Here is a 54,413-nt window from a genome sequence, read left to right as displayed (position 1 = left end):
TAGACGACGGTGCCGAGGAGCGCGCCGACGTAGAGGAGCGCGGCCCTGATGACGAGCTCCAGCCACAGGACGCCGGCGGCGAGGATGCTGACCAGGGAGACGACGATCAGCATGATGGGGCCGCCGCCGATGTCGGTGCCCTTGTTCAGGGCGCCGGAGAAGGTGCCGAAGAACGTGTCGGCCTGGTCGCCGGTGGCCTTCGCGAGGACGTCCGTGACGCCGTCCGTCGCCGAGACGACGGTGTACAGGATCAGCGGGGTGAAGGCGGAGGCGAGCACGGTCAGCCAGAGGAAGCCGACGGCCTCGGAGATGGCGGTGGTCAGCGGCACGCCCCGCACGGCCCGCTTGGCCACGGCGAGCAGCCAGAGCAGGAGGGTGAGGATGGTGGAGGCGGCGAAGACGATGGCGTACTGCTTCAGGAACGCCTGGTTGGTGAAGTCCACGGTGGCGGTTTCCTTCACCGCACCACTGAGCTTCTTGACGGTCCAGGAGGCGGCGTCGGCACACCCCTTGGCGAGCGAGGCGAGGGGGTCCAGGGATTCGGTGAGGGGGTTCTTGGGGGTGCTGCGGGACCCGCCGGTGCCGCCCGACTCGCAGAACTTCCTTGAGGGAGGGGCGAGCAGGGAGCAATCGGTGCTCGTGCTGGGTGACGGCGTGGGAGAAGGGGTCGGAGAGGGGGCCGCGAAGGCCCGTGCGGCCAGGAGCACGGTGGTCGCCTGTACGGCACCCACCAGACCGGCGAGCTTGAGCAGGCGCTGGCTACCGGGCATACGTGAACCCTCCGAACTCCTTGACCGCCTTGCCGATCACGTCGGCGCCGGAGACCGGGTTGTCTCCGGTGATCGGGGTGGGACCTGTCCTCTGGCTGGTCTCCAGCACCTTCCAGTCGTTGCCGACCCACGTCAACTTGAAGGTGACGGTGGACCAGCCGCTGGTCACAGGGCTGTTCAAGCTTTCACCGGCCACGCCGAAGAGCGTGTTGCACCAGACCTCGACGGTGGCCGCGTCGGTGCCGTAGGAAGTCGTCTTCGTACCGGCCGGCAGCGTGCGGTCGACGAAGATCGCACCTGTGGGAGCGCTGCCGTCGGCGTTCAGGCCGACGTTCTTGAGGAAGGCTGCCGAGTAGTTCGCGTCGAAGGCCGACTTGAGCCGGCTCGTGGCGCTCGGATCTGCCAGCGTCTCGATGATGCTGTGCCTGCTGGCGGTGTCGACCATGCTGTCTGACCACAGGACGACCGCGTAATTCGCCGCCGCGCTCTGTGCGCCCTGTTCCGTGTGGGCGAAGCCGGTGGGGATGTTGCCGGTCTTCGTGTCCACCGGCCTGCTTCCGCTCGCCGCGGTCGGGGCCGTTTCCGGTTGGGCGGGCTTCGCCTGGGTTCCGTCCCCCGACGCGTCACCGCCCCGGTTGGCGAAGGCGATCGCGGCGATGAGGAGGACGACCACGCCGACCACCGTCACCAGGCTCCGGGAGGGGGCCCGGTGGGGGCGGCGGGGGGCGCCGCCGTAGGGGTCGGTCTCGGGGAGGCGGGTGCGGGTCTGGCCCGTGCCCGCGTAGTCGCCGTAGCCCTGCTCGTCTCCGGGACTCATGCCGCGTACGCCCCCTCCACCTCGTAGACATACGACGGTAGCCGTGCTGGTTTCCGCGCGGGCGCGGTGTGGTGACTCGACATCAGGGAGACGCAACCTCAGCCGGTGGGCACGACGGGTGGGTGGGGTGGAGGGGGCAGCCGTGACCGGGTGTGCCCGGGGCGGGTGGGTCTACACCGCCATGCCGTACACGATGGTGAACAGTGTGCCGAGGGATCCGATGATGAAGACCCCGGTGAGGCCGGCGATGATCAGGCCCTTGCCCTGTTCCGCGCTGAAGGTGTCCCGGAGGGCCGTCGCGCCGATGCGCTGCTTCGCCGCACCCCATACCGCGATGCCGAGGCAGAGGAGGATGGCCACGGCCATGACCACCTCGATCATCACCTTGGCCTCGTTGCCCAGGCTGCCGAAGGGGCCCCAATCCGGAGCGATCCCGCCGATGATGGTGTTGATGTCTCCCTTGTCGGCCGCAAAGAGCATGTAAGTCACCGCCCCTGGTGGGTAGTTCCGCTGGTACCCCTGCGGTGTGCAGAGGTCAGGCCTCATTGTCGCCGACAACGCCGCCAACGTATGTCGACTTGACGTCATTGACTGGCGGATTTCGTACGTATGGCGCGTCCGGTCACTCTGTGTATCACGGCAGGTCACGCCGGGCAATGAAGTCCGACCGGAACCTTCGTGTGGTTCGGTCGTTGACCCTCTTTACGGCCTGGCACGGTAGCCGACGGCCGGCCGGTCGAGGCGTCGCGTCGATGGTCTCACGGGGTGGAAGAGGGGCGGCCGGCCGCGGAGCGGGGCGCAGGGGGCTCGCCGAAGGGCCCGGCCGTGCGCGGTCGTCCGGGGCGGCGCGGGGGCCGTCCGCCGGTGGCCACGGGTTCGACACGGGGCGGCTCCGTGCGGCGGTTCACAGGAAAATCTCAGACAAGCCGAGGCGGGTTTCTCAGGTTCGCGGGAAAGAGATGGGGCGTGACGAAGCGAACCCCACGCATCTCGCCCACCTCACGGCCCGCACTGCTCGGAGCCGTGGCGCTGCTCGCGCTGACCTCGGTCTCCGTGGCCACGGCCGACGACCGGCGGAGCGCCCGTACCGCCGCCGACGCCGGCACCACCCGCACCGTGCCCGCCGTGCACAGCCGGCCCGACGACCGGGTCGGCGTGCTGTTCGCGTCGGACGGGTCGGGGGGACCGGCCGGCGGCCACTTCTGCACCGCCTCGGTGGTGCACAGCCCGCGGGGGGACCTCGTCGTCACCGCGGCGCACTGCGTGGGCGCGGACAGCGTGGACCTGGTGTTCGCGCCGGGGTACCGGGACGGGCGGGCGCCGTACGGGATGTGGCAGGTGACGCGGCGGTTCCTCGCCGACGGATGGAGCCCGGACGAGGACGAGGACAGCGACCTCGCGCTCGTCACCGTCGCCGACCGGGACGGCAGGCGCCTGGAGGACGTGGTCGGCGCCAACCGGTTCGCGACCGGTACGGCCACCGGCGCCACCGCGGTGACGGTCACCGGCTACCCCGAGTCCAGTGAGAAGCCCCTCACCTGCACCAACCGGCCGGTCGCGCACAGCGGCACGCAGCAGCGCATCGACTGCCCCGCCTTCACGGGCGGCACCAGCGGCAGCCCCTGGATCACCGGCGACAGCCGGGTCGTCGGCGTCCTCGGCGGCCACGAGCGGGGCGGCTCCACGGCCGACATCTCCTACAGCGTGGTGCTGGGGGACAAGGCGGCGCAGCTGTACCAGCAGGCCACGGCCGCGTTCTGACGGGCGGTCACGGGCCGCCGCCGGACCGCTCCGCCGGACGACGGGGGTCCGGGCCGCGTCGCCGGCCGCCGTCCGGGAGCCGGAGCCGGAACTCCTGTGACCAGCGTGACGTCATCTGCGCACCCCGCACGGTGAAATGACGCCAGATCACGTGAATGAGGTCTTGGAGTCGCCTTCCATGGGGGAAAGTTGAACCGTGCGAAAGGTATGGGTGTTTGGTGGGGCGGCCGTCGCGCTCGGCGCGGGCTTCGTCGCGCTGCTCGTGGTCGGGGTGTACATCGTGGCCGGGAACCTGATCAACGGGGCGACCTCGGGGGGCCGGGGGCTGGCCAAGGGTGCCGTGCCGGCGGCCTACAAGTCGCTGGTGCAGCAGTGGGGCAATCTCTGCCCGGCGATCACCCCGGCCCTGCTCGCCGCCCAGCTCTACCAGGAAAGTGGCTGGAATCCGACCGTCGTCAGCCCGGCCGACGCCCGCGGCATCGCCCAGTTCATCCCGAGCACCTGGGCGACCCACGGCATCGACGGCAACGGGGACGGCAAGCGCGACATCTGGGACCCGGGTGACGCCATCCCGTCGGCCGCCTCGTACGACTGCGAGCTGGCGAAGTACGTGAAGGACGTGCCGGGCGACGTCTCCGACAACATGCTCGCCGCCTACAACGCCGGCGCCTACCGGGTCATCAGGTCCGGTGGCGTGCCGGCCATCAGCGAGACGCAGAACTACGTCAAGCGGATCCGCAGCCTGGAGAAGAGCTTCGCCGCGCCGGTCAGCCGGGTCGACCCCAGCCGGCAGGCCGCCGGTGCCATCGCCTTCGCGCAGAGCCGGCTCGGCACGCCCTACCTGTGGGGCGGCAACGGCACGGCCGACCAGGACGGGCGCTTCGACTGCTCGGGCCTGACCAAGGCCGCGTTCGAGAAGGTCGGCATCACCCTGCCCCGGGTCGCCAACGACCAGTACAACGCCGGACCGCACCCCTCGCGGGACGAACTGCTCCCCGGTGACCTGGTGTTCTTCTCGGACGACCTCACCGACTCGCGGGCCATCCGGCACGTCGGCATCTACGTCGGCGGCGGATACATGATCGACGCCCCGTACACCGGTGCCGTGATCCGTTTCGACCCGATCGACTCGCCCGACTACTTCGGGGCGACCCGGGTAACCGAGGATGGCGCGAAAGCGCTCCCCACACAGGTGTGAACCGAGCGTGCAGCCACCGCCTGAGCTGCGATGACGAGTCTCTCTTCGATAACGTCTGCGTGATCATTCGGTGGAGAGTGGAACGGACGAGTGGGGGCTGTGCGTTCCTGTTGACGTAGCCGAGCGGACGTCAGTGCGGCAGTGCAGCGGAAGCGGATCTACGAACCACGGGGGGCAGGAGCGACGCACACCCGGTGCGTCCGGACGAACGACGAAGGGGCCGCAGCACCATGGCTGTACTCGCCGAATCCGGATCGAACCCCGACGTCGGCCTGCTCTACGACATCAACGGCCTGGCCAAGGACGCCCCCGGCTGGTTCGACCGGGTCATGGAGTTCGTCGGCGAGTACGGGCTGCTGCTCGCCATGGTGCTGCTGGTGCTGTGGTGCTGGTGGACCGTGCGGCGCCGGGGGGGCGAGGAGGCGGCGCCCTCGGTGGCCGCGCTGGTGTGGGCTCCGCTCGCGGCCGGGCTCGCGGTACTCGTGAACGTCCCGATACGCGGTTTCGTGGAGCGGCCCCGCCCCTTCGTGGACCATCAGGGCCTGGACGTCCTCGTCGACGGCAAGACCGACTTCTCCTTCGTCAGCGACCACGCGACGCTCACCATGGCGCTCGGCGTCGGGCTCTTCGTCGCCAACCGCCGCTTCGGGCTCGCCGGCATCGGGCTGGCCCTCCTCGAGGGCTTCTGCCGGGTCTACATGGGCGTGCACTACCCGACGGACGTCGTCGGGGGCTTCGCGCTCGGCACGGCCGTCGTCCTGCTGCTCTCCCCGCCGGCCTCGGCCCTGCTCACCCCGCTGATGCGGGCCGTGGAGCGGTCGCCCCGGGCGGGCTGGATCGTCCGGCGCCGGCCGGCGCCCGGCACCGGCCCGGACACCCTGCTGTCGGGCGGTCGCAAGCCGGTGGAGACCGAGGAGCGCGACCTGGCGGCGTAGTCCCGCGCCGCGCCGCATGACCGAGCTCTTCGTCCCGGTGCGCCTGCCGCCCACGCCGCCCGACCGGGCGCCGGGCACGACGGCCGTGGCTATGGCGCCGTACGACATGAACGCCACGGACGACCGGAACCCGGTCGGGGAGCGGGACGGGTGGGTCCCGCACGCGCGGCCCGGCACCCCGTACCTCGTCCGGCCCGGGCACGACGGCGACCGCGGGCTCCTCACCGACGGCACCCTCCCCGGCCACGCGGCCGCGAAGGCGCCGCCCGGCCCGCTGGAGGGCCGCGGCGGCCCGCGCGGGCCGCTCGACCCCGCCGCGATGCGCCGGCGGGCGGTACGGGAGCCGGCCGCGGCGCGCGCCGTCCGGGAGGAGCCGGCCGCGGCGCACCCGCCGGCCCGCCCGCTCGACTCCTTCGTGGCCCGGCACGAGGCAGACCCGGCCGGCTACCCGCCGGCCCCGGCCCGCCGTGAGCACCTCGACCAGCCGCTGGTGCGCGCGGCGGCCCGGCGGGCGGCGAACGGTGACCCGCGCCCGGGCGCCGCGCTGCGCACCGCCGGCCCGGTCGCCCACTTCGCCCGGGACCACGCGGCGGCCCGGTCGGACGCCCCGCGCACCGCGGTGGCCGGCCACGCCCCGCTCACCCTCGACGGCCGCAGGCGCGATGCCGGTTCCACGGGCCACCGGGAGCGGGCCGACGCCCACCCGGAGGGCCTCGCCCCGGAAACGGTCCCGACCGGCGCCCTCTGCCACCGCTGACGCCCCCGACGCCACAGGCCCCGGGCCCACCGACGGTGCCCCTCCGCCGGTACGGGGGCCCCGTGCCGCTACAGACCCTGCTTGTACGAGAAGAAGCGCTCGGGGTCGTAGGTCTTCTTCACCTTCGCCAGCCGGGGTGCCGCGTCGCCGTAGTACGCCTTCTTCCAGTCCGTCAGCGTCGGGTCGGTGTAGTTCTGGTAGGCGGCGCCGGAGGCGTACGGCTTCATCGCGCCGTGGGCCGCGGACAGCCAGGACTGGGCCGTGGCGCCGGAGGACCCCGCGCCCCAGGAGGCGATGTACTGGGCCAGCATCCGGGAGCGGCGGTGGACGAACGCGGTCGCGGTCGGTGAGACCCGGTTGACCGCGCCGCCGAGCGCGGTGAACGCGATGCTGCCCGCGCCGCCCCGCGCCGAGGCGATCTGCCTGAGCACCGTCTGGATGCCGGCCGCGGAGAGCGAGCGGTCGAAGAAGTCGGAGCGGGCCGCGTACGTCTCGCGGCCGAGCCTGCCCTGCGGGGAGCGGCCCGGGGTGGAGCCGGGCAGGTGGCACTGGGCGTCGGTGGCGAAGGAGGAGCAGCCGGCGTAGATCTCCATCGCGTCCTGGTAGCCCCGGCGGCGCAGGGAGACGGAGGCGGCGTTCGCGCCGGCCAGGTGGGCGAGGCGGTCCACGGCGTTCTGCAGCTCGCCGTAGGTGCCGAGGGAGAAGCAGGACACGGAGATCGTCGGGGTGCGGCCCGGAGAGCAGGCCAGGTGCAGCGAGGACCAGATCTCGTCGGGCTGGCCCGGACCCCACTCCTGCCACGCCTTGAGGACCTTCGCGGCCTTGGACCACGGCCAGGTCAGGTAGGCGGTCACCGCCTGCGGCGCCGGGTGCGTCCGGAAGCGCAGCTCGGTGACGACGCCGAAGTTGCCGTTGCCGGCGCCGCGCAGCGCCCAGAAGAGGTCGGGGTGGTGGGTGGCGTCGGCGGTGACCTGGGTGCCGGCCGCCGTGATCACGGTGGCCTGGGTGAGGCTGTCGCAGGTGAGGCCGTAGGCGCGGGAGGCGACGCCGTGGCCGCCGCCGAGCACCAGGCCGGAGACGCCGACGGTGGGGCAGGAGCCCGCGGGTATGGTCGCGCCCTTCGCGGCCAGTGCGCGGTAGACGTCGATCAGTTTGGCGCCGGCGCCCACGACCGCCTGGCCGCCGCTGACCCGGATCCGGTTGAGCCGGGACACGTCGACGATCAGCCGGTCGTTGCCGGAGGAGTAACCCGCGTAGGAGTGGCCGCCGTTGCGTATCGACACCTTGAGGTGGTGGGCCCGGGCGTAGGCCAGGGTGGTGCGGATGTCGTCGGTGTGCGCCACGTAGGCCACCGCGGCGGGTTTCAGGCCGTCGAAGCGGGTGTTGTAGAGCTGGTGGGCCGTCTTCCACGAGGCGTCCCCGGGGCGCAGCAGGCTGCCGTCCAGGTCGCGGGCGAGGGCCGGCCAGTCGGCCGCGGCGCTCGCGGCGGCGGTCCGCAGGGAGCCGAGCGAGGACGCGCGCGTCGGGGTGCCGGTGCGCGCCGCCGGGGCGGAGGAGCCGCCGCCCGCGCTGCACGCGGTCAGTGCGGTCGCGGCCAGGGCGGCCGTGCCGCCCGAGATGAACGTACGCCGTTCCATGTCCGTCGCCTTTCCTCGGCTCTCCTTGGGACGAGACGACGGCCCGCGCCGGGGGGTTCCCCCGAACGGGTGACGAACGTTCGTACGGAGATCGAACGGGACATCGAATCGGATACCGGGCCGGAGATCGGAGGGGCGTCCGGGCGGCCGGCGCCGGGACCTCCGTGTGCCCTCCCCGTAAGCATTCCGTGACCTAACCGGGCCGATGGCAGGGGTTCACCCTCCGTTTACTTCTGGCCATCGGCGGCTTCACCTGTTCTGCCTAATTTCGGCCGTACCCGGTGCGGAGTGCGGTCACGAGACGCGCTCGGTGCCCACTACCCTCGCGCGCCGCCGACAGCGGCGGCTCCTGGAAGGAACCTTCGTACAGTGAAGCTTCAGCGCAAGAACCGGCTGCGCGCCCTCTCCCTCGGTGCTGTCGCCGTCACCGGCGCCCTTGCCCTGACGGCGTGCGGCTCCGACGACACCGGCGACGACAGCGCGGCCTCGGGCGCGCCGTCCGCCGCCGCCGGCTCCATCAAGTGCGACGACGCCAAGGGTCAGCTGCTCGCAGACGGCTCCTCCGCGCAGAAGAACGCGATCGACGCCTGGGTCAAGGCCTTCTCCCAGGCCTGCAAGGTGCAGATCAACTACAAGGGCGGCGGCTCCGGTGCCGGTGTCACCGCGTTCACCCAGGGCCAGGTCGCCTTCGCCGGTTCCGACTCCGCGCTGAAGCCGGAAGAGGTCACCGCCTCCAAGAAGGTCTGCTCCGGCGGCCAGGGCATCGACCTGCCGATGGTCGGCGGCCCCATCGCCCTCGGCTACAACGTCCCGGGCGTCGACAACCTGGTCCTGGACGCCCCGACGCTCGCCCAGATCTTCGACAGCAAGATCACCAAGTGGAACGACCCGGCGATCGCCAAGCTGAACAAGGGCGCCAAGCTGCCCGACCTGAAGATCCAGGCGTTCCACCGCTCGGACGAGTCCGGCACCACGGACAACTTCACCAAGTACCTGATCGCCACCACCCCGGACAACTGGAAGTACGAGGGCGGCAAGGCCTGGCAGGCCAAGGGCGGCCAGTCCGCCCCGCAGTCCGCGGGCGTCGCCCAGCAGGTGAAGCAGACCTCCGGCGCCATCGGCTACTTCGAGCTGTCCTACGTCAAGGACGGCCTCAAGGCGGTCTCGATCGACACCGGCGCCGGCAAGCCGGTCGCCCCGAGCTCCGAGAGCGCCACCGCCGACATCGCCGCCGCGAAGGTCGTCGGCACCGGCAAGGACCTGTCCCTGAAGCTGGACTACAACACCAAGGCCGAGGGCGCCTACCCGATCACCCTCGTCACCTACGAGATCGTCTGCGACAAGGGCAACAAGGCGGACACCCTGCCCGCCACCAAGGCCTTCCTGCGCTACATCGCCAGCGAGGACGGCCAGAAGGTCCTGCCGAGCATCGGCTACGCGCCCGTGCCCGCCGAGATCATCGCCAAGGTCCGCACGACCATCGACGGCCTGAGCTGACCTGATCCGTGAGTGCGGCCCGGTTCCCGAGCGACGCCGGGCCGCACCTTCCGGTGCACCGCCGCCACGAGCCGGGCCCCCTTCGGGTACGGCTCCGCAGACCGGAGATCCCGATGGACATATCGACGAAAACAGACGCCCCGCCTTCCAACCCGCCGGAGCCCGACGTGGCCGAACGGAAGCGCAACGCCCGCGGCGCGACCCGCCCCGGCGACCGCATCTTCCTCGGCCTGTCCCGGGGCTCGGGCATCCTGCTGCTGGCGGTCATGGCCGCGATCGCGGCCTTCCTCACCTACCGCGCGGCCCTCGCCATCAGCGACGACCACGGCAACTTCCTGACCACCTCCGAGTGGAACACCAACGTCGAGCCGCCGACCTTCGGCATCGCGGTGCTGGCCTTCGGCACGATCGTCTCGTCGGTCATCGCCATGGTCATCGCGGTCCCGGTCGCGGTCGCGATCGCGCTGTTCATCACGCACTACGCACCGCGCCGCATGTCCGGCCCGGTCGCCTACGTGATCGACCTGCTGGCCGCCGTGCCCTCCATCGTGTACGGCCTCTGGGGCGCGCTCATCCTCGTGCCGCACATGGAAGGCCTGTACGGCTGGCTCGACGAGTTCTTCGGCTGGACCGGGATCTTCTCCTGGGAGGACGGCTCCCCGCGCTCCATGCTGACCGTCGGCCTCCTGCTCGCGATCATGATCCTGCCGATCATCACCAACGTGAGCCGCGAGGTCTTCCGCCAGGTCCCGCGGATGCACGAGGAGGCGGCCCTGGCCCTCGGCGCCACGCGCTGGGAGGTCGTCCGCATGTCCGTGCTGCCCTTCGGCCGCTCCGGCGTGATCTCCGCGTCCATGCTCGGCCTCGGCCGCGCGCTCGGCGAGACGATGGCCGTGGCCACCGTCCTGTCCCCGTCCTTCGAGATCCAGGCCAGCCTGCTCGACCCGGGCGGCGGCACCTTCGCCCAGAACATCGCCAGCAAGTTCAGCGAGGCGAACGAGTTCGGGCGGGACGCGCTCATCGCCTCCGGTCTGGTCCTGTTCGTCATCACCCTGGTGGTCAACGGCGCGGCCCGGCTGATCATCGCCCGCCGCGCGGAGTACTCGGGGGCCAACGCATGAGCACCGCAGCCGTCACCGACAAGCGCCCCAGCACCCTGCGGGCCGCCAGCCTGCCCCGGTGGACGCCGTGGGCGATCGCCGCCGGCTCCGTCGCCCTGGGCCTCGGCATCAGCGCGGCCGCCGGACTGGGCAGCTCGATCCAGTGGGCCCTGATCGCCGCGGTCCTGTTCGTCCTCGGCACCTACGGCATCGCGGCCCGCGTGGAGGGCCGCCGCCAGGCCAAGGACCGGGTCGCGACCAGCCTCGTCTGGGTCGCCTTCCTGCTCGCCGTGGTCCCGCTGGTCTCCCTGATCTGGGTGACCGTCGCGCGCGGTGTGAAGGTCCTCGACCTCCGCTTCCTGACCCACTCGATGGGCGTCGTCGCCGACACCGAGGCCGGCGGCGGCATCTACCACGCCATCATCGGCAGCCTGGAGCAGGTCGGCCTCGCCACCCTCATCGGCGCCCCGGTCGGCGTGCTCACCGCCGTCTACCTGGTCGAGTACGGCCGCGGCAAGCTCGCCAAGGCCGTCACGTTCTTCGTCGACGTGATGACCGGCATCCCGTCGATCGTCGCGGGCCTGTTCATCCTCAGCCTGATGCTCATCTTCAAGATGCAGCCGTTCGGCTTCGCGGGGTCGCTGGCCCTGGCCATCCTGATGATGCCGGTCGTCGTCCGCTCCACCGAGGAGATGCTCAAGCTCGTCCCGAACGAGCTGCGCGAGGCGTCCCTGGCGCTCGGCGTGCCGAAGTGGCGGACCATCCTCAAGGTGGTCCTGCCGACCTCCATCGGCGGCATCACCACGGGCGTCATGCTGGCGGTCGCGCGCATCGCCGGCGAGACCGCGCCGGTGCTGCTGCTGGTGTTCGGCAACCCGTTCATCAACAACAACCCCTTCGAGGGCGCGCAGGCCTCGCTGCCGCTGTACATCTACCAGCAGTTCGCCAACAGCGCGGGCTCGGGAGCGGCGTACGACCGCGCGTGGGCGGCGTCGCTCACGCTGATCGCCTTCGTGATGATCCTCAACCTGCTGGCCCGCGGGATCGCCCGCTGGAAGGCCCCGAAGACCGGTCGCTGACCGCGTCCCCCCTCGACCTCGGCGACTGACTGGAAGTGAAGCGGTAATGGCCAAGCGAATCGACGTGAGCGGACTCACCGCCTACTACGGCTCCCACAAGGCGATCGAAGACATCTCGATGAGCGTCGAGCCGCGCTCCGTGACGGCGTTCATCGGCCCCTCCGGCTGCGGCAAGTCGACGTTCCTGCGCACGCTGAACCGGATGCACGAGGTCACCCCCGGCGGCCGGGTCGACGGCAAGGTGCTCCTGGACGACGAGGACCTCTACGGCACCGGGGTCGACCCGGTGTCCGTCCGCCGCGAGGTGGGCATGGTCTTCCAGCGCCCGAACCCGTTCCCCACGATGTCGATCTTCGACAACGTGGCGGCGGGCCTGCGGCTGAACGGCAGCCACCGCAAGAGCGAACTGAACGACGTCGTCGAGAAGTCGCTCAAGGGCGCGAACCTGTGGAACGAGGTCAAGGACCGGCTGAACAAGCCCGGCTCCGGCCTCTCGGGCGGGCAGCAGCAGCGGCTGTGCATCGCGCGGGCCATCGCGGTCGAGCCGAAGGTGCTGCTGATGGACGAGCCCTGCTCGGCCCTGGACCCGATCTCCACCCTCGCCATCGAGGACCTGATCGGCGAGCTGAAGGAGCGCTTCACGATCGTCATCGTGACGCACAACATGCAGCAGGCGGCGCGGGTCTCGGACCGTACGGCCTTCTTCAACCTGGCCGCGGTGGGCCAGCCGGGCCGGCTGATCGAGATCGACGACACCGAGCGCATCTTCTCGAACCCCTCGGTCCAGGCCACCGAGGACTACATCTCCGGCCGCTTCGGCTGACGGACACCGCCGCCCCGGCCCGGCCGGGGCGGCGCCGGACCCCTCGCGGTGCTGCATGGCGGTGCCACCGCGAGGACGCAGAGGGCCCGCCCCTGGCTCCCGGGGGCGGGCCCGTCGCGTCCGGCTCCCGCGGCCCCGCCCTCAGCCCGGTCCGGCCGGCCGGTGCGCGGGGCGGGGGCCGCCCCGGGAAAAAGCGCGCCCACCCTCCCCGGGGGGAAGGCGGGCGGGCGGTGGAGCGGGGGTGGTTACAGGGCCACCAGCTTGATCACGCCGAAGGCCAGCGCGGCGACCAGCGCGGCGGCCGGCATCGTGATGAACCAGCCGAGGACGATGTTCTTGGCCACGCCCCAGCGCACCGCGTTGACCCGCTTCGTCGCGCCCACGCCCATGATCGCCGAGGTGATCACGTGGGTCGTGGAGATCGGCGCCTTGAAGAGGAACGCGGTGGTGAACATGATCGACGCGCCCGTCGCCTCCGCCGCGAAGCCCTGCGGCGGGTCCAGCTCGATGATCTTGCGGCCCAGCGTGCGCATGATCCGCCAGCCGCCGGCGTAGGTGCCCAGGGACAGCATCACCGCGCAGACGATCTTCACCCAGACCGGGATCGGGTCGCCGAACGTCTCGTGGCCGGAAATGACCAGGGCCAGGACCACGACACCCATCGTCTTCTGGGCGTCCTGGAGTCCGTGGCCGAGGGCCATGCCGGCCGCCGAGACCGTCTGCGCGATACGGAAGCCGCGCTTGGCCTTGTGCGGGTTGGACCTGCGGAACAGCCACATGATCGCCGTCATCACCAGGTAGCCGACGATCAGGCCGACGACCGGCGACAGGAACATCGGGATGACGATCTTGTTGAGGACGCCGCTCCAGAGTACGTCCGTACCGCCCGCCAGCGCCGCTCCCACCATGCCGCCGAACAGCGCGTGGGAGGACGAGGACGGCAGGCCGAAGTACCAGGTGGTCAGGTTCCAGACGATCGCGCCGACCAGCGCCGCGAAGAGGATGCCCAACCCCGTGGAGCCGCTCGGGGTCTCGATCAGGCCCTCGCTGACCGTCTTGGCGACCCCCGAGCCGAGGAAGGCGCCGGCGAGGTTCATCACCGCGGCCATGGCGAGGGCGGCCCGCGGGGTCAGCGCCCGCGTCGACACCGACGTCGCGATCGCGTTCGCCGAGTCGTGGAAGCCGTTGGTGTACGTGAAGAAGAGCGCGACCGCGACGGTCGCGATCAGGGCGAAGGTGTCCATCGACGCCTCAGGACTCCTTGACGGCGATGGTCTCCACCGTGTTCGCCACGTGCTCGAACGCGTCCGCCGCCTCTTCCAGCACGTCCACGATCTGCTTCAGCTTCAGCACCTCGATCGCGTCGTACTTGCCGTTGAAGAGGTGGGCGAGCAGCTTGCGGTGTATCTGGTCGGCCTGGTTCTCCAGCCGGTTGACCTCGATCCAGTACTCGGTGAGGTTCGCCATCGTGCGGAGGTTCGGCATGGCCTCGGCCGTCAGCTCGGCCGCCCGGGCCAGCACCTCGATCTGCTGCTCGACGCCCTTGGGCAGTTCCTCGACGTTGTAGAGGACGACCAGGTCGACGGCTTCCTCCATGAAGTCCATGATGTCGTCCAGGGAACCGGCGAGGGTGTAGATGTCCTCCCGGTCGAACGGCGTGATGAACGAGGAGTTCAGCTGGTGGAAGATCGCGTGCGTGGCGTCGTCACCTGCGTGTTCCGCGGCCCGCATACGCTCTGCGATCTCGGCCCGGGCAGACGTGTCCGCCCCGAGCAGTTCCATCAGGAGTTTCGAGCCGGTGACGATGTTGTCCGCGGATGCGGCGAACATGTCGTAGAAGCTCGTCTCCCTGGGGGTCAGACGAAAGCGCACGTGGGGTCCTCGGGGTGCTTCGGTTTCGGTCAGGGTGATGCTAGGCGCATCATCCGGCCACGGCTATCGGGCCGCATCCCAGTGTCGCCCATCGGGCAGAGTGGTCGGCACGGGGGCGTACCAAGGGCTCCCTACCCCGCAAAGTTCGTTACCATATACCCAGTAGGGGTATGTGCCCTTTTTGTCCGCAGCTCGCTCCGAGAGGGAGGCCCGCGATGACGACGACCGAGGCCGGCGCCACGCACGGCTACCACAAGCAGAAGGACGAGCACCTCAAGCGGCTGCGCCGGATCGAGGGGCAGATCCGCGGCCTCCAGCGGATGGTCGACGAGGACACGTACTGCATCGACATACTCACGCAGGTGTCCGCCTCGACCAAGGCCCTCCAGTCCTTCGCGCTCCAGCTCCTGGAGGAGCACCTGCGGCACTGCGTCGCGGACGCGGCGGTCAAGGGCGGTGACGAGATCGACGCGAAGGTGGACGAGGCGACGAAGGCGATCGGCCGCCTGCTGCGCACCTGAGCCGGCCGCCCGCCGGGCACCCGGGCCGCGCGGGGCGGCCCGGCCGGGGCGGGGTCAGATCCGGTCCCGCTCCTCGGCGACCCGCAGCACCGCGTCGATGCTCTCCAGGCTGAGCCGGTCCTCGGCGGCCGAGGCCGCGATGATCAGTTCCCCGCACAGCTCGATCTCGGCGAGGGCCACGTGGTCCTGCACCGCTGTGCCGCCGACCGGAGCCACCCCGCCTCACCTCTCCTCTGCCGTCACCCGCTTCCTAGAGTAGGCAGCGGCCGGCACCGCGCGCATGGCACGGACGGGCTACTTACGGGAGGGCGCCCCGGACTAGTGCGCCGGTCCCGGCCGGGCACCGTCCCCGGGCCCGTCCTCGGCGATCCGGCCCGCGTAGATGTCCGCCGCGGGCGGCAGCCGGACGTCGACGGGGGTGCCGAAGGCGAAGAGCAGCAGGGTGGACGTCACGGCCACGCCGGTCCGCGCGTGGCCGTTGACGAAGCCGAAGCGCTGCCGCAGCTTGCGGACGCGGCCCTCGTCGTCCAGGTAGGCGTCGAACGGGACCACGGCCGTGGCGAACCCCTTCGCCGCCGCGGCCAGGGGCGCCCGGTCGCCGGCCGACGCGTACCGGGCCGCGCGGCCCAGGTCGGCGGTGCCCCGGTAGTGCCACACCGGCGTCCCGGCGAGGTCGCTCCGGCCGGCGAGGACCGCCTCCCGCGTCCCGAGCAGCACCTCGGCCGCCGCGTACGGGTCGGTGGCGCCGCCGGTGACCAGGTTGCCGTCGGACAGCGTGGCGGTCTCCACCCGGACCCACTTGTCGGCCGGCACGCCCGCGCCCCGGTTCTTCATGAACAGCGCGCCCGGGGCGAGCAGTTCGGTGATGGGCCGGTGCTCGGAGGTGCCCGCGGGGTCCTCGGGCAGCATCACGGTGAGCCGGCCGAGGCGGTGCCGGTAGTCGTAGGCGCCCCTGCCGCGGATGGTGACCCGGGTGCCGCCGGTGGCCATCTCCATCGAGGTGGTGACCTTGGAGGTGCCCGCCTCCCGCAGCGCGTCGGCGGCGCGGTGCAGCGCGGTGACGGGGTCGGACCGGCCCTTGACGTCCTCGGCGGCGGCCCCGGTGCCGGAACAGCCCGTGGAACCCGTCCCGAGGCCGAGGAGGATGCCCGCCGCGGCGAGCGTGCCGCCCGCGCGTCTGTGCTGCCGATCCATCGCCTGTCTACCCCCAGCCGGTGTGTCCGTCACGGGCCACGTGTCGCTTCGGTTAACGACGGGTAGGGGGCGCCGTCACGCGTCGCCGGGACCGGGTGGCGGTGGCGCGATCCTTTTCCCGCGGGCTGGGTAACTTGTCGGGGTGGCATTCACCTCGGTGGGAGAGGACGGGCCGGAGCGCGCCCGCCCCGGGCAGGAACACCTCACGACGACGACCGAGCAGGGCCGCTTCTGTACGGCCAGGTGCAGCTGCGGCTGGCGCGGCCCCGCCCGCCGGGCCCGCAGCCAGGCCCGCGCGGACGCCGAGGGACACACGGCGAGCCCCTGACGGACCGCGCCGGGCGCCTTCACCGGCCCACCCGTGGTCTTGTCACCGGCCCACCGCTCGGCGGGCCGGGCCACGTGGTCCCGGCGGGCCGGGACCCGTGGGTTCAGGGGCGGGGCTCCCGCCGGTCCGCCGGCAGGGCGAGCGCCTCCACCAGGTCCCGGTCGCGGGGCTGGGTGAGCCGGGACCGGGCCGCGGCCGGGGAGAGCCACAGGATCCGGTCCACCTCGGCGTTGGGCGTGAAGCGGCCGGAAACCGCCTCCGCCGCCCAGTACCGCACCCGCTTGGGGCGTCCCGCCACCGCGTAATGCACGGTGGGCAGTTCGCCGCCGGGCTCGGCCGTGTAGCCGGTCTCCTCGGCCACCTCGCGCAAGGCGCCGGCGAGCGCGTCCTCGCCCCGCTTGAGCTTGCCCTTCGGGTGGGACCAGTCGTCGTACTTCGGCCGGTGCACCAGGCAGACCTCCAGGTCGCCGGAGACCGGGGAGCGGCGCCACAGCACGCAGCCGGCCGCCTGCACCGGGGTTTCGTTCACACCGCCTCCTCGCGGGGGTTCAGGACGCGTCGACCGTCTGCCGCTGCCAGGCCTGCTGGAACGCGAACCTGGCCGCCTCCACCTCGTGCCGCTGGTCGGCGTGGAGCACGCCGAGCGCGTAGGCGGTGGCCGGGGTGATCCGGGGGGTGCGGGCCGCCTGGGCGGCGGCGGAGGCCGCCTCCGAGGCGTCGCGGTGCCGGTTCAGCGACTGGCCCGCCGTCAGCAGCCGTACGTCGACGGGGGCCTCGCCGCCGTGCAGCACCTCGCGGGCGTACCGGTGCAGGCGCAGCAGCAGCCGGACCTGGTGCCAGGGGCCGTCCTGGGGGTGCGGGGAGGGCTCCGCGGACAGGCCGTGGACCAGGGCCTCCGCGTTGTAGGGGTGGCCGGCGGTGACCAGCGGGAGCACGGCGACGGCGTCCGTGAGCCGTTCCTCGGCCGCGGCGGCGAGGGGGCGCAGGCCGGTGACGGCGGCGGCCGGGGTGAGGGGCACCTCGCTGGCGAGTACGGCGACCTTGTCGGCGACCGCGTGGAAGCGGGCGGAGCCGAGGGCCTGGAGGGCCGTGGAATGGGCCCGGGTCCGGGCCAGGGTCAGCTGGCGTTCGAGCAGGGCGCCCGCCTTCGCCGCGCCCACGGTCAGGTTGCCGCGTTCCGGCGCCGCCGTCGCGCCGCCCGGACCGCCGGGGCCCGGGGGCGCCCCTTTCCCGGCCGCGGACGCCGTCCCGGCGGCCACGGGCTCGGCCGGGACCGGCAGGGCCGTCAGCCCGGACAACCGGTGCAGCGCCAGCAGCAGCCGTTCCAGCCGGGCCTCGTACGCGTGCTCCAGGCCCAGCGTGCCGGAGAGCCAGGCCAGTTCGGGGCGCATCTCCTCCGACCAGTCGGGGTCGAGGAGGGGGCGGAAGGTGTGCAGACTGGCGCTGATGCGGCGGGCCGAGCGGCGCAGGGCGCGCGCCGCGTCGACGGACTCCCGCGCGTCGCCCGCCCCCGCGTACCCGCGGGCGAGGGCGCCCGTGCCGTTGCCGCCGGTCTCCCGGTGCAGGCGCAGGGCGCGGAGGAACTCCGTGGCCCGGGCGCGCAGGTAGCCCGCGAGGGCGTCCCCGGTCACCGCCTCGGCCGTGGGGTCCGTCGGGTCAAGGTGTCGCTGTGCCACGCCGGCGCCTCCGGGCGTCTATGAGCATCTCCTGGACGTTGCGCAGGGGTTGGCCGTCCGCGTCGGTCGCGTGCCGCGTCCACTCGCCGTCCGGGCCGAGGTGCCAGGAGGCCGTGCCGTCGGACATGCCGGTGTCCAGCAGCCGGTTGAGGGCTGCGCGGTGGCCGGGGTCGACGACCCGGACCAGGGCCTCTATCCGGCGGTCGAGGTTGCGGTGCATCATGTCGGCGCTGCCGATCCACACCTCGGGCTCGCCCCCGTTGCCGAAGGCGAACACGCGGGAGTGTTCGAGGAAGCGGCCGAGTATCGAGCGCACCCGGATGTTCTCCGAGAGGCCCGCGACGCCGGGGCGGACGGCGCAGATGCCGCGCACCCAGACGTCGACCGGCACGCCCGCCTGGGAGGCCCGGTAGAGCGCGTCGACGACCGCCTCGTCGACCATCGAGTTGACCTTGATGCGGACGAACGCCGGACGGCCCGCGCGGTGGTGCTGGACCTCCTTGTCGATCCGGGCTATCAGGCCGTCCCGCAGGGACTTGGGGGCCACCAGGAGCCGGCGGTAGGTCTCCCGGCGCGAGTAGCCGGAGAGGCGGTTGAACAGGTCGGAGAGGTCCGCGCCGACCTGCGGGTCCGCGGTGAGCAGGCCGAGGTCCTCGTACAGGCGGGCCGTCTTCGGGTGGTAGTTGCCCGTGCCGACGTGGCTGTAGCGGCGCAGGGTCTCGCCCTCCTGGCGGACCACCAGGGACAGCTTGCAGTGCGTCTTCAGCCCGACCAGGCCGTAGACGACGTGGCAGCCGGCCTCCTCCAGCTTGCGCGCCCACTTGATGTTGGCGTGCTCGTCGAAGCGGGCCTTGATCTCCACCAGGACGAGGACCTGCTTGCCGGACTCGGCGGCGTCGATGAGCGCGTCGACGATGGGGGAGTCGCCGGAGGTGCGGTACAGGGTCTGCTTGATGGCGAGGACGTCGGGGTCGGCCGCCGCCTGCTCCAGGAACGCCTGCACGGAGGTGGAGAAGCTGTCGTACGGGTGGTGCAGGAGCACGTCCCGGGCGCGCAGCGCCGCGAAGACGTCGGGGGCGGAGGCCGACTCGACCTCGGCGAGGTCGCGGTGGGTGCCGGCGATGAACTTCGGGTACTTCAGCTCGGGCCGGTCCAGGCCGTGGATGCCGAAGAGGCCGGTGAGGTCCAGCGGGCCGGGCAGCGGGTAGACCTCGGCCTCGGAGATCTTCAGCTCGCGCACCAGCAGGTCCAGCACCTCGCGGTCGATGGACTCCTCGACCTCCAGGCGCACCGGCGGGCCGAAGCGGCGCCGCATGAGCTCCTTCTCCAGGGCCTGGAGGAGGTTCTCGGTGTCGTCCTCCTCGACCTCCAGGTCCTCGTTGCGGGTGATCCGGAAGGCGTGGTGCTCCAGGATCTCCATGCCCGGGAACAGCTCTTCGAGGTGGGTGGGGGCGGCGATGACGTCCTCGATGGGGACGTAGCGGCCGGGGGACGCCTCCAGGAAGCGGGAGAGCAGCGGCGGCACCTTCACGCGCGCGAAGTGCCGGTGGCCGCTGACCGGGTTGCGGACCACGACGGCCAGGTTCAGCGAGAGGCCGGAGATGTAGGGGAAGGGGTGCGCCGGGTCCACCGCCAGCGGGGTGAGGACCGGGAAGATGCGGTGCCGGAAGAGCGTGAAGAGGCGGGCCTGCTCCTTGTCGGTCAGCTCGCTCCAGCGGACCAGGTCGATGCCCTCCTCCGCGAGCGCGGGGGCGACGTCCTCGTGGAAGCAGGCGGCGTGCCGGGCCATCAGCTCGCGGGAGCGGGCCCAGATCATCTCCAGCACCTCGCGGGGCTGGAGGCCGGAGGCGGAGCGGGTGGCGACACCGGTGGCGATGCGGCGCTTCAGGCCGGCCACCCGGACCATGAAGAACTCGTCGAGGTTGCTGGCGAAGATCGCGAGGAAGTTCGCGCGCTCCAGCAGCGGGGTGTTCGGGTCCTCGGCCAGTTCGAGGACGCGCTCGTTGAACGCGAGCCAGCTTCGTTCGCGGTCGAGGAAGCGGCCCTGGGGCAGGGGTGCGCCGTCGCCCCGGGCCTCCTCGTAGGTGTCGAGGTCCCCGTCGAGGTCCGGTTCCAGGTCGGAGACCGCGGTGGCCCGGGTGTGCGGGCGGTGCGCGGCGATGGAGCCCACGGAGGGCTGCGGGTGCTGGACCTCGGCCTGGGTGTCTGACTGGCTCATGAACCCATTCTTCCGCGCGACGGGCGACGCAGGCGCGTCGGAACGCGCGGGCGGGAGCTGTGCGGCCCCGTTCCCCGCGGCGGCCCCCTCGGGGGGCGGCGAAGGCTCTGGCACGGCGGGCGTCATTGGCCGAGCGTCGCAAGCCCGGCTGAATCAATGGTTACGGCGACATGACGTGCGGGATATCGGGGAGCGGCCCGAAGGAGTCCCCACCCACGGGAACAGCGATCCGTCACGCCCCTCGGCTGCGGCGGGACGCACCGTACGCACGCGTGTCCGGTGGGTCGGGGGGGGCGACGGCTGGGTCGGGGGGCCGGACGGCGCGGGACGGCGTGGACGGCGGCGGGCGGGCGGGCGCGGGCGCGGACAGGGCGCGGGACGGCTTGGGCGACGGTGGCCGCGGTGAGGGCGGGGACCATGCCGGTGGGGGCCGGGTGCGGAGGCCAGGTGCAGGGGTTCGAGTGCCGGGGCCCGGTCCGGGCAGGAGCCGGGTGCGGGGACCGGATGTGTGCGGCGGGCCGCGCGGTGGCTGCTGCCGGTCTCGCTGGTACGGGTGCGGCGCCACGGCGGCAGCGGGAAGAGCCGGAGGGCCCGGGGCGCCAGGTGGCGGGGTCCGGATGCCTGAGGTGGGCCGCGCGTTGGTTGCCCTCGGTCGCGCAGGCACGGCTGCGGCGCAGCGCCGACAGCGCCTGCGGCGGTGAGCGCGGGCAGGGCGCGGCGCGGGACGGCGCGCGCGGAGGTGACGGTGGCCGGGTCGGGACCATGCCGGCGGGGACCGGGTGCGGAGGCCTGGGACGGCGCAGAGGCCGGGTGCCGGGGGCCCGGGTGCGTGCGGCGGCCCGCGCGGTGGCCGGCACCTGCCGCGCAGGTACGCCTGCGGCGCCGCGGTGGCCGCGCGGGCCAGGCCGCGGCGCGGGCGAGGCCGGTGAGGACGTCTGCGCGCGGCCCGGACGGCGCGAGGGCTACGAGGATCCGGTCCCGCGAGCAGTGGGCGACCAGGACGTCACGGCCGGAGGCCCGGGCGGGCGCCGGGGCACCGGCGAGCAGGGGCGGTGCCGCCGCCGCCGGCCCGGCGGTCAGGCGCCGCGTCGGGGGCGGGGGGTGCGGTGCCGGATTCCGGCTCGCGGCCGGCCGGCAATTCCGCGGGGCCCGGCCCGTGCGGCGGTGCCCCGGCACCCGCCCCGGCGCGCGGCACGCCTCCAGGACGCGCCGGCCTCCGCCCTCTCGCGTGCGGCGGGCCGTCGGCCCCTGGGCTCCTGCGGGCCGGGTGGGCGGTGCCGGGCTGCGGCTCGGGGTCGGCCGGAAGCGCCGAGGGGCGCGGCCACACCAAGGCCCTGGCGCCTCGGGTGCCGGCGCCGCCCAGGGCGGGCTGACCTTCGCCGCCTCGCGCGCGGCGGGCCGCCGTCCCACCCTCCGGCCCCTGCGGGCCGAGCCGGAGGGGCCGCCCGGTCCGCCGGGGCGGTCGTTTCCCGGCGGGCCCTCTTGTGCGGACGGGTCAGCCGGGCCTGCACGGGGACCCGGGGAAGCTCCGGCACCGCCCTCCCGCGCGGGCGGGTCAGGTTTCCGTGCGGTACATCAGGTCCGTCTCGTGGACCGTGAAGCCCAGCCGCTCGTACACGGAGACCGCCGCCTTGTTGTCGGCGTCGACGTAGAGCATCGCGGTCGGCAGTTGCTGGGCGGCCAGGTGGCGCAGCCCGATCGTGGTGAGCGACTTGCCCAGCCCGCCGCCCTGCTCGCCGGGCCGCACCCCGAGGACGTACACCTCGCCGAGCCCCTCCTCGGCGTGCACCTTGGTCCAGTGGAAGCCGATCAGCTCCCCGCGCCGTTCGGCGAGGAAGAAGCCGGCCGGGTCGAACCAGGGCTCGGCCTTGCGGTCGTCCAGGTCCCGCTGGGTCAGCGACCCCTGCTCCGGGTGGTGGGCGAAGGCCGCCGCGTTCACCGCGAGCCAGGCCGCGTCGTCCTTGCCGGGCACGAAGGCGCGCACCGTCACGCCCTCCGGCAGTACCGGATCGGGCAGCTCCAGGTCCTCCAACGGCCGCCGCATCTGCCGCAGTTCGCGGAACAGGGTGAGGCCGAGCACCTGGGCGAGGTGCCGGGCGGCGGGGTGCCCGCCGTGCGCCCACGCCCGCAGCCGCTTGCCGGAGGCGGCGAGCAGGGCCGAGCCGAGCGCCCGGCCGTGCCCGTGCCCGCGCTGCGCGGGGTGCACGACCAGCTCGGCGGCCGGCGCCTCGACCGGGTCGGTATCCTCCAGCTGGGCGTACCCGACGAGTTCGCCGTCGACCGACAGCAGCAGGTGCGAGACGCCCTCGCGGGCCTCGCCGCGCAGTTGCAGCCGGCCCTGCTCGGACACCGGCTGCTGCCCGTCGGCCCGGGCGGCGTCGCCGAGCAGGCGCAGGACGGCCTCGGCCCGGTCCGGGGTGAGCGCGGAGTAGGTCTCGATGGAGCGGGCGGGAAAGCCCCGTACGGTGTCGTCGCTGCTCATGCGTACGAGGGTACGGGGCGGCCGGGGCGAAGTCCCGGCATCCCAGCCGGTGGGAGAAGGCAAAGGGAAACCATGATGTAACCAGGAACCCCCTGTCGCGCTACGCGCGTTGACTCTAGGCTGCGCGAGCCAGCACAGCCGACCCACAGGGGGGTCCCATGTCAGCCGCGCCCCGGCGCACCGGACGCCGTACGTACGGCCTCCTCTCCGCCGCCGCAGGTCTCGCCACCGCGGCGGCCCTGACCACCGCGCTTCCGGCGGTCGCCCACGAGAGCGGGCACGGCCACCACGGTCCGGGCCGCTACCAGGACGTCCAGCTCCTGTCCTTCAACGACCTCCACGGCAACCTGGAGCCCCCGTCCGGGTCCTCCGGCCGGGTCGGTGAACTCCAGCCGGACGGCACGACGAAGACGGTCGACGCGGGCGGCGCCGAGTACCTGGCGACCCACCTCCGCCAGGCCCGCCAGGGCCACCCGTACTCGATCACCGCGGCCGCCGGCGACATGGTCGGCGCCTCCCCGCTGCTGTCGGGCCTGTTCCACGACGAGCCCACCATCGAGGCGCTCAACAAGCTGGACCTGGACGTCACCTCGGTCGGCAACCACGAGTTCGACGAGGGCGCCCGGGAACTGGCGCGGCTCCAGAACGGCGGCTGCCACCCGACCGACGGCTGCTACACGGACAAGCGGTTCAAGGGCGCCGACTTCCCGTACCTGGCGGCGAACGTCCTGGACGAGAAGACGAAGCAGCCGATCCTGAAGCCGTACTGGGTCTGGCAGAGGAAGGACGTCAAGATCGGCTTCATCGGCGTCACCCTGGAGAACACCCCGGGCGTCGTCACCGCATCCGGCGTCAAGGGCCTCCGGTTCAAGGACGAGGTCGAGACGATCGACAAGTACGCCAAGGTGCTCCAGCGCCAGGGCGTGCAGTCGATCGTGGCCCTGATCCACGAGGGCGGCTTCCCGGCCTCCGGCTCCTACAACTACGACTGCGACGCGGCGGGCGCCGGCTCCGGCATCTCCGGCCCGATCGTGGACATCGCGAAGAACGTGACCCCGGCGGTGGACGCCCTGGTCACCGGCCACACCCACAACGCCTACGTGTGCGACGTCCCGGACCCGTCCGGCCGTCCCCGCATGGTCACCTCGGCCGCCTCCTTCGGCCGCCTCTACACCGACACCACGCTGACCTACGACCGCGCCACCGGCGACATCGCCCGTACGGCCGTGCGGTCCGCCAACCACGTGGTCAGCCGGGACGTCCCCAAGGCCGGGGACATGACCGACCTGATCGGCCGGTGGAACACCCTGGCCGCCCCGATCGGCAACCGGCCCATCGGCTGGATCACCGGCGACGTGAACAACACCGGCACCGAGTCCCCGATGGGCGACCTGATCGCCGACGCGCAGCTCGCGCTCGGCCGTGAGCTGGACCCGCGGACCAGCCTGGCCCTGATGAACCCGGGCGGGGTCCGGGCCGGCCTGACCTACGCGGCCAAGGGCGCCGAGGGCGACGGCGTGGTCACCTTCGCCGAGGGCTTCACGGTCCAGCCGTTCGCCAACACCGTGAACCTCCAGGACTACACCGGCGCCCAGCTCGTCCAGGTCCTCAAGGAGCAGGTGAGCGGCTCCAACGAGGCGAACCCGCGGATCCTCCAGCCCTCCGCCGGGCTCACCTACACCCTCGACCTGACCCGGTCCGGCGCGGACCGCGTGGTCACCGACTCCATCCGGCTGAACGGCGCCCCGATCGACCCGGCCGCCACCTACCGGGTCGCCATGAACAGCTTCCTCGCGGGCGGCGGCGACGGCTTCCCGACGCTGGGCAAGGGCACGGGCGCTCTGGTCGGCGCGGACGACCTGACGGCCCTGGAGAAGTACCTGACGGCGAACTCCTCGGCGGCCGGCCCGATCGCCCCGCCGAAGGCCGACCGGATCACCATCGTGCGGTAGCGGCCGGACGGCCGGTTCCGCGCACGCGCGCCGAGGCCGGGCCGGGAGGCGGGGAAACGATTCCCCACCCCCGGCCCGGCCTCGGCCGCGTCCGCCCCGGGACGGCCCGCCGCCCGGCCACGGGGGCGCGCCCCCGAGCCGGCCCGGAGCGGGCCCCGCCCGCACCCGGCCCCGCCGCCCGGCCCGCCCGCGCCCGGCAGGGCCGAGCGGCCCCGCCGTGCGGCCGGGCTGGGCGGCCCGTTCAGACGGTCGGCGGCTCCGTCGGCGGCTCGGGCGGCGGGGTCGGCGCTCCCGGCAGCCGTACCGTCACCACCGTGCCGCCGCCCTCCGCGCCGGCCACGGTGACCTCGCCGCCCGCCTGCTTCACCGTGCGGGCCACGATGGACAGCCCCAGCCCGGACCCCGGCAGGGCCCGCGCGCCGGGGGAGCGCCAGAAGCGGTCGAAGACGTGCGGGAGTTCGTCCTCCGGGATGCCGGGGCCGTGGTCGCGCACGGTCAGCACGCCCCCGTCCAGCCGCACCTCGACCGTGCCGCTGCCGGGGCTGAACTTCACCGCGTTGTCGAGGATGTTGACGACCGCCCGCTCCAGCGCGGAGGGCTCCGCCCGGACGAACCAGGGCCGCAGGTCCGCGGTGATCGCCAGCTCGGGGCCGCGCAGTCGGGCCCGGCGCAGGGCCGCCTCCACGATGTCCTGGAGGGCCAGCACCTGGACGCGCTCGCCGCGCTGCCCCTCCGGCCGGGACAGTTCCTGGAGGTCCCCGATCAGCGCGCCGAGCTCGGTCATCTGCGCCTTCACCGAGGACAGCAGCGCCTTGCGGTCCTCCGGCGGGATCGGCCGGCCGGTCTCCTCGCTGCGGGTGAGGAGTTCGATGTTCGTGCGCAGCGAGGTCAGCGGCGTGCGCAGTTCGTGCCCGGCGTCCGCGATGAGCTGCTGCTGGAGGTCGCGGGAGCTGGCCAGCGAGGCGGTCATCGAGTTGAAGGACCGCGAGAGCCGGGCGACCTCGTCCTCGCCGTCGTCCTCCACGGGGATCCGGACGCTCAGGTCCTCGGTGCGGGCCACGTGCTCGACGGCCTCGGTGAGCTTGTCGACGGGCCGCAGCCCGACCCGGGCGACCGCGAGGCCCGCGGCCCCGGCGCCGACGACCCCGATGGCGGACACGAGGAGGAGGATCAGGGCGAGGTCGTTGAGGTTCTTCTGGGTGCTGGTGAGCGGGACGGCGATGAGCACGCCGACGTTCGGTCCGCGCCCGCCGCTCGCGGTCGAGGTGGGCCCGAAGGGCTTGGTCAGCACCCGCAGCTCGTTGCCCTGGTCGTCGCTGCCGTTGCGGAAGTACAGCGTGTCGGGGTCGAGCCGCTCGATCTCGGACTTGTCGGCCTGGGTGACCCTGATCTTGCCCGAGGCGGACCCGAACAGGCAGACCTTGCCGTCCTCCGTGACCAGCTGCGAGTAGCGGTCCCGCAGCAGGAAGTCCCCGGCCTGCGGGGTGTCGGTGCAGTTGTCCAGGGTGTACTGCAACTGCCCCATCTGCGTGGTGCTCCGCAGCGACTTCTGGAGGTCCCCGTCGAGCTGCTCGTACAGCTTGCGCTCCACGATGAACCAGCACGTCACCGACACCGCCGCCACCGCGAACGCCACCGCCGCCGCGACCAGCATGGCGAGCCGGGCCCGGATGGGCAGCGCCCGGTACCGGCGCACCAGGTGCCTCACTCGGCGCCGCCCTGCCTGAGGACGTATCCCACCCCGCGCACCGTGTGCACCAGGCGGGGCTCGCCGCCGGCCTCGGTCTTGCGGCGCAGGTACATCACGTAGACGTCGAGGGAGTTGGAGGACGGCTCGAAGTCGAAGCCCCACACCGCCTTCAGGATCTGCTCACGGGTGAGGACCTGCCGCGGGTGCGCCATGAACATCTCCAGCAGGGTGAACTCCGTGCGGGTCAGCTCGACCGGCCGGCCGCCGCGCGTGACCTCGCGGGTGGCGAGGTCCATGCGCAGGTCGGCGAAGGTGAGCGCCGCGTCCTGCTGCGCCTCGGCGGACACCGTCGTCGCGTACGAGCTGCGGCGCAGCAGCGCCCGGATGCGGGCGAAGAGCTCGTCCAGCTCGAACGGCTTGACCAGGTAGTCGTCGGCGCCCGCGTCGAGCCCGGTCACGCGGTCGCCGACGGTGTCGCGGGCCGTGAGCATCAGTATCGGGGTGGTGTCCCCCGTGCCGCGGATGCGGCGGGCCGCCGTCAGACCGTCCATGCGGGGCATCTGGATGTCCAGCACGACCAGGTCCGGACGGTACGCGGCGGCCCGTTCCAGGGCCTCCGCGCCGTCGACGGCGACCTCGGTGTCGTACCCCTCGAAGGCGAGGCTGCGCTGCAGCGCCTCCCGTACGGCCGGTTCGTCGTCGACGATCAGGATGCGCTGGGGTTCACGGTCGCCTTCGGCGGGGCTCATCGGTCGCGGTTCCTCGGGTGGGGTGGGCGGGGTGGTCGGGTGCCTCTCAGCGTGCCACGTCCTGGGGCCGGTGAGGGGCACCACGGCCTCCGTCAGGCGCGGACCGTGCTCAGCCGGTGCAGCGGGACCTTGCGGCGGTGCCGGCGGACGGCGGAGGTGCGCAGGCCCATCAGCTGGGGGGCCAGGGACGGGGCCACCTCCGGGGCGCGGGGCGGCGGGACCGGAACGTGCAGCTCGGACACGACGGAGAGGGCCAGGCTGAGACCGGCCGGACCGCGTTCGGCCTTGCGGTGGGGAACGTTCTTGATCATGACCTGCTCCTTGCTGACTGGGGCGCCGGCCGGGGGAGGACCGGGGACCGTGGGTGCTAGCTGTCGGAGCCCGCCCGCAGTGCGGCGAGGTCGGACTTGACGGTGTCGACGGGGATGGCGAAGCCGAGGCCGACGCTGCCCGCGTCCGAGGACGAGGACGCCTGCGAACCCGACGAGTACATCGCGGAGTTGATGCCGATCACCCGACCGCTCGCGTCGATCAGCGCACCGCCGGAGTTGCCGGGGTTCAGGGACGCGTCGGTCTGGATGGCCTGGTAGGTGGTGGTGGACGAGCCGGTGTCGCCGTTGAACTCACGGCCGCCGAACTGGAACGGCCACTGCTGGTCGCCGCCCTGGCCCTGGCCCTGGTTCTCGTCGGTGGACACGGTGACGTCCCGGTCCAGGGCGGAGACGATGCCGCTGGTGACGGTGCCGGTCAGCCCCTCGGGGGAGCCGATCGCCACGACCGGGTCGCCGACCTGGACGTCACCGGAGTCGCCGAGCGCCGCCGGTTTCAGTCCCGAGGCGCCGCGGACCCTGATCAGCGCCAGGTCCTTGGAGCCGTCGGTGCCGACCACCTCGGCGGAGTGGCTCTCGCCGTCGCTGGTGCGCACCCGGATCGAGTCGGCGCCGGAGACGACGTGGTTGTTGGTGACGATCTCGCCGCCCGAGCTGACGATCACACCGGAGCCGGTGGACGAGCCGTTCGCGAGCGTCGCGTTGACCTCGACCACGCTCGGGCCGGCCGCGGCTGCTATCGCCGCGACGTCGCCCTTCTTGGCGGCCGGCACCACGGTGGTGGTGCCGCTGCCCGCGGTGACGGCGGTGTCCTTGCCGGCCAGCTCCTGGAAGGCGTACGCCGTGCCGCCGCCGACCGCCGCCGCGACGATCGCGACCGCCGCGAGGAGGGAGACGGGACCCCGGGCACGCTTCCCGCGGTGCGGAGCGGAGGCCGTGACCGGCTGGTGCGACGGCGGGGGCGGCCACTCCGGGTGCACGGGGGCGGGGCGGGAGTACGGCTGCTCGGTGGTGCCCTGGCTCTCGGTCATGGAACAAGAGTCCCCCGCGACCATGAGAGCTTCCTGAGTCCTGGCTGAGAAGCCCGGCAGAACCTCCTTCGCCCGTCATGAGGACGGCGCGGGCGGCCCCGCGGAGCCCCGCGCGGACCCCGCCGCGGCCGGGATCGACACCCGGTCCGGGCTCGTCAGACGCAGCCGCAGCTCGTGCGCAGCACCAGCCGGGAGGGGAACGTCTTCAGCCGCTCGCGGCGGGAGCCGGCGACCCGCAGCCCGTCGTCCAGCACCAGGTCGACCGCCGCCCGGGCCATCGCCGAGCGGTCCGAGGCGACCGTGGTGAGCGGCGGGTCGGCGAGCGCGGCCTCCTTGATGTCGTCGAAGCCGGCCACCCCCAGCTCCCTCGGCACGTCGATGCGCAGCTCGCGCGCGGCGCGCAGCAGGCCGATCGCCTGGTCGTCGGTGGAGCAGAAGATGGCGGGCGGCCGGTGCGGCCCGGCCAGGAGGTCCAGGGCCACGCGGTAGGCGTCGTAGCGGTTGTACGGCGCCTCGAACAGCCGGCCCTCGGTGGGCAGGCCCGCCTCGGCCATGGCCCGCTTCCAGCCCTCGACGTGGTCGGAGACCGGGTCGCCGACGGCCGGCGTGTCGGCCGTGCCGCCCATGCAGGCCACGTACGGGTAGCCGTGCTCCAGCAGGTGGCGCACGGCGAGCTGGGCGCCGCCGAGGTCGTCCGTCACCACGGCCACGTCGTCGATGGCCTCCGGGCGCTCGTGCAGCAGCACCACCCGGGCGTCCCAGGCGTCGATCTCGGCCGCGGCGAGGTCGTTGAGGGCGTGGGAGACGAGGATCAGGCCCGAGACGCGCATGCCGAGGAAGGCACGCAGGTAGTGGACCTCGCGCTCGGCGATGTAGTCCGTGTTGCCGACGAGGACCATCTTCCCGCGCTCGGAGGCGGCCTGTTCGACCGCGTGCGCCATCTCGCCGAAGAAGGGCTGGCGGGCGTCCGGGATGATCAGCCCTATGAGGTCGGTGCGCCGGGAGGCCATCGCCTGGGCGACCCGGTCGGGGCGGTACCCCAGTTCCTTGATCGCGGCGAGGACGCGCTCGCGCGTTGCCGGGGCGACCGGCCGGGGTCCGTTGTTGATGACGTAACTGACGACGGCGGTGGAGGTTCCAGCCAGCCGTGCCACGTCATCCCGAGTCACCTTGGCCACGCGCGGAGTCTACGCGGATTGACCCACTCTGGGCAGGGCTTATCACGAGCCGTCGGGCCGCCGGCGGGGCCCTTCGGGGGCGCCCGGCCGCCGCTCACGCCTCGGCGTGGACCTCCACGCCGTCCAGGACGGCGGAAGCATCCGCATCGTCCCGCTTTGCCCGGGCGGACTTGGCCTTGGCCTCCTCGGCGGACCGGTCGGCCTTCTCGGGCGTAACGAATCGGTAACCGACGTTCCGGACGGTTCCGATCAGCGACTCGTGCTCCGGGCCGAGCTTGGCCCGCAGCCGCCGTACGTGCACGTCGACCGTCCGGGTGCCGCCGAAGTAGTCGTAGCCCCACACCTCCTGGAGCAGCTGGGCGCGGGTGAAGACCCGGCCGGGGTGCTGCGCGAGGTACTTGATCAGCTCGAACTCCTTGAAGGTCAGGTCCAGGACCCGGCCCTTGAGCTTGGCGGAGTAGGTGGCCTCGTCCACCGACAGGTCGCCGTTGCGGATCTCCATCGGGGAGTCGTCCTCGACGATCTGCCTGCGGCCCACGGCGAGCCGCAGCCGGGCCTCCACCTCCGCGGGACCGGCGGTGTCGAGGAGCACGTCGTCGACGCCCCAGTCGGCCGAGACGGCGGCGAGCCCGCCCTCGGTGACGACGAGGAGCAGGGGACAGCCGAGGCCGGTGGACCGCAGCAGCTGGCACAGGCTGCGCACCTGGGGCAGGTCGCGCCGGCCGTCGACCAGGATGACGTCGGCGCCGGGCGTGTCGACCAGGGCGGGCCCTTCCGCCGGGGCCACCCGCACGGTGTGCAGGAGCAGGCCGAGCGCCGGGAGCACCTCCGCCGACGGCTGGAGGGCGTTGGTCAGGAGCAGCAGAGAACTCATACGTCGGTTCCTCCTCGGTCCCTGCGAGGACTGTGCGGACGGGCACTGCTCTGCGTTCCCGGGGGCCCCGTGCACCGGCGGTCACCCGAGGTGTCCCGCCGTGCGAACGACGCACTCGAAAGCACAAAAGGACCCGGGGGCTTCGCTGCCCGAGTCCTCTGCCCAGCAGAATAGCCCACATGAGCAACCGTCCGGCAGGTCATGTGGCGCGTCCCACCGTCCGCCCGGAGCCCGGGACGCGCGGCCGGGGCCCCGTCCGGACGTTCCTGCGCACGGCCGACGGGATCCCGGTCGAAGCCCTGTACGAGCCGGGCCCGACCGCGTCCGAACCGGTCCCGCACGCTTCCGGCGCGCCCCTCGGCCCCGCCCGTGACCTGGTGTTCGTCGTCGCCCACGGCTTCACCGGGGACGTGGACCGGCCCCACGTCCGGCGGGTGGCCGGGGCCCTGCGTGGGCACGGCGCGGTCGTCACCTTCTCCTTCCGCGGCCACGGACGCTCCGGCGGCCGGTCCACGGTCGGCGACAAGGAGGTGCTGGACCTCGCCGCCGCCGTCGAGTGGGCCCGCGGCCCCGGGCACGCGCGCGTGGTGACCGTCGGGTTCTCCATGGGCGGCTCGGTGGTGCTGCGGCACGCGGCCCTGAACCCCGGCTCGGTGGACGCGGTGGTCTCGGTGAGCGCGCCGGCCCGCTGGTACTACCGGGGCACGGCCCCCATGCGCCGCCTGCACTGGCTGGTCACCCGCCCCGCGGGCCGCCTGGTCGGCCGCTACGGCCTGCGCACCCGCATCCACCACCGCGACTGGGACCCGGTACCGCTGTCGCCGGTGGAGGCCGTGCCCCGGCTGGCGCCGACCCCGCTCCTCGTCGTCCACGGCGACCGCGACGGTTACTTCCCGCTCGACCACCCGCGGATGCTCGCCGACGCCGCCGGCGACCACGGCGAACTCTGGGTCGAGGCGGGCATGGGCCACGCGGAGCACGCGGCGCCGGACGCCCTGGTGGACCGGATCGGGGACTGGGCGGTGTCGGCGGCGGGCTAGCCTGGCCCCGCACAGACATTTGTTTCCCTGCCGTCGATTGAGGATCGAGATGCCCAAGGTCACGGTGCGCTACTGGGCCGCCGCCAAGGCCGCGGCCCAGGTCGCCGAGGAGCCGTACGAGGCGGACACGCTGGCCGGCGCGCTGGCCGCCGTGCGGGAGCGACACCCCGGTGAACTCACACGGGTGCTCCTGCGCTGCTCGTTCCTCGTCGACGGTGATCCCGTCGGGACCCGCGCGCATGAGACGGTACGGCTGGCCGAGGGCGGCACGGTCGAGGTGCTCCCGCCGTTCGCAGGAGGGTGAGCGATGACCGATCAGCCGTACCAGGGCGGCCCGTACCAGGGCTACGACCCCCACCAGCAGCAGCACTGGTCCGGGCAGGAGCAGTACGGGGAGCAGCCCGGCCATGATCCGGAGCTGACCCAGCAGTGGCAGGGCCAGACCTGGGAGACGCAGACGCACGCGCCGGTGCCGGCCGCCGAGACGGCGTACCTGCCGCGGCAGGAGCAGCAGCCGTACCAGCAGCCCTCGTACGACCAGGCGCAGTACCAGCAGCAGTACCAGCAACCGCAGCAGGCCCCGCAGCCGCAGCCGTACCAGCAGCCGTACCAGCAGCCGCAGCAGGCCGCGCAGCAGTACGGGCAGGAGCCGTACGCCCCGCAGCCGTACGCGCAGGAGCCCTACGCCCCCGCCGCGGCACCCGCCCCGGCGCACGCCGCTCCGGCACCGGCCGCGCCCGCACCGGCCGCCGCCGCGCCGACGCCGGCGTCCGAACCGGCCGCGGAACCCGACGGGCCCGCCTACGGCCCCGCCACGCTGGCCGGCAACGCGCGGATCACCGACGCGCAGCGCGCGCGCCTGGAGGGCCGCTCCCCGATCATCGAGCCCGGCATGCAGCCGGCCGCGCTCACCGCGCTGCTGGCCCTGCTGCTGGCCGGCGCGGCGCCGGTCGCGTCGTACGCCCTCGTGGTGCCGCTGGTGGCGCTCCAGGCGGTCACGGCCGCGGGCTGGTTCCGGCTGAACGGCATGTGGCCCGCCCGGCAGGGCATCGCGCTGGCCTTCGCGGGCGCGCTGACGGCCGACGTGGCGGTCCTGGCCGCCGGGCGCGACCACGCCCTGGTGTCCATCCTCGGCTCGCTCGGCCTCTGGGTCCTGCTGTCCCTCGTGCTCCAGCTCCGCTCGCACGCCTCGCCGGACGAGCGGATGTACGGCCTGATGGCGACGGTCGCCTCGGCGGCGCTCGCGGTGCTCGCGACGGGCTACCTGGCCGCCGACGCGCACGCGGTGTCCGTCGGCGCGGCGGCGGTGGCGGTGGCGGTCGTCGCCCGGGCCCTGCCGCTGCCCGCCCCGGCCTCGGTCGTGGCGGCCCTGCTGGCCGCGGCCGGTGCGGGGATCGCCGTGGGCGGCCTGACCGGCTACGGCGCGAAGGGCGCCGCCCTGGGCGTGGCGGCCGGAATCTGCGCGCTGGTCGGCCACCGGGTCGCGAGCTACGACTACCCCTCCCGCTTCGTCCACTTCACCGCGGGCGTGGCCCTGCCCCTGTCGGCGGCGGCCCCCGCGGTGTGGGCCCTGGGCCGGGCGCTCGGCTAGTACGGACCCGGCCCGGCTGCTGCCGGGCCGGGGGCCGTCCGGGCCGGGGCCGTCCGGACATGCCGAAGGGCCGTGTCCCCCACCGGCGTCCAACCCCGGGGGATACGGCCCTTCAGTGCGTCACCGAGCCCTCAGGGCCCGCTCAGACCGCGATCGCGACCTCGGCCAGCCCGCCCTGCTGGGCGACGACCGTGCGGTCGGCCGTGCCGCCGGGGACCAGTGCCCGGACGGTCCACGTGCCCTCGGCCGCGTAGAAGAGGAACTGGCCGGTCGCGGAGGTGGGGACCTCCGCCGTGAACTCGCCGGTCGAGTCGAGGAGCCGGACGTAGCCCGTCACCGGCTCGCCGTCGCGGGTCACCTGGCCCTGGATCGTGGTCTCACCGGGCTTGATCGCCGAGGCGTCCGGGCCACCGGCCTTCGCTCCGCACATGCTGTCTCTCCATAGGGGTCTGACCGGAAGGCCGGTCGGGATGGGTTACTTGCCGGCGCCGAGCTCGATCGGCACGCCGACGAGAGAGCCGTACTCGGTCCAGGAGCCGTCGTAGTTCTTGACGTTCTCCACGCCGAGCAGCTCGTGCAGCACGAACCAGGTCAGGGCCGAGCGCTCACCGATGCGGCAGTAGGCGATCGTGTCCTTGGCCAGGTCGACGTCCTCGGCGGCGTAGAGGGCCGTCAGCTCCTCGTCCGACTTGAACGTGCCGTCGTCGTTGGCGTTCTTCGACCACGGGATGTTGCGGGCGGACGGGACGTGGCCCGGGCGCTGCGACTGCTCCTGCGGCAGGTGGGCCGGGGCGAGCAGCTTGCCGGAGAACTCGTCGGGCGAGCGCACGTCGACCAGGTTCTGCGCGCCGATCGCGGCGACGACGTCGTCGCGGAAGGCGCGGATGGAGGTGTCCTGCGCCTTGGCCTTGTACTCGGTCGTGGCGCGCTCGGGCACCTCGCCGCCGTCGACCAGCTCGCGGGCGTCCAGCTCCCACTTCTTGCGGCCGCCGTCGAGGAGCTTGACGTTCTCGTGGCCGTACAGCTTGAAGTACCAGTAGGCGTACGACGCGAACCAGTTGTTGTTGCCGCCGTAGAGGATCACCAGCGTGTCGTTGGCGATGCCCTTCTTCGACAGGAGCTTCTCGAAGCCCTCCTGGTCGATGAAGTCACGGCGGACCGGGTCCTGGAGGTCCTTGGTCCAGTCGATGCGGATCGCGTTCTTGATGTGGTTCTTCTCGTAGGCGGACGTGTCCTCGTCCACCTCGACGATCGCGATGGTCGGGTCGTCCAGGTGCTCCTGGAGCCAGTCGGCGTCGACCAGGACGTCGCTGCGGCTCATGCTCTTTCTCCTCCGGGGCAGTCGCGGTGGGATGTGCGAGTCGAAAGGGGCGCGCTCGACGCGCGAGCGGCGCACGGGTGCCCTCACAGCAGGGCGGGAGTGAGACGCGGGAGCCGGGGGCTTCCGCTCAGAAGGGGCGACAGAGCATGGCGGCAACGCGGCACAGGTCCACTGCCCGCCGCTTCGTGAGATCCGCCTGTCGCTTCATGGGCTCGATCGTAGGGACGTACGGGCACACATGTCACCGGCGTGTCACATGGCGAGACGCGATCGTCCGAATGGTGGTACGTGAAAGACGCGCGGGCCGCGTGCGCCGGGGTTCCGGAGGTCCCGCCGCGGTCGTGCGACTGCCCGGCGGACGGGCCGTCTCGCCAGTCGGACGCACCTCGTCCGCGCCGGCGCTCCCGGCGCCTACCCGGCCAGCTTGACGCCGGAACCCTTCACGCTGATCTCCACGCCGTCCGCCGCGGCCTCGACCTTGTCCAGCTTGATGCCGCCGGGCAGCCGGTCGATGGCCTGCTGGAAGTCGGTGATCGTACGGATGCGGTCCTCGGCGATCGGGGCGCCGCCCAGCTTCGGCAGCGAGTCCGCGTGGACCTCGACCTTGTCGTTCACCACGCTCACCGAACTGAGCACGGACACCGTCTGCTTGAGCCCCAGGGACGCCACCTGCCCCTCCACGGCGACCTTGATCTTCCCGTTGCCGCCGTCGGAGAGGCCGACGACCTTGGCCGTGATCCCGGGGGCGACCTCGGTCGGCTCGGCGTCGGCGGTCCTCAGCAGCTCGGCGTAGGAGACCGTCGCGGTGCCGGTGGCGGTGGCCGCGGTGGCGGAGCTGTAGTCGCCGGAGAACTCGACGCCCCTCATGTGGGCCTTCAGGTCGTCGATGCGGATCGTCTGGCCCGCCTTGCCGGTGGCCGCCTCGTAGCTCTTGATGCCGACCTCGACGTCGTCCAGGGAGCCGCCGGCGACCTGGGTGAGGAAGGGGAAGCCCTTGATGTCCACGTCCGGGGTGGCGGCCAGGTTCTCGGTCGCCTTCAGCTTGTCCGCGGCCTCGCCCTCGGCGAAGTGCACGGCGACCCGGTCGACGACCACGAACAGCGCGCCCAGGATCACGACGACGATCAGCAGTATGCGCAGGGCTCGCATGCGGTGGTTCCCCCGTTGGGTGACGGTGTGCGGAAGACGGTGAAGGCGGTGCGGATACGCCACGGTAACCCCGGCGCGGCCGGCGGTGCCCCGATTGTGGATCAGTTGTGACAGGGGCCGTGCGGCCTACCCTGTATTCATGTACGCGCGGCGGCGGCGCCTCTACTTCGCCATGATGGGGACCTGTGTCGGCCTCTTCGTCCTGGCCTGGGCGGTCGTGCGCATCTGGTCCGTCCCGGCCGCCGTGGGCCTGTGCGTCGTGGCCATGGTCATCCCGCCGGTCGCCGCGATGGTCGCCAACCGGCGCGGCCCGGACGACCACTGGTGGGACGACCCCTCCGGCGATCCCGAGTCGGACGAGTGGTGGGACGAGCTGGACGGCAAGAAGCGTCCCCCGCGATAGCCGTCGCCCCGTCCCCGTCCCCGTCCCCTTCCCTCTTCCTCGGCGCGCCCCTGTTCCGCGGTGTGCGGGCCCGTTTTCTGGCGCATCCTGACGTCATGGCAAAGCGTGCCACTTCGGCGTAACGTGAAGCCGTAGGTACTCGACGGCGAAGGAACACCATGAACGACCTGACCGGCAGGAACGTGATCATCACCGGCGGCGCCCGGGGCATCGGGGCGGAGGTGGCGCGGGCGGCGGTCGGCGCCGGCGCCCGTGTGGTGATCACGGACGTACTGGACGCGGAGGGCGAGGCCACCGCCCGGGACCTCGGCCCCGGCGCCCGCTTCCTGCACCACGACGTGACCTCGGAGGAGGACTGGCAGCGGGTCGCCGACTTCACGGTCACGGAGTTCGGCTCGGTGCACGGCCTGGTGAACAACGCCGGCATCTCCACCGGGCAGTACCTGGAGGCGGAGTCCGTGGAGCACTTCAGGAAGGTGCTCGACATCAACCTCACGGGCGTCTTCATCGGCATGAAGACCGTGATCCCCGCGCTCAGGGCCAACGGCGGCGGGTCGATCGTCAACATCTCCTCGGCCGCCGGCCTGATGGGCCTCGCGCTCACCGCCGGGTACGGCGCCTCCAAGTGGGGCGTGCGCGGGCTCACCAAGATCGGGGCGGTGGAGCTGGGGACGTCCCGGATCCGGGTGAACTCCGTCCACCCGGGGATGACCTACACCCCGATGACGGCGGCCGTGGGCATCGAGAAGGGCGAGGGCAACTACCCGAACACGCCGATGGGGCGCGTCGGCGAGGCCGAGGAGATCGCCGGCGCGGTCGTCTTCCTGCTCTCGGACGCCGCCTCGTACGTCAGCGGCGCCGAACTGGCCGTGGACTGCGGCTGGACCACCGGCCCCACGGTGAAGTACGTCATGGGCGGCTGACGGCCCGGCCGGATCAGTAGACGAGCGCCTGCGTCCCGTCGCCCAGCGCCTCCTGGACGAAGACCTGCGCGCCGGCGATCCGCACGCCCTCGACGACGTCCGCCTCGGTGATCTCCCGGCGGGCGGCGCACTGCGTGCACAGCGTGATGCGCCCGGCGGCCAGGATCGATTCGACCAGGTCCGGCAGCGGGGCGGCGTGCGGCAGCTCGAACTCCGCGGCCCGCCCCGGCAGCGCGAACCAGGACGACTCCCCGGTCAGCCACAGCGAGACCTCGACACCGCTGGCCACGGCCACCGCGGCCACCGTGAACGCCTGCGAGCACCGCTCGGGGGCGTCCGCCCCGGCCGTCACCTTGATCACGAGCTTCTTCGCCATGCGGGCAGCGTAGCCCCCGCGGGCACCGCCCCTCGCAAAGAAGGCCCGGCCCCGGCCGCGTAAGCTGGGCTGCGGCTCTGTCGTATGCCCACCCCCGCTCAAGGAGCACCCGTGGAGATCTTCTTCGAAACCCTGCTGGTCCTGGTCTGCGTCGGCGTGCTCGCCTTCGCCGGTCTGACCGTGAAGAAGCTGTACCAGGGCCAGCGCTGACCCCTCATCCAGGAAAGCTTCCGCTCATGATCGAGATCCCGTCCGACCTGCACAAGGACCTCGTCCCCCTCGCCTTCCTGCTCGGCAACTGGGCCGGCGCGGGCGTGCACGACTTCCCCGGCTCGGAGAAGTGCAACTTCGGCCAGGAAGTCAGCTTCAGCCACGACGGCCGGGACTTCCTGGAGTACCACTCCCGCACCTGGGTGCTGGACCAGGACGGCAACAAGGTCCGCCCGCTGGAGTCGGAGTCCGGCTTCTGGCGGATCGGCGCCGACCGCAAGGTGGAGATCACGATGACCCGCGACGACGGCGTCATCGAGATCTGGTACGGCGAGATGGCCGACAAGAAGCCGCAGATCGACCTGGTGACGGACGCCGTCGCCCGGATCCCCGGCGCCCGGCCCTACAGCGGCGGCAAGCGGCTGTACGGCTACGTCAAGAGCGACCTGATGTGGGTCGGCGAGAAGCAGACACCCGAGGTCCCGCTGCGCCCCTACATGTCGGCCCAGCTCAAGAAGGTCGTCACCGCCGAGGACGTCGAGCGCTGGGCCAAGGCCCTGCCGGACGACATGCCGGACGACGGCATCGCGTTCTTCAAGTAGTCCTAGACTCGTCGGTGTGGTGAGCACCGACTGGAAGAGCGACCTCAGGCAGCGCGGTTACCGGCTGACGCCGCAGCGGCAGCTTGTCCTCGAAGCCGTCGACACCCTGGAACACGCGACCCCCGACGACATCCTCGTGGAAGTGAGGAAGACGGCGTCGGGGGTCAACATCTCCACCGTCTACCGGACGCTGGAGCTGCTGGAGGAACTGGGCCTGGTCAGCCATGCCCACCTCGGCCACGGGGCGCCCACCTACCACCTCGCCGACCGCCACCACCACCTGCACCTGGTCTGCCGGGACTGCCAGGACGTCATCGAGGCGGACGTGGAGGTGGCGGCCGAGTTCACCGCCAAGCTGCGCGCGCAGTTCGGCTTCGACACCGACCTGAAGCACTTCGCGATCTTCGGCCGGTGTCAGGGCTGTTCCCCGGAGGGCCCGGGGACCACGTCGTAGGCTTGCCGTATGAAGAGCCCCCTGCTGTCCCTGCCCGGCGCCGTTCCCGCCGAAGGCGTGGACGAAGGAGTCGCCGCCCATTACGGCGACCTGTTCCGCGAGCAGCGCGCACTCGCCGACGGCGCCGGCTTCGTCGACCTCTCGCACCGCGGTGTCGTCACCGTGACCGGCGAGGACCGGCTGAGCTGGCTGCACCTGCTGCTCACCCAGCACGTCAGCGACCTGCCCGCCGGAGAGGCCACCGAGGCCCTGATCCTCTCCGCGCACGGGCACATCGAGCACGCGCTGTACCTGGTGGACGACGGTACGACCGTCTGGGCCCACGTGGAGCCCGGCACCCAGGACGCCCTGATCGCGTACCTGGAGTCGATGAAGTTCTTCTACCGGGTGGAGGTCGCCGACCGGACCGCCGACCGCGCGGTCGTCCACCTGCCCGCCGGGTCCATCGCCGAGGTGCCCGAGGACGCCGTCGTACGCGAGACGCCGTACGGCCGCGACCTCTTCCTGCCCCGCGAGCGGCTGGAGGAGTTCGCCGCGGCCCACGGTCCCGCGGCCGGCCTCCTCGCCCACGAGGCGCTGCGCGTGGAGCAGCACCGGCCCCGGCTCGGCTTCGAGACCGACCACCGGACCATCCCGCACGAACTGGGCTGGATCGGCACGGCCGTGCACCTCCAGAAGGGCTGCTACCGGGGTCAGGAGACGGTGGCCCGGGTGCAGAACCTCGGCAAGCCGCCGCGCCGGCTGGTCTTCCTGCACCTCGACGGCAGCGAGGTCCACCTGCCGGCGGCGGGCACGGAGATCCGGATCGCGGACGAGGGCCCGGACGGCCGCAGGATCGGCTTCGTCACCACGTCGGCGCGCCACCACGAGCTGGGCCCGGTCGCGCTGGCACTGGTCAAGCGGAACGTGCCGGTCGACGCCCGGCTGCTGGCCGGGGAGACGGCCGCCGCCCAGGAGGTCGTGGTCGAACCGTGACCCCTAGACCTCCAGCAGCACCGTGAAGGGGCCGTCGTTGGTGAGGGACACCCTCATCTGGGCGCCGAACCGGCCCGTCGCCACCGTCGCGCCCAGCGCCCGCAGCCGGGCGACCACCTCGTCGACCAGGGGCTCGGCGACGTCCCCCGGGGCCGCCGCGTTCCAGGTCGGGCGGCGGCCCTTGCGGGCGTCGCCGTAAAGGGTGAACTGGCTGATCACCAGCAGCGGGGCCGCGGTGTCGCTGCACGACCGCTCGTCGTGCAGCATGCGCAGCGTCCACAGCTTGCGGGCCAGCCGGTCCGCCTTCTCCTTGGTGTCCTCATGGGTCACCCCGACGAGGACGCACAGCCCCTCGCCCTCGATCGCGCCCACCGTCTCGCCGTCCACGACGACGCTCGCGCCGTCCACCCTCTGCACCACCGCACGCATGCGGACCATGATGCCCGGTGCCCTCCGCCCGGCCGCCGGGGGACCAGTATGGATCCGTTCCGGCCCATCTAGGGCCGTTCGGGGGGACTCGGTCACATTGCGGTCGGTTGGGGTGGCACCATGCTTCCACACGCCGGGCGAGGGGACGGTCAGAAGCAGATGAGCACACCGAGTACCAGCGGGCTCCAGGCGCAGGGGACGCACCGGCCGCCCGCGCAGCGCGCCGACGGCACCGCGGCACTGCCCGCCGACCCCCCCGAGCCCGGCCTGGCCCGGCTGAGCCTGCCCGAGCTGCGCACCCTGCGCCGCGACGCCCAGCGCGACGAGGCGGACCTCAGCTACGTGCGGCGGCTGCTCCAGGGCCGGATCGACATCCTGCGGGCGGAACTGGGTCACCGGGGCCGCGCCTCCGTGCCGGCCCCGGCGGACGGCTCCGTGGTCGACCGGCTCCCGGAGATCCTCCAGGACGCCCCGGCCAGACAGCGCCAGTCGGCCCGGCACGTCACGCTCGGCACCCCGCACAGCGAGGAGTACCGGAGGCTGGCCGCCGAGATGCTCGCCGAGGTCGAACTCTCCGACCTGACGGCCCGCACGGACCTCGAACTGAACACCGCCATGGGCCGGTTGGTGTGCTACGAACACGAGGTCTCCCGCCGCCGGCACCACCTGCAGCGCACGACGGACGACTGCAGCGCGGAAATCACCCGCCGCTACCGCGAGGGCGAGGCCCAGGTGGACGATCTGCTGGGGTGAGCGGTGCGGGACGCGGCCGGACGCGTCCCCCGGTCCCGGCTGCGTAGGCTCCAGGCATGGGTGAGATGGGGCTGCGTGAGCGCAAGAAGCTGCGGATGTACCAGGACGTGTCGGACATCGCCGTGCGGCTGTTCCTGGAGCGGGGCTTCGACGCGGTGTCCGTGGCGGAGGTCGCCGCCGCGGCCGGGATCTCCAAGCCGACCCTGTTCCGGTACTTCCCGGCCAAGGAGGACCTGGTCCTGCACCGGATCGCGGACCACGAGGGGGAGGCCGCGCGGGTGGCCGCCGGGACGGCCGACCCCGTGGACGCGCTGCGCCGGCACTTCCTCGCCGGGCTGGAGCGGCGGGACCCGGTCACCGGGCTGAACGACCACCCCGAGGTGCTCGCCTTCCACCGGCTGCTCTACGGCACCCCGTCCCTGGTCGCGCGGGCGTACGCCCATCAGGAGCGGTCGGAGGCGGCGCTCGCCGAGGCGCTCGGGGGCGGGCTGGGCGCCCGGCTGGCCGCCGCGCAGATCGTCGCCGTCCAGCGGGTGCTCGCGCAGGACAACTGGCGGCGGATCGCGGCGGGGGAGGCGGTCGGGGCGGTGGCGCCGGACGCCGTGCGCGCGGCCGAGGGGGCGTTCCGGCGGCTGGCAGCGGCGCTGTCGTGAGAGTCGGTTAAAAATGTAACTTGGTAATTCTTTGGCGGTACGCTGGCGCCATGACGTCATCCGACCCCGCCCTCACGGAGGCCCTGCGCACCGAGCGCGCCCACCACGACACCTGCCGGACGGTCCTCGCCGCGATGGTCGAGGGAGCCGCGGAACAGGTCGTCGCCGGCGAGGACGTCTCCGCCTCCGGGGCCGACGCCGAAGTCCTCGGGTACCGGCTGCGCAGCCGGGCCAAGGCCATGCGCGAACTCCCCCCGGGGCCCCTGTTCTTCGGCCGGCTCGACTTCGCGGCCGGCGCCCCCGGGCACGGCGGTCAGCACTACCACGTCGGCCGCCTGCGGATCAGCGAGGACCCCGCCGCCCCGCCCCTCGTGGTGGACTGGCGGGCCCCCGTCTCCCGCGCCTTCTACCAGGCGAGCGCCCGCGACCCCCGGGGCGTGGAGACCCGGCGCCGGTTCGGCTGGGCGCCGGGCAGCCGCGGCGACTCCGCCGACCTCACCGGTCTTGAGGACGAGCACCTCGGCCGGGGCGAGTCGCGCCCCAGCGGCATCGTGGCCCGCGAGATCGAGCGGCCCCGCGTCGGACCCATGCGCGACATCGCCGCCACCATCCAGCCCGAACAGGACGACCTCGTCCGCGCCGCCCTCACCGACTCCGTGTGCGTCCAGGGCGCCCCCGGCACCGGCAAGACCGCCGTCGGCCTGCACCGCGCCGCCTACCTGCTGTACACCCACCCCGGGCGGCTGGTGCGCTCCGGGCTGCTCATCCTCGGCCCCAACCGCACCTTCCTGCGGTACATCGCCGAGGTGCTGCCCTCGCTCGGCGAGACCGGCGTACGCCAGTCCACCCTCCTGGAGGAGATCGCCCGGCACCCGGTCACCGGCACCGACCCCGCGGCCGCGGCCGCCGTCAAACACGACCCGCGCATGGCCGAGGTGCTGCGCCGGGCGCTGTACGCGCGCGTGACCACCGACGGGGTGACCGACCTCGCCGTACCGGACGGCTCCTACCGGTGGCGGGTGCCGGCCGCCGAACTCGCGGCCCTCGTCGCGGAGGTGCGCGCCGAGGAACCGCCGTACGCCGTCGGCCGCGAGCGGGTGCGCACCCGGGTGGTACGGCGGCTGCGCGAGCGGGCCGAACGCCGTTCCGGAGTGCTGCCCGCCGCCTGGGCGCGCCGCGTCGAACGGTCCCGGCCGCTCACCGCGCACCTCGACGCCGTCTGGCCGAAGGCCCGCCCCGAGGAGGTCCTCGCCGAACTCCTCACCGACCCCGCGGTGCTGGACCGGGCCGCCGACGGCCTGCTGGACCCCGGGGAGCGGGCGGCGCTGCTCTGGCCCCGCCCGCCGCGCTCCCACCGGTCGGCCCGCTGGTCGGCCGCCGACCTGGTCCTGCTCGACGAGCTGGCCGGGCTGGTCGAACACCCGCCGGGCCACGGGCACATCGTCGTCGACGAGGCCCAGGACCTCTCCCCGATGGAGTGCCGCGCCATCGCCCGCCGGGCGGTGTTCGGCTCGCTCACCGTCCTCGGCGACCTCGCCCAGGGGACCACCCCGTGGGCCGCCCGGGACTGGTCCGTCCAACTGCGCCACCTCGGCCGGCCGGACGCGGCCGTGGTACCGCTGACCACCGGGTTCCGGGTGCCCGCCGCCGTCGTCGGACTGGCCAACCGGCTGCTCTCCCGCCTCGGCGTCGCGGTGCCCGCCGCCACTTCGCTGCGCACCGACGGGGAGCTGACCTACCGGCCGGCCGAGGACGTGCTCGGCGCCACCGTCACCGCCGTGCGCGAGGCCCTCGCCCGGGAGGGGTCGGTCGGCGTGGTCACGGCCGACGCGGACGCCGGGCGGGTACGGGCGGCGCTCACCGCCGCGGGCCTCGCCCCCGCCGCGCCGGACGTGCTCGGCGCCCGGCTCAACCTCGTCCCCGCGAGCCTGGTCAAGGGCCTGGAGTACGACCACGTCATCGCCGTCGAACCGGCCGCCGTGGCGGAGGCGGAGGAGCGGGGCGCCCACCGCCTGTACGTGGTCCTGACCCGCGCGGTCTCCCGCCTGGACGTGGTCCACGCCCGCCCCCTGCCGTTCTGACCCGGCCCGGTCCCCGACGGCGGGCGCGGGACGGGACCGGAGTACGGGCCGCGGGCACCCCGCCCGGCGCTACGGCGGGTGCCACGGGCGCCGGGGTGCCTGCCGTGGCCGCCTCGGGGGCGGGCTTCCCGGCGCACGCACCGGTTCGCGCTCCGGGTGCGGGCGGGTGCGCGGGGCGTGCGGGCGTGGGGGCGTGGGGTGCCGCGGCCGGGTGGTCCGGCGCGGGCCGCGCCCGGTGCCACCGGGGTGCCGGTGCGGGCGTGCCGTCGCCGTGGGGTGCCTGCCGTGGCCGGCCTCGCAGCCCCCCTTCGGCGGCCCCCGCCTCGACGCAGCCGCAGCCGCAGCCGCAGACGCAGCCGCGCCCGGGACCCCGTGACTCCGGCGGCGCGGCACCGGGCACGGGCGGCGCGGTGCCGGCCCGCCGCGGGCGCACCCGGTCACGTACTCCGCCCGTACGGGTGCCGCGGCGGGCGTCACCCGTTCACGTACTCCGCCAGGTGCTCGCCCGTGATGGTCGCGCGGGTGGCGACCAGGTCGGTGGGGGCCCCCTCGAAGACGACGCGGCCGCCGTCGTGGCCCGCGCCGGGGCCCAGGTCGATGATCCAGTCCGCGTGCGCCATGACCGCCTGGTGGTGCTCGATGACGATCACCGACTTGCCGGCGTCCACCAGCCGGTCGAGCAGGCCGAGCAACTGCTCCACGTCGGCCAGGTGCAGGCCGGTGGTCGGCTCGTCCAGGACGTAGACGCCGCCCTTGTCCGTCATGTGCGTGGCCAGCTTCAGCCGCTGCCGCTCGCCGCCGGAGAGGGTGGTGAGGGGCTGGCCGAGGGTGAGGTAGCCCAGGCCGACGTCGGCCATGTTCCGCAGGATGCGGTGGGCGGCCGGCGTACGGGCCGGGCCGGCGCCGAAGAACTCCTCCGCCTGTGCGACCGGCATCGCCAGCACCTCGCTGATGTCCCGGCCGCCGAGGCGGTACTCCAGCACCGAGGCGTCGAACCGCCTGCCCTCGCAGTCCTCGCAGGTCGTGGCGACCCCGGCCATCATCGCCAGGTCGGTGTAGACGACCCCGGCGCCGTTGCAGGCCGGGCAGGCGCCCTCGGAGTTGGCGCTGAACAGCGCCGGCTTCACGCCGTTGGCCTTGGCGAACGCCTTGCGGACCGGCTCCAGCAGTCCGGTGTACGTCGCCGGGTTGCTGCGCCGCGAACCGCGGATCGGCGCCTGGTCGACCGAGACCACCCCCTCCCCGGCCGGGATCGACCCGTGCACGAGCGAGCTCTTGCCCGAGCCCGCGACGCCGGTGACGACGACCAGCACACCGAGCGGGACGTCCACGTCGACGCCCTTGAGGTTGTGCGTCGTCGCGCCGCGGATCCGCAGCGCCCCGGCCGGCTCGCGCACGGTCTCCTTCAGCGCCGCCCGGTCGTCCAGGTGCCGCCCGGTGAGCGTGCCGCTCGTGCGCAGCCCGGCGACGGTGCCCTCGTAGCAGACGGTGCCGCCCGCCGTGCCGGCGCCGGGCCCCAGGTCCACCACGTGGTCGGCGATCGCGATGACCTCCGGCTTGTGCTCGACGACGAGCACCGTGTTGCCCTTGTCCCGCAGCCGCAGCAGCAGGCCGTTCATCCGCTGGATGTCATGGGGGTGCAGCCCGGTGGTCGGCTCGTCGAAGACGTACGTGACGTCGGTCAGCGAGGAGCCGAGGTGGCGGATCATCTTCGTGCGCTGCGCCTCGCCGCCCGAGAGCGTGCCCGCGGGGCGGTCGAGGGAGAGGTAGCCGAGGCCGATCTCCACGAACGAGTCGAGGGTCTCGCCCAGCGCGGTGAGCAGCGGCGCCACGGACGGCTCGGTCAGTCCGCGCACCCACTCCGCCAGGTCGCTGATCTGCATGGCGCAGGCGTCGGCGATGCCGATGCCGTCGATCTTCGAGGAGCGGGCCGTCTCGCTGAGCCGGGTGCCGGCGCAGTCGGGGCAGGTCGCGAAGGTGACCGCCCGGTCCACGAACTCCCGGATGTGCGGCTGCATCGCCTCCCGGTCCTTGGCGAGCATCGACTTCCGGATCCGCGGGACGAGGCCCTCGTAGGTCATGTTGATGCCCGCGATCTTCATCCGGGTCGGCTCGCGGTACAGGAAGTCGTGCAGTTGCCGCTGGGTGAAGGCGCGGATCGGCTGGTCCGGGTCGTACAGGCCGGACTCGGCGTAGAGGCGGTGGTTCCAGCCGCCGGCCTTGTAGCCGGGGACGGTGAGCGCGCCCTCGCGGAGCGACTTGGAGTCGTCGAAGAGCTGGGTGAGGTCGATGTCGGTGACCGCGCCCCGGCCCTCGCAGCGCGGGCACATGCCGCCGGTGACGCTGAACGAGCGCCGCTCCTTGACCGTCTTGCCGCCGCGCTCCACGGTGACCGCGCCCGCCCCGCTGATCGAGGCGACGTTGAAGGAGAACGCCTTGGCGGAGCCGATGTGCGGGGTGCCGAGCCGGCTGAAGAGGATGCGCAGCATCGCGTTGGCGTCGGTGGCGGTGCCGACCGTGGAGCGCGGGTCGGCGCCCATCCGCTGCTGGTCGACGATGATCGCGGTGGTCAGCCCGTCGAGCACGTCCACGTCGGGCCGCGCCAGCGTGGGCATGAAGCCCTGCACGAACGCGCTGTACGTCTCGTTGATCAGCCGCTGCGATTCCGCGGCGACGGTGTCGAAGACCAGCGAGCTCTTGCCCGATCCGGAGACGCCCGTGAAGACCGCCAGCCGCCGCTTGGGTATCTCGACGCTGATGTCCCTGAGGTTGTTCTCGCGCGCGCCGTGCACGCGGATCAGCCCGTGGCCGTCGGCGGCGTGCGGTGCGTTCGCCGGTGCGTCGGTCCGCGTGGTCATGGTCATCGTCTCTCCGTCCGTGGGGCCGCCGCCACGCTAGCCGCGGGACCCGGCCCGGCGCTTCTCGATTCCTGACCGTTCCCGAGCCGCGCGACACACTCCTGCAAGCGGATGCTTGCAATTGTTAGCGGAGCTGGGGCAAGCTGGAGGCATGGCATCGCTCCACGTCGGCAACCTCGGTGAGTACCTGCGCGAACAGCGGCGCAACGCCCAGCTGTCGCTGCGGCAGCTCGCCGACGCCGCCGGGGTGTCCAATCCGTACCTGAGCCAGATCGAGCGCGGGCTGCGCAAGCCCAGCGCGGAGGTGCTCCAGCAGGTCGCCAAGGCGCTGCGCATCTCCGCCGAGACCCTGTACGTCCGCGCCGGCATCCTCGACGCCGAGCGGGGCCGCGACGAGGTGGAGACGCGCGCCGTCATCCTCGCCGACCCCTCGCTCAACGAGCGGCAGAAGCAGGTGCTGCTCCAGATCTACGAGTCCTTCCGCAAGGAGAACGGATTCGGGACCGGCGCCGCGGACGGGTACGGGGACGGGCCGGTGGACCGGGAGGCGGGCGGCGACGGCCGCACGGCCGCCGGAGGCGATGCCGCAGCAAGCGACACGGACACCGGTCCGCGGCGGTCGGCCGGATAACGCCGGACCAGGGCTCCGGACGCCCGCCGCGGACCACACCAACCCAGTCGAACGCGAATCCGATCCGGGAGGAACCCTCACCATGGCCATCAGCGACGACCTGCGCAAGTCCCTCAGCGACCCGACCCCGCTCTACTTCGCCGCCGGCACCGCCGACCTGGCGTTCCAGCAGGCCAAGAAGGTGCCCGGCCTGGTCGAGCAGTTGCGCGCCGAGGCCCCGGCCCGGATCGAGGCGGTGCGCAACACCGACCCGAAGGCCGTGCAGGAGCGGGCCGCCGCCCGCGCCAAGGACGCGCAGGCGACCTTGCAGACCAAGGTCAACGAGTTCATCGGCGCCCTCGACGTCGACCTGAAGAAGCTCGGCGAGAACGCCCAGGACCTCGCCCTGCGCGGGGTCGGCGTCGCCGCCGAGTACGCCGTCAAGGCCCGCGAGACCTACGAGAAGGTCGCCGAGCACGGCGAGCAGGCCGTGAAGACCTGGCGCGGCGAGGCCGCCGAGGAGATCGAGGACCTGGCGATCGCCGTCGAGGGCAAGCCCGAGCCGGTCCAGGTCGTCGAGGTCAAGGACGACCGGCCGAAGCCCGCCGAGGCGCAGGCCGTGCCCCTCGCGGAGAAGAAGCCCGCGGCGAAGCGGACGCCGGCCGCCCGCAAGACCACCACCCCCACGAAGAAGACCACCCCGCCGGCCGTGTGACCCCTGCCGGACGGACGCGGGCCGGGCACCTTCGGGGTGTCCGGCCCGTTCCATGGGTACGGTGGCGGCGTAGCAGGGATCGGTATTCAACGGGCGGTGGACGGCATGCTGATGTTGGGTTTCGCGGGCTTCATGGGCATCTTGAAGCTCATCCTGATGGCCCTGGCCGCGTTCGGGCTGGTCGACGCCGCGTTCCGGCGCGAGGACGCCTTCCGCGCGGCCGACAAGCAGAACAAGGTCTTCTGGCTGATCATCCTGGGCATCGCGCTCCTGGTCAGCTACCTGTTCTCGGTGATGTTCTTCCTGCCGGTCGCCGGCGCGGTCGCGAGCATCGTCTACATCGTGGACGTACGTCCCGCGCTCGCGCAGGTCGGCGGCGGGCGCGGCGGGGGCCGCCGCGGTGGCAGCAGCAGCGACGGCCCCTACGGGCCGTACAACGGCGGCCGCTAGCGGACCGCCGGGGCGGGGCCGCCGGGCGGTCCCGGGTGCGCCCCGCCACCTTCCGTCTCCCGTCCCCTGCCGCCGAGGCGTCCGACGGGCGCCGTACGGCGTCCCCGCACCCGGCGTGCGCGGGCTCGCCGGCGGCCGCGATGCCCCGGCCGGGCCGGACGTGCTCCGGGTGCGGCCGAGGAGGCCGACCGGGGGCCGGAAGGGACCGGGGGGCGGCGGTGGGGTCCGCTCAGCCGGCCCGGTCCAGCAGCACCACGGCCACGTCGTCCGTCAGCTCGCCCCCGTTGAGGTCCCGGACCTCGCTCACCGCGGCCCGCAGCAGCTCCTCGCCCCGCAGCCCCTCGGAGAGCTGGCGGCGGATCATCTCCACCATGCCGTCCTGGCCGAGCCGCTCCCCGTCCACGCCGACGCGGCCCTCGATCAGGCCGTCGGTGTAGAGCATCAGGCTCCACTCGGCGCCCAGCTCCACCTGCATCCGCGGCCAGCGGGCGCCGGGCAGCAGGCCCAGGGCGGGGCCGTTGTTGTCGTACGGCAGCAGCCGCGCCGCCCGGCCGGGGCGGGCGATCAGCGGCGCCGGGTGACCGGCCAGGCACAGGCCCGCCCGGCGGCCGTCGGGGGCGATGTCGACCGTGCACAGCGTCGCGAAGATCTCCTCGTCGGCGCGCTCGTGCTCCAGCACCTGCTGGAGGGTGTTCAGCAGCTCGTCCCCGCACAGCCCGGCCAGGGTCAGGGCCCGCCAGGCGATGCGCAGCTCCACGCCGAGTGCCGCCTCGTCCGGGCCGTGCCCGCAGACGTCGCCGATCATCGCGTGCACGGTGCCGTCCGGGGTGCGGACGGCGTCGTAGAAGTCGCCGCCGAGCAGCGCCCGGGAGCGGCCCGGGCGGTAGCGGGCGGCGAACCGCAGCGCGGAGCCCTCCAGCAGCGGGGTGGGCAGCAGGCCGCGCTCCAGCCGCCGGTTCTCCTGCGCGCGCAGCCTGCCCTCGGCGAGCCGCCGCTCCGCGGTGTCGGACCGCTTCCGCTCCACGGCGTAGCGGATGGCGCGGCTGAGCAGCCGGCCGTCCAGCTCGTCCCGGAACAGGTAGTCCTGGGCGCCGACGCGCACGGCCTCGGCGCCGCGCTCGGCGTCGCCGGAGGCGGTCAGCGCGAGCACGGCGTGCCGGGGCGCGAGCCGGAGGATGTGCCTGAGCACGGCCAGCTCGTCCCCGGGGTCGCCGCCGCCCGGTGCCGGGAGCGCCAGGTCCAGCAGGATGCAGTGGACGTCGTCGGTGAGCAGCCGCTCGGCCTCGGTGAGGTTGCGGGCGGTGCGGACGCGGATCGGCTTGCCGGCCGGGTCCAGCAGTTCGGGCACGATCGGCGAGCCGGCCGGATCGTCCTCGACCAGCAGCAGGGTGAGAGTGGCGCCGGTGCCGTTCGCGGCCGTGGCGTCGCGGTGGGCCTCTTCCTTGAGGGGGCCGCCTGCTGTGCGGGCGGCCTGCCCCTGACCACTCTCCACGGCCGGGATCGCTCTCTGCCGCGGTACGGGTGCGGGCATCGTCTCGGTTTCCTTCCCTCCCCCCGAGGGCACGGCGGTGTCGAGGGTCTCGACCCGCCGACCGGGACCATAGCGGCTGGGGCCGCCCCGACGGAATGGTGTGAGCCGCGTCGCTCGGACGTCCGCCGCCGCCATATGCCGCGTTGTGCAGCGCAGTTGGACAGAATGATGGGCCGTGGTGAATGACGAAGCTCACGTCCTGCCCGGGTTTGCCCGGGTGTTGGCCGTGCGGTGGGTCACACGGCCGGTGGCGGCGGGCGCGCGGCGGGGACGGCGCGCCCGGTGCCGGGTGCGTGACGGGTGTCGCATGACGTGCCTCACGCGTCCGGCCGTACGACTCCCAGGATGGGCATCGAGCCGGCGCCCGCGATCGTCACCGTGCGTCCGGGGCGGGGCGCGTGGATGATCCGGCCGTCGCCGATGTACAGGCCGATGTGGCTGGCGTCGTCGAAGTAGACGATGAGGTCGCCGGGGCGCATCTCCTCCACGCCGACGTGCTCCAGCCGTCTCCACTGCTCCTGCGAGGTGCGCGGGACGGGGTGGCCGGCCGCCGCCCACGCCTGGGAGGTCAGGCCCGAGCAGTCGAAGGAGTCCGGACCCTCGGCGCCCCAGATGTACGGCTTGCCGAGCTGTTCGGTGGCGTACCGCACGGCCGTGGCGCCCGGTGCGGAGGCCGAGTCGCGGGTGGCCTTGAGGACACCTGTGCCCAGCCAGGCGGTCTGCGCCTTGGCCGCCGCCGCCCGTTCGAGCTCGGCGAGCCGCTCCTTCTCCTTGCGCTCCAGCCGGGACTCCAGCGCCTCGGCGGCCTTGATCTGCCGCTGGATCCGCTTCTTGGCGGCGTCCTTGGCCTTGCGGCCGTCGTCGAGCCGCTCCCACCGGTCGGCGGCGTCGGCCGCGTACCGCCGCAACTCGTGCTGCGTGCGTGCCATGTCGGACATCAGGGAGCCCGCCGCCCGCTGGCCCTCGATCATCCGCCCGGCGCCGTCGAGGAACCGCCCCGGGTCGTCGCTGAGCAGGAACCGGGCGGTGTCGGACAGGCCGCCGGTGCGGTACTGGTCCCGGGCCGTGGCGCCCGCCCGGTTCTTGAGCCGGTCCAGCCGCCGCTGCCCCTGGTCGATCTTCCGGTCCAGCGCCGCGATCTGGGCGGACTGCCGGTCGACCTTCTCCTCGGCCAGGTTGTAGGCGTCGGTGGCCACGGCCGCGTCGTGGTAGAGCCGGTCGAGCCGGTCGCGCACCGCCTCCAGCTCCTTGTCCGGCCGGGGAGCGGGCGCGGACGAGGGGGAGGGCGAGGGCGCCCCGCCGGTCGGTGCCGGGGTGGGGGCCGGCGCCGCGAAGGCCGCGCCCGGCGCGCCGAGGACGGTCACCGCACAGACCACGGTCAGAGCGGCCGTGAGGAGACCGCGCTTGCCCGAACCCATACTTCCCCCCACCTGATTTACCGTCAGTAACTTACGCCGTCCGGGGGATCGTGCCACGGCCGGGCGCAAAGCGACAGAGCGCGTCGGAAATCGGAAGTCCCCCCACCGCTCGCCGGGCGCGGCGGTCTCCCGCCGGTGTGACGGGCGGGACGGACGGCGCGTTCCACCGGGCGCCGGGCCGGGCGGTCAGCGGGCCGGCGCCAACGCCTGCCAGGCCACCGTCACCTCACCCTGCCGCCAGCGGGCCGGAGAGTCCGTCACCGGCCAGTCGGCCGCCAGGTCCCGCACCGCGCGGATCCACCGCTGGCGGGCGCCGTAGGAGACGTAGGGGGCGGCGGCGGCCCAGGCGCGGTCGAAGTCGCGGAGGAAGGCGTGCACCGGCTCGCCCGGCACGTTGCGGTGGATCAGCGCCTTCGGCAGGCGCTCGGCGAGGTCGGAGGGGCGGTCCAGGGAGCCCAGCCGGGTGGCGAAGGTGACCGTGCGGGGACCTTCCGGACCGAGGGCCACCCACACGTGCCGGCGGCCGATCTCGTCGCAGGTGCCCTCCACCAGCAGGCCGCCGCGCGAATGGCCGCCCGCCGGGGCGAGCCGCGCGCACAGCCGCTCCCACACGGCGGCGACATCGGCCTCGTCGTACTGCCGCAGCACGTTGGCGGCCCGGACGAGCGCCGGGCGCCCGGGGACCGGCAGCTCGAAGCCGCCGTGCCGGAAGGTGAGCCCCGCCCGTTCGTAGGACCGTGCCGCCGCGACCCGCTCCGGTTCGATCTCGACGCCGACCACGCGCACCCGCGGGGCCGCGGCGCGCAGCCGGCCGAGCAGTTCGACGGCGGTCCAGGGCGCGGCGCCGTAGCCGAGGTCGACGGCCACCGGATCGGCGGCGCGCCGCAGCTCGGCGCCGTGCACGGCCGCGATCCAGCGGTCCATGCGGCGCAGCCGGTTGGGGTTGGTCGTCCCGCGCGTCACGGTCCCCACGACGGGGCTCCCCCCGGCCGAGCGGGGCCGGGAGCGGGGGAGGGCCGATGCGCGGGCTGTCATGGCTACGAGGGTAGGCGGGCGGCGCGGGCTCCCGGTCCGGGCACCCCCGCACTCGAACGTCCGATCGAGTCCGGGTAATGATTGGGCAAAGGCGCTTGATCGGGAAATGGCTGGGCACCCGCCCGCTGTTGCACCCCCTTGGAGGGCGCGGTGGGTCCCTCACAGGCACGCCCGCAGCAAGCCCGCAGCAAGGAGGACGGCCAGGTGAGCCAGTACGTGAACAGGCTCGGGCGGCGTTCACCGGCGGCCGGCGCACGGCTCTGGCTGTACCGCAGGCCCCGCCGGGTCGCCATGCTCTCCGTGCACACCTCCCCGCTGCACCAGCCCGGCACCGGCGACGCCGGCGGCATGAACGTCTACATCGTGGAGCTGGCCCAGCGGCTGGCCGCGCTCGGCATCGAGGTCGAGATCTTCACCCGGGCCACGGCCGGCGGGCTGGACCCCGCCGTCGAGCTGGCCCCCGGCGTCCTCGTCCGGCACGTCGACGCGGGCCCCTACGAGGGCCTCGCCAAGGAGGACCTCCCGGCCCAGCTCTGCGCCTTCACGCACGGGGTGATGCAGGCGTGGGCCCACCACCGGCCCGGCTACTACGACCTCGTCCACTCCCACTACTGGCTCTCCGGCCACGTCGGCTGGCTCGCCGCCCAGCGCTGGGGAGTCCCCCTGGTGCACGCCATGCACACCATGGCCAAGGTCAAGAACGCCAGCCTGGCCGACGGCGACACCCCCGAGCCCGCCGCCCGGGTCATCGGCGAGACCCAGATCGTGTCCGCCGCCGACCGGCTCATCGCCAACACGGGCGAGGAGGCCGGCGAACTGGTCCGGCACTACGCGGCCGACCCCGCCAAGGTGGCCGTCGTCCACCCCGGGGTGAACCTGGAGCGCTTCCGCCCCCGCCCCGGGGGCGCCCCGGGGGACGCGGCGGCCGACGGCTCCCGCGCCGCCGCCCGCGCCCGCCTCGGCCTCCCGCGGGACGCGCTGATCCCGCTCTTCGCGGGCCGCATACAGCCGCTGAAGGCGCCGGACGTCCTGCTGCGCGCCGTGGCCGTCCTGCTGGAGGAGCGGCCCGAGCTGCGCTCCCGCCTCCTCGTACCGGTCGTCGGCGGCCCCAGCGGCAGCGGGCTCGCCAAGCCGGAGGGCCTGCACAAGCTGGCGGCCCGGCTGGGCATCGCGGACGTCGTGCGGTTCCACCCGCCGGTCGGGCAGGAGCAGCTCGCGGACTGGTTCCGCGCCGCGTCCGTCCTCGTCATGCCGTCGTACAGCGAGTCCTTCGGGCTGGTGGCGATCGAGGCACAGGCGGCCGGGACCCCGGTGCTCGCGGCCGCGGTCGGCGGCCTGCCGGTGGCCGTGCGCGACGGCGAGACCGGATTCCTCGTCCAGGGCCACGACCCGGCCGACTACGCGCGCCTGCTGCGCCGCTTCGCCGACGAGCCGGCCCTCTCGGCGCGGATGGGAGAGGCCGCCGCCCGGCACGCCCGGTCCTTCGGCTGGGACACGGCCGCCGCGGCCACCGCCGACGTCTACACGGCCGCGACCCAGTCCCACCGCCGTCGCGTACGCTCGCACCATGGGTGAGGTCGAGAAGGCGGCACAGGTCCTGGAGAGCGCCCTGCGGGACGCCGAACTGGAGTGGGAGAGCCCCGAGACGGGGACCTACGTGGTCAAGCTCCCGGGCACCCGCAAGCTGTCCACGACGGTCTCCTTCCTCGTCGGCCGGCACTCCCTGTCGCTGAACGCCTTCGTCGTCCGCCACCCCGACGAGAACGAGGCGGGTGTCCACCGCTGGCTGCTGGAGCGCAACCTCAAGCTGTACGGCGTGAGTTACGCGGTGGACCGCCTCGGCGACGTCTACGTCACCGCCCGGCTGCCCCTCGCCTCCGTCACCCCGGAGGAGGTCGACCGCCTCCTCGGCCAGGTCCTGGAGGCGGCCGACGGCGCCTTCAACACGCTGCTGGAGCTGGGCTTCGCCTCCTCGATCCGCAAGGAGTACGCCTGGCGCGTCGCGCGCGGCGAGTCCACGCGCAACCTGGACGCGTTCCGGCACCTGATCGACCGCCCGGCGGACTGACCCGGAGCCGGCCGGGACCCGCGTCGGGCAGCGGACCCCGAGCGGCCGTCCGGCCGGGACCGGGCCGCGGGGTTAGGACGGGTCGGGCCGGGGCGTCGTGTCGTCGCCGCCGCGGTCGAGTTCGTCGGCGAACGCCCGCAGCGCGTCGGCCAGTTCCCCCTTGGTCGGCAACTGGTCGACCTTGCGGTCCAGTTCGGTGATGCGGCGGTTCAGCTCGTCGAGGTCGGTGGTCCCACCGGTTTCGCCGGTCCCGCCCGACGACCCGGAGTCGCCAGGACTCGGCTCGACTCCTCCGTCGAC

Annotated in this window: 56 protein-coding genes (2 of these 56 only partly in view); 27 read left to right on the top strand and 29 right to left on the bottom strand. The window is 73.4% G+C overall.

Annotated elements, in window-relative coordinates; translation table 11 throughout:
- The 3 genes from ACZ4K2_RS09495 to ACZ4K2_RS09485 form a co-directional block, all read right to left on the bottom strand.
- Positions 1–770: the 5' portion of a hypothetical protein gene (locus tag ACZ4K2_RS09495; RefSeq protein ID WP_467471221.1), read on the bottom strand. It extends 559 nt beyond the left edge of the window; only the first 770 of its 1,329 coding nucleotides appear in the window; the start codon lies at positions 768–770; its stop codon lies off the left edge, out of view.
- A complete protein-coding gene (locus ACZ4K2_RS09490) occupies positions 760–1,587 on the bottom strand; it encodes a DUF8175 domain-containg protein (RefSeq protein WP_467471219.1) in 828 nt (275 codons plus the stop codon). Before ACZ4K2_RS09490 ends, ACZ4K2_RS09495 begins: the two co-directional genes overlap by 11 nt.
- Before the next feature lie 171 nt (positions 1,588–1,758).
- Entirely contained in the window at positions 1,759–2,067 is a 309-nt protein-coding gene (locus tag ACZ4K2_RS09485) for a hypothetical protein (RefSeq protein WP_014673544.1), read from the bottom strand.
- A gap of 486 nt (positions 2,068–2,553) precedes the next feature.
- Here ACZ4K2_RS09485 and ACZ4K2_RS09480 point away from each other — a divergent pair, with 486 nt between their 5' ends.
- The 4 genes from ACZ4K2_RS09480 to ACZ4K2_RS09465 all read left to right on the top strand — a co-directional run bounded on the left by ACZ4K2_RS09480 (position 2,554) and on the right by ACZ4K2_RS09465 (position 6,238).
- A complete protein-coding gene (locus ACZ4K2_RS09480) occupies positions 2,554–3,348 on the top strand; it encodes a trypsin-like serine peptidase (RefSeq protein WP_467471217.1) in 795 nt (264 codons plus the stop codon).
- A gap of 196 nt (positions 3,349–3,544) precedes the next feature.
- Positions 3,545–4,546: a C40 family peptidase gene (locus tag ACZ4K2_RS09475; protein WP_467471216.1), complete on the top strand. Its 1,002-nt coding sequence runs from the start codon at positions 3,545–3,547 to the stop codon at positions 4,544–4,546.
- A gap of 230 nt (positions 4,547–4,776) precedes the next feature.
- Positions 4,777–5,481, top strand: a complete 705-nt coding sequence (locus tag ACZ4K2_RS09470; protein WP_467471214.1) for a phosphatase PAP2 family protein — start codon at positions 4,777–4,779, stop codon at positions 5,479–5,481.
- A gap of 16 nt (positions 5,482–5,497) precedes the next feature.
- Positions 5,498–6,238: a hypothetical protein gene (locus ACZ4K2_RS09465; RefSeq protein WP_467471212.1), complete on the top strand. Its 741-nt coding sequence runs from the start codon at positions 5,498–5,500 to the stop codon at positions 6,236–6,238.
- A 68-nt stretch (positions 6,239–6,306) separates the two neighbouring features.
- On the opposite strand, the gene ACZ4K2_RS09460 is transcribed toward ACZ4K2_RS09465, so the two are convergent.
- Positions 6,307–7,875 (bottom strand): FAD-binding oxidoreductase, encoded by a 1,569-nt coding sequence (locus ACZ4K2_RS09460; protein ID WP_467471209.1) that lies wholly within the window; start codon positions 7,873–7,875, stop codon positions 6,307–6,309.
- A gap of 369 nt (positions 7,876–8,244) precedes the next feature.
- Here ACZ4K2_RS09460 and pstS point away from each other — a divergent pair, with 369 nt between their 5' ends.
- The 4 genes from pstS to pstB all read left to right on the top strand — a co-directional run bounded on the left by pstS (position 8,245) and on the right by pstB (position 12,374).
- On the top strand, positions 8,245–9,372 hold the full coding sequence (gene pstS, locus ACZ4K2_RS09455; RefSeq protein ID WP_467471207.1) for a phosphate ABC transporter substrate-binding protein PstS: 1,128 nt from the start codon (positions 8,245–8,247) through the stop codon (positions 9,370–9,372).
- A 113-nt stretch (positions 9,373–9,485) separates the two neighbouring features.
- Positions 9,486–10,493, top strand: a complete 1,008-nt coding sequence (gene pstC, locus ACZ4K2_RS09450) for a phosphate ABC transporter permease subunit PstC (protein WP_467471204.1) — start codon at positions 9,486–9,488, stop codon at positions 10,491–10,493.
- Positions 10,490–11,551, top strand: coding sequence for a phosphate ABC transporter permease PstA (pstA, locus tag ACZ4K2_RS09445; RefSeq protein WP_467471202.1), 1,062 nt, complete (start codon positions 10,490–10,492; stop codon positions 11,549–11,551). The genes pstC and pstA overlap by 4 nt, the downstream gene beginning before the upstream one ends.
- Before the next feature lie 46 nt (positions 11,552–11,597).
- The gene (pstB, locus tag ACZ4K2_RS09440) at positions 11,598–12,374 is read left to right on the top strand and encodes a phosphate ABC transporter ATP-binding protein PstB (protein WP_467471200.1); all 777 of its coding nucleotides are present in this window, start codon (positions 11,598–11,600) and stop codon (positions 12,372–12,374) included.
- Between the two features lie 245 nt (positions 12,375–12,619).
- Here the strand turns inward: pstB and ACZ4K2_RS09435 are convergent, their stop codons facing one another.
- Positions 12,620–13,618 (bottom strand): inorganic phosphate transporter, encoded by a 999-nt coding sequence (locus ACZ4K2_RS09435; RefSeq protein ID WP_467471198.1) that lies wholly within the window; start codon positions 13,616–13,618, stop codon positions 12,620–12,622.
- 7 nt (positions 13,619–13,625) lie between these two features.
- The gene (locus ACZ4K2_RS09430; RefSeq protein WP_467471196.1) at positions 13,626–14,246 is read right to left on the bottom strand and encodes a DUF47 domain-containing protein; all 621 of its coding nucleotides are present in this window, start codon (positions 14,244–14,246) and stop codon (positions 13,626–13,628) included.
- Between the two features lie 215 nt (positions 14,247–14,461).
- Here ACZ4K2_RS09430 and ACZ4K2_RS09425 point away from each other — a divergent pair, with 215 nt between their 5' ends.
- Positions 14,462–14,767: a metal-sensitive transcriptional regulator gene (locus tag ACZ4K2_RS09425; RefSeq protein ID WP_345059085.1), complete on the top strand. Its 306-nt coding sequence runs from the start codon at positions 14,462–14,464 to the stop codon at positions 14,765–14,767.
- 54 nt (positions 14,768–14,821) lie between these two features.
- On the opposite strand, the gene ACZ4K2_RS09420 is transcribed toward ACZ4K2_RS09425, so the two are convergent.
- The gene (locus ACZ4K2_RS09420; protein ID WP_467471193.1) at positions 14,822–14,983 is read right to left on the bottom strand and encodes a hypothetical protein; all 162 of its coding nucleotides are present in this window, start codon (positions 14,981–14,983) and stop codon (positions 14,822–14,824) included.
- 102 nt (positions 14,984–15,085) lie between these two features.
- On the bottom strand, positions 15,086–15,961 hold the full coding sequence (locus tag ACZ4K2_RS09415) for an SCO4651 family lipoprotein (protein WP_467471190.1): 876 nt from the start codon (positions 15,959–15,961) through the stop codon (positions 15,086–15,088).
- Between the two features lie 142 nt (positions 15,962–16,103).
- Here ACZ4K2_RS09415 and ACZ4K2_RS09410 point away from each other — a divergent pair, with 142 nt between their 5' ends.
- Complete coding sequence (locus ACZ4K2_RS09410) at positions 16,104–16,289, top strand: hypothetical protein (protein ID WP_467471188.1); 186 nt, start codon at positions 16,104–16,106, stop codon at positions 16,287–16,289.
- 103 nt (positions 16,290–16,392) lie between these two features.
- Here the strand turns inward: ACZ4K2_RS09410 and ACZ4K2_RS09405 are convergent, their stop codons facing one another.
- The 4 genes from ACZ4K2_RS09405 to mshD all read right to left on the bottom strand — a co-directional run bounded on the left by ACZ4K2_RS09405 (position 16,393) and on the right by mshD (position 22,665).
- Entirely contained in the window at positions 16,393–16,818 is a 426-nt protein-coding gene (locus ACZ4K2_RS09405; RefSeq protein ID WP_467471186.1) for an NUDIX hydrolase, read from the bottom strand.
- Positions 16,819–16,837: 19 nt separating this feature from the next.
- Positions 16,838–17,965 carry a CHAD domain-containing protein gene (locus ACZ4K2_RS09400; RefSeq protein WP_467471184.1) on the bottom strand — a complete coding sequence of 376 codons (1,128 nt, stop codon included), beginning with the start codon at positions 17,963–17,965 and terminating at the stop codon, positions 16,838–16,840.
- Positions 17,946–20,309 (bottom strand): RNA degradosome polyphosphate kinase, encoded by a 2,364-nt coding sequence (locus tag ACZ4K2_RS09395; protein ID WP_467471181.1) that lies wholly within the window; start codon positions 20,307–20,309, stop codon positions 17,946–17,948. Before ACZ4K2_RS09395 ends, ACZ4K2_RS09400 begins: the two co-directional genes overlap by 20 nt.
- Positions 20,310–21,738: 1,429 nt before the next feature.
- On the bottom strand, positions 21,739–22,665 hold the full coding sequence (gene mshD / locus ACZ4K2_RS09390; RefSeq protein ID WP_467471179.1) for a mycothiol synthase: 927 nt from the start codon (positions 22,663–22,665) through the stop codon (positions 21,739–21,741).
- A gap of 158 nt (positions 22,666–22,823) precedes the next feature.
- On the opposite strand from mshD, the gene ACZ4K2_RS09385 reads away from it, so the two are divergent.
- Positions 22,824–24,617, top strand: coding sequence for a bifunctional metallophosphatase/5'-nucleotidase (locus ACZ4K2_RS09385; RefSeq protein WP_467471176.1), 1,794 nt, complete (start codon positions 22,824–22,826; stop codon positions 24,615–24,617).
- A gap of 241 nt (positions 24,618–24,858) precedes the next feature.
- Here ACZ4K2_RS09385 and ACZ4K2_RS09380 read toward each other — a convergent pair whose 3' ends face one another.
- From ACZ4K2_RS09380 to ACZ4K2_RS09355, 6 genes are all read right to left on the bottom strand, one after another.
- Positions 24,859–26,325, bottom strand: a complete 1,467-nt coding sequence (locus tag ACZ4K2_RS09380) for a HAMP domain-containing sensor histidine kinase (RefSeq protein WP_467471174.1) — start codon at positions 26,323–26,325, stop codon at positions 24,859–24,861.
- Complete coding sequence (locus ACZ4K2_RS09375) at positions 26,322–27,056, bottom strand: response regulator transcription factor (RefSeq protein WP_467471172.1); 735 nt, start codon at positions 27,054–27,056, stop codon at positions 26,322–26,324. The genes ACZ4K2_RS09380 and ACZ4K2_RS09375 overlap by 4 nt, the downstream gene beginning before the upstream one ends.
- A 92-nt stretch (positions 27,057–27,148) precedes the next feature.
- A complete protein-coding gene (locus tag ACZ4K2_RS09370; RefSeq protein ID WP_467471170.1) occupies positions 27,149–27,367 on the bottom strand; it encodes a hypothetical protein in 219 nt (72 codons plus the stop codon).
- 56 nt (positions 27,368–27,423) lie between these two features.
- The gene (locus ACZ4K2_RS09365; RefSeq protein ID WP_467471168.1) at positions 27,424–28,416 is read right to left on the bottom strand and encodes a S1C family serine protease; all 993 of its coding nucleotides are present in this window, start codon (positions 28,414–28,416) and stop codon (positions 27,424–27,426) included.
- Positions 28,417–28,571: 155 nt separating this feature from the next.
- Positions 28,572–29,594: a LacI family DNA-binding transcriptional regulator gene (locus tag ACZ4K2_RS09360; RefSeq protein ID WP_467471166.1), complete on the bottom strand. Its 1,023-nt coding sequence runs from the start codon at positions 29,592–29,594 to the stop codon at positions 28,572–28,574.
- A gap of 94 nt (positions 29,595–29,688) precedes the next feature.
- Positions 29,689–30,468, bottom strand: coding sequence for a winged helix-turn-helix transcriptional regulator (locus ACZ4K2_RS09355; RefSeq protein WP_467471164.1), 780 nt, complete (start codon positions 30,466–30,468; stop codon positions 29,689–29,691).
- Between the two features lie 179 nt (positions 30,469–30,647).
- On the opposite strand from ACZ4K2_RS09355, the gene ACZ4K2_RS09350 reads away from it, so the two are divergent.
- From ACZ4K2_RS09350 to ACZ4K2_RS09340, 3 genes are read left to right on the top strand one after another with little or no spacing between them, the layout of a single operon-like run.
- A complete protein-coding gene (locus ACZ4K2_RS09350; protein WP_467471162.1) occupies positions 30,648–31,508 on the top strand; it encodes an alpha/beta hydrolase in 861 nt (286 codons plus the stop codon).
- Positions 31,509–31,557: 49 nt separating this feature from the next.
- A complete protein-coding gene (locus tag ACZ4K2_RS09345) occupies positions 31,558–31,812 on the top strand; it encodes a MoaD/ThiS family protein (RefSeq protein WP_467471160.1) in 255 nt (84 codons plus the stop codon).
- 3 nt (positions 31,813–31,815) lie between these two features.
- Positions 31,816–33,099 (top strand): hypothetical protein, encoded by a 1,284-nt coding sequence (locus tag ACZ4K2_RS09340; protein WP_467471159.1) that lies wholly within the window; start codon positions 31,816–31,818, stop codon positions 33,097–33,099.
- A 142-nt stretch (positions 33,100–33,241) separates the two neighbouring features.
- Here the strand turns inward: ACZ4K2_RS09340 and ACZ4K2_RS09335 are convergent, their stop codons facing one another.
- The 4 genes from ACZ4K2_RS09335 to ACZ4K2_RS09320 form a co-directional block, all read right to left on the bottom strand.
- Positions 33,242–33,529 (bottom strand): DUF1416 domain-containing protein, encoded by a 288-nt coding sequence (locus ACZ4K2_RS09335; RefSeq protein ID WP_467471157.1) that lies wholly within the window; start codon positions 33,527–33,529, stop codon positions 33,242–33,244.
- A 45-nt stretch (positions 33,530–33,574) separates the two neighbouring features.
- A complete protein-coding gene (locus ACZ4K2_RS09330) occupies positions 33,575–34,420 on the bottom strand; it encodes a sulfurtransferase (protein WP_467471155.1) in 846 nt (281 codons plus the stop codon).
- A gap of 127 nt (positions 34,421–34,547) precedes the next feature.
- Positions 34,548–34,628, bottom strand: a complete 81-nt coding sequence (locus ACZ4K2_RS09325; RefSeq protein WP_350751515.1) for an Ms5788A family Cys-rich leader peptide — start codon at positions 34,626–34,628, stop codon at positions 34,548–34,550.
- A 203-nt stretch (positions 34,629–34,831) separates the two neighbouring features.
- Positions 34,832–35,569, bottom strand: a complete 738-nt coding sequence (locus tag ACZ4K2_RS09320; protein WP_467471154.1) for an LmeA family phospholipid-binding protein — start codon at positions 35,567–35,569, stop codon at positions 34,832–34,834.
- A gap of 139 nt (positions 35,570–35,708) precedes the next feature.
- Between ACZ4K2_RS09320 and ACZ4K2_RS09315 the strand changes: the two genes are divergently transcribed.
- Entirely contained in the window at positions 35,709–35,972 is a 264-nt protein-coding gene (locus ACZ4K2_RS09315; RefSeq protein WP_467471152.1) for a DUF3099 domain-containing protein, read from the top strand.
- 158 nt (positions 35,973–36,130) lie between these two features.
- Positions 36,131–36,895, top strand: a complete 765-nt coding sequence (locus ACZ4K2_RS09310) for a glucose 1-dehydrogenase (RefSeq protein ID WP_467471150.1) — start codon at positions 36,131–36,133, stop codon at positions 36,893–36,895.
- A 13-nt stretch (positions 36,896–36,908) separates the two neighbouring features.
- Here ACZ4K2_RS09310 and ACZ4K2_RS09305 read toward each other — a convergent pair whose 3' ends face one another.
- The gene (locus tag ACZ4K2_RS09305; protein ID WP_467471148.1) at positions 36,909–37,271 is read right to left on the bottom strand and encodes a DsrE family protein; all 363 of its coding nucleotides are present in this window, start codon (positions 37,269–37,271) and stop codon (positions 36,909–36,911) included.
- Positions 37,272–37,507: 236 nt separating this feature from the next.
- Between ACZ4K2_RS09305 and ACZ4K2_RS09300 the strand changes: the two genes are divergently transcribed.
- From ACZ4K2_RS09300 to ygfZ, 3 genes are read left to right on the top strand one after another with little or no spacing between them, the layout of a single operon-like run.
- On the top strand, positions 37,508–38,083 hold the full coding sequence (locus tag ACZ4K2_RS09300; protein ID WP_467471146.1) for a heme-binding beta-barrel domain-containing protein: 576 nt from the start codon (positions 37,508–37,510) through the stop codon (positions 38,081–38,083).
- A 16-nt stretch (positions 38,084–38,099) separates the two neighbouring features.
- Positions 38,100–38,537, top strand: coding sequence for a Fur family transcriptional regulator (locus tag ACZ4K2_RS09295; RefSeq protein ID WP_467471144.1), 438 nt, complete (start codon positions 38,100–38,102; stop codon positions 38,535–38,537).
- A gap of 9 nt (positions 38,538–38,546) precedes the next feature.
- The gene (ygfZ, locus tag ACZ4K2_RS09290; protein WP_467471142.1) at positions 38,547–39,512 is read left to right on the top strand and encodes a CAF17-like 4Fe-4S cluster assembly/insertion protein YgfZ; all 966 of its coding nucleotides are present in this window, start codon (positions 38,547–38,549) and stop codon (positions 39,510–39,512) included.
- Between the two features lie 3 nt (positions 39,513–39,515).
- On the opposite strand, the gene dtd is transcribed toward ygfZ, so the two are convergent.
- Positions 39,516–39,941 carry a D-aminoacyl-tRNA deacylase gene (gene dtd, locus ACZ4K2_RS09285; protein WP_467471140.1) on the bottom strand — a complete coding sequence of 142 codons (426 nt, stop codon included), beginning with the start codon at positions 39,939–39,941 and terminating at the stop codon, positions 39,516–39,518.
- A 159-nt stretch (positions 39,942–40,100) separates the two neighbouring features.
- On the opposite strand from dtd, the gene ACZ4K2_RS09280 reads away from it, so the two are divergent.
- Genes ACZ4K2_RS09280 through ACZ4K2_RS09270 form a run of 3 tightly spaced genes read left to right on the top strand, consistent with a single transcriptional unit; the run spans position 40,101 to position 43,428 of the window.
- Positions 40,101–40,694, top strand: coding sequence for an RsiG family protein (locus ACZ4K2_RS09280; protein ID WP_467471138.1), 594 nt, complete (start codon positions 40,101–40,103; stop codon positions 40,692–40,694).
- Positions 40,695–40,750: 56 nt separating this feature from the next.
- The gene (locus ACZ4K2_RS09275; RefSeq protein ID WP_467471136.1) at positions 40,751–41,347 is read left to right on the top strand and encodes a TetR family transcriptional regulator; all 597 of its coding nucleotides are present in this window, start codon (positions 40,751–40,753) and stop codon (positions 41,345–41,347) included.
- Positions 41,348–41,397: 50 nt separating this feature from the next.
- Positions 41,398–43,428 (top strand): HelD family protein, encoded by a 2,031-nt coding sequence (locus ACZ4K2_RS09270; protein WP_467471134.1) that lies wholly within the window; start codon positions 41,398–41,400, stop codon positions 43,426–43,428.
- Between the two features lie 473 nt (positions 43,429–43,901).
- Here the strand turns inward: ACZ4K2_RS09270 and ACZ4K2_RS09265 are convergent, their stop codons facing one another.
- The gene (locus ACZ4K2_RS09265; protein WP_467471133.1) at positions 43,902–46,292 is read right to left on the bottom strand and encodes an ATP-binding cassette domain-containing protein; all 2,391 of its coding nucleotides are present in this window, start codon (positions 46,290–46,292) and stop codon (positions 43,902–43,904) included.
- 145 nt (positions 46,293–46,437) lie between these two features.
- Here ACZ4K2_RS09265 and ACZ4K2_RS09260 point away from each other — a divergent pair, with 145 nt between their 5' ends.
- From ACZ4K2_RS09260 to ACZ4K2_RS09250, 3 genes are all read left to right on the top strand, one after another.
- Positions 46,438–46,917, top strand: a complete 480-nt coding sequence (locus tag ACZ4K2_RS09260; protein WP_467471131.1) for a helix-turn-helix domain-containing protein — start codon at positions 46,438–46,440, stop codon at positions 46,915–46,917.
- Positions 46,918–46,999: 82 nt separating this feature from the next.
- Positions 47,000–47,611, top strand: a complete 612-nt coding sequence (locus ACZ4K2_RS09255) for a hypothetical protein (protein WP_467471129.1) — start codon at positions 47,000–47,002, stop codon at positions 47,609–47,611.
- A 105-nt stretch (positions 47,612–47,716) separates the two neighbouring features.
- Positions 47,717–48,061 carry a DUF2516 family protein gene (locus tag ACZ4K2_RS09250; protein ID WP_467471127.1) on the top strand — a complete coding sequence of 115 codons (345 nt, stop codon included), beginning with the start codon at positions 47,717–47,719 and terminating at the stop codon, positions 48,059–48,061.
- A 229-nt stretch (positions 48,062–48,290) separates the two neighbouring features.
- Here the strand turns inward: ACZ4K2_RS09250 and ACZ4K2_RS09245 are convergent, their stop codons facing one another.
- The 3 genes from ACZ4K2_RS09245 to ACZ4K2_RS09235 form a co-directional block, all read right to left on the bottom strand.
- On the bottom strand, positions 48,291–49,592 hold the full coding sequence (locus ACZ4K2_RS09245) for a PP2C family protein-serine/threonine phosphatase (protein ID WP_467471125.1): 1,302 nt from the start codon (positions 49,590–49,592) through the stop codon (positions 48,291–48,293).
- 317 nt (positions 49,593–49,909) lie between these two features.
- Positions 49,910–51,010, bottom strand: coding sequence for a C40 family peptidase (locus ACZ4K2_RS09240; RefSeq protein WP_467471123.1), 1,101 nt, complete (start codon positions 51,008–51,010; stop codon positions 49,910–49,912).
- A gap of 186 nt (positions 51,011–51,196) precedes the next feature.
- A complete protein-coding gene (locus tag ACZ4K2_RS09235) occupies positions 51,197–51,982 on the bottom strand; it encodes a class I SAM-dependent methyltransferase (RefSeq protein ID WP_467471122.1) in 786 nt (261 codons plus the stop codon).
- A 267-nt stretch (positions 51,983–52,249) separates the two neighbouring features.
- On the opposite strand from ACZ4K2_RS09235, the gene mshA reads away from it, so the two are divergent.
- Positions 52,250–53,620 (top strand): D-inositol-3-phosphate glycosyltransferase, encoded by a 1,371-nt coding sequence (gene mshA / locus ACZ4K2_RS09230; RefSeq protein WP_467471120.1) that lies wholly within the window; start codon positions 52,250–52,252, stop codon positions 53,618–53,620.
- On the top strand, positions 53,613–54,113 hold the full coding sequence (locus tag ACZ4K2_RS09225) for a type III secretion system chaperone family protein (protein ID WP_467471118.1): 501 nt from the start codon (positions 53,613–53,615) through the stop codon (positions 54,111–54,113). Before mshA ends, ACZ4K2_RS09225 begins: the two co-directional genes overlap by 8 nt.
- A gap of 72 nt (positions 54,114–54,185) precedes the next feature.
- Here the strand turns inward: ACZ4K2_RS09225 and ACZ4K2_RS09220 are convergent, their stop codons facing one another.
- Positions 54,186–54,413, bottom strand: partial view of a hypothetical protein gene (locus tag ACZ4K2_RS09220; protein ID WP_467471116.1) — the 3' end only. It continues 390 nt past the right edge of the window; 228 of the gene's 618 nt are visible here — the last part of the coding sequence; its start codon lies off the right edge, out of view; its stop codon occupies positions 54,186–54,188.

The organism is Streptomyces sp. NPDC025833 (assembly GCF_055558055.1).
This window is presented reverse-complemented; position numbering and strand designations above follow the sequence as displayed.

Excerpts from the sequence above, each read along its gene's own strand:
- ACZ4K2_RS09490 (WP_467471219.1), bottom strand. The coding sequence starts at position 1,587 with ATGAGTCCCGGAGACGAGCAGGGCTACGGCGACTACGCGGGCACGGGC.
- ACZ4K2_RS09485 (WP_014673544.1), bottom strand. The coding sequence starts at position 2,067 with ATGCTCTTTGCGGCCGACAAGGGAGACATCAACACCATCATCGGCGGG.
- ACZ4K2_RS09470 (WP_467471214.1), top strand. The coding sequence starts at position 4,777 with ATGGCTGTACTCGCCGAATCCGGATCGAACCCCGACGTCGGCCTGCTC.
- ACZ4K2_RS09465 (WP_467471212.1), top strand. The coding sequence starts at position 5,498 with ATGACCGAGCTCTTCGTCCCGGTGCGCCTGCCGCCCACGCCGCCCGAC.
- ACZ4K2_RS09460 (WP_467471209.1), bottom strand. The coding sequence starts at position 7,875 with ATGGAACGGCGTACGTTCATCTCGGGCGGCACGGCCGCCCTGGCCGCG.
- pstC (WP_467471204.1), top strand. The coding sequence starts at position 9,486 with ATGGACATATCGACGAAAACAGACGCCCCGCCTTCCAACCCGCCGGAG.
- pstA (WP_467471202.1), top strand. The coding sequence starts at position 10,490 with ATGAGCACCGCAGCCGTCACCGACAAGCGCCCCAGCACCCTGCGGGCC.
- pstB (WP_467471200.1), top strand. The coding sequence starts at position 11,598 with ATGGCCAAGCGAATCGACGTGAGCGGACTCACCGCCTACTACGGCTCC.
- ACZ4K2_RS09435 (WP_467471198.1), bottom strand. The coding sequence starts at position 13,618 with ATGGACACCTTCGCCCTGATCGCGACCGTCGCGGTCGCGCTCTTCTTC.
- ACZ4K2_RS09425 (WP_345059085.1), top strand. The coding sequence starts at position 14,462 with ATGACGACGACCGAGGCCGGCGCCACGCACGGCTACCACAAGCAGAAG.
- ACZ4K2_RS09415 (WP_467471190.1), bottom strand. The coding sequence starts at position 15,961 with ATGGATCGGCAGCACAGACGCGCGGGCGGCACGCTCGCCGCGGCGGGC.
- ACZ4K2_RS09395 (WP_467471181.1), bottom strand. The coding sequence starts at position 20,309 with ATGACGCCCGCCGTGCCAGAGCCTTCGCCGCCCCCCGAGGGGGCCGCC.
- mshD (WP_467471179.1), bottom strand. The coding sequence starts at position 22,665 with ATGAGCAGCGACGACACCGTACGGGGCTTTCCCGCCCGCTCCATCGAG.
- ACZ4K2_RS09385 (WP_467471176.1), top strand. The coding sequence starts at position 22,824 with ATGTCAGCCGCGCCCCGGCGCACCGGACGCCGTACGTACGGCCTCCTC.
- ACZ4K2_RS09375 (WP_467471172.1), bottom strand. The coding sequence starts at position 27,056 with ATGAGCCCCGCCGAAGGCGACCGTGAACCCCAGCGCATCCTGATCGTC.
- ACZ4K2_RS09370 (WP_467471170.1), bottom strand. The coding sequence starts at position 27,367 with ATGATCAAGAACGTTCCCCACCGCAAGGCCGAACGCGGTCCGGCCGGT.
- ACZ4K2_RS09365 (WP_467471168.1), bottom strand. The coding sequence starts at position 28,416 with ATGACCGAGAGCCAGGGCACCACCGAGCAGCCGTACTCCCGCCCCGCC.
- ACZ4K2_RS09355 (WP_467471164.1), bottom strand. The coding sequence starts at position 30,468 with ATGAGTTCTCTGCTGCTCCTGACCAACGCCCTCCAGCCGTCGGCGGAG.
- ACZ4K2_RS09350 (WP_467471162.1), top strand. The coding sequence starts at position 30,648 with ATGAGCAACCGTCCGGCAGGTCATGTGGCGCGTCCCACCGTCCGCCCG.
- ACZ4K2_RS09345 (WP_467471160.1), top strand. The coding sequence starts at position 31,558 with ATGCCCAAGGTCACGGTGCGCTACTGGGCCGCCGCCAAGGCCGCGGCC.
- ACZ4K2_RS09340 (WP_467471159.1), top strand. The coding sequence starts at position 31,816 with ATGACCGATCAGCCGTACCAGGGCGGCCCGTACCAGGGCTACGACCCC.
- ACZ4K2_RS09335 (WP_467471157.1), bottom strand. The coding sequence starts at position 33,529 with ATGTGCGGAGCGAAGGCCGGTGGCCCGGACGCCTCGGCGATCAAGCCC.
- ACZ4K2_RS09330 (WP_467471155.1), bottom strand. The coding sequence starts at position 34,420 with ATGAGCCGCAGCGACGTCCTGGTCGACGCCGACTGGCTCCAGGAGCAC.
- ACZ4K2_RS09325 (WP_350751515.1), bottom strand. The coding sequence starts at position 34,628 with ATGAAGCGACAGGCGGATCTCACGAAGCGGCGGGCAGTGGACCTGTGC.
- ACZ4K2_RS09320 (WP_467471154.1), bottom strand. The coding sequence starts at position 35,569 with ATGCGAGCCCTGCGCATACTGCTGATCGTCGTCGTGATCCTGGGCGCG.
- ACZ4K2_RS09315 (WP_467471152.1), top strand. The coding sequence starts at position 35,709 with ATGTACGCGCGGCGGCGGCGCCTCTACTTCGCCATGATGGGGACCTGT.
- ACZ4K2_RS09310 (WP_467471150.1), top strand. The coding sequence starts at position 36,131 with ATGAACGACCTGACCGGCAGGAACGTGATCATCACCGGCGGCGCCCGG.
- ACZ4K2_RS09305 (WP_467471148.1), bottom strand. The coding sequence starts at position 37,271 with ATGGCGAAGAAGCTCGTGATCAAGGTGACGGCCGGGGCGGACGCCCCC.
- ACZ4K2_RS09300 (WP_467471146.1), top strand. The coding sequence starts at position 37,508 with ATGATCGAGATCCCGTCCGACCTGCACAAGGACCTCGTCCCCCTCGCC.
- ygfZ (WP_467471142.1), top strand. The coding sequence starts at position 38,547 with ATGAAGAGCCCCCTGCTGTCCCTGCCCGGCGCCGTTCCCGCCGAAGGC.
- dtd (WP_467471140.1), bottom strand. The coding sequence starts at position 39,941 with ATGCGTGCGGTGGTGCAGAGGGTGGACGGCGCGAGCGTCGTCGTGGAC.
- ACZ4K2_RS09280 (WP_467471138.1), top strand. The coding sequence starts at position 40,101 with ATGAGCACACCGAGTACCAGCGGGCTCCAGGCGCAGGGGACGCACCGG.
- ACZ4K2_RS09275 (WP_467471136.1), top strand. The coding sequence starts at position 40,751 with ATGGGTGAGATGGGGCTGCGTGAGCGCAAGAAGCTGCGGATGTACCAG.
- ACZ4K2_RS09270 (WP_467471134.1), top strand. The coding sequence starts at position 41,398 with ATGACGTCATCCGACCCCGCCCTCACGGAGGCCCTGCGCACCGAGCGC.
- ACZ4K2_RS09265 (WP_467471133.1), bottom strand. The coding sequence starts at position 46,292 with ATGACCATGACCACGCGGACCGACGCACCGGCGAACGCACCGCACGCC.
- ACZ4K2_RS09260 (WP_467471131.1), top strand. The coding sequence starts at position 46,438 with ATGGCATCGCTCCACGTCGGCAACCTCGGTGAGTACCTGCGCGAACAG.
- ACZ4K2_RS09255 (WP_467471129.1), top strand. The coding sequence starts at position 47,000 with ATGGCCATCAGCGACGACCTGCGCAAGTCCCTCAGCGACCCGACCCCG.
- ACZ4K2_RS09250 (WP_467471127.1), top strand. The coding sequence starts at position 47,717 with ATGCTGATGTTGGGTTTCGCGGGCTTCATGGGCATCTTGAAGCTCATC.
- ACZ4K2_RS09245 (WP_467471125.1), bottom strand. The coding sequence starts at position 49,592 with ATGCCCGCACCCGTACCGCGGCAGAGAGCGATCCCGGCCGTGGAGAGT.
- ACZ4K2_RS09240 (WP_467471123.1), bottom strand. The coding sequence starts at position 51,010 with ATGGGTTCGGGCAAGCGCGGTCTCCTCACGGCCGCTCTGACCGTGGTC.
- ACZ4K2_RS09225 (WP_467471118.1), top strand. The coding sequence starts at position 53,613 with ATGGGTGAGGTCGAGAAGGCGGCACAGGTCCTGGAGAGCGCCCTGCGG.